52 protein-coding genes, 1 tRNA gene, 1 rRNA gene, 1 other RNA gene and 1 pseudogene (1 of these 56 only partly in view) are annotated in these 56,817 nt (G+C 70.6%); 44 read left to right on the top strand and 12 right to left on the bottom strand.

Translation table 11 applies throughout. The features are described 5' to 3' along the window. The 3 genes and pseudogenes from MWU75_RS18395 to MWU75_RS18385 form a co-directional block, all read left to right on the top strand. Positions 1–207: the 3' portion of a S8 family serine peptidase gene (locus MWU75_RS18395; RefSeq protein WP_247093687.1), read on the top strand. It extends 4,383 nt beyond the left edge of the window; the window shows 207 of its 4,590 coding nt (coding positions 4,384–4,590); its start codon lies beyond the left edge, outside the window; its stop codon occupies positions 205–207. Positions 208–447: 240 nt separating this feature from the next. Beyond that, positions 448–3,345, top strand: a complete 2,898-nt coding sequence (locus tag MWU75_RS18390; protein ID WP_247093685.1) for a LuxR family transcriptional regulator — start codon at positions 448–450, stop codon at positions 3,343–3,345. A 439-nt stretch (positions 3,346–3,784) separates the two neighbouring features. After that, positions 3,785–4,521 (top strand): annotated as a pseudogene (locus tag MWU75_RS18385) (IS630 family transposase); the annotation flags it as partial. A 167-nt stretch (positions 4,522–4,688) separates the two neighbouring features. On the opposite strand, the gene aceE reads toward MWU75_RS18385, so the two are convergent. Then, a complete protein-coding gene (gene aceE, locus MWU75_RS18380) occupies positions 4,689–7,439 on the bottom strand; it encodes a pyruvate dehydrogenase (acetyl-transferring), homodimeric type (protein ID WP_247093682.1) in 2,751 nt (916 codons plus the stop codon). A 247-nt stretch (positions 7,440–7,686) separates the two neighbouring features. Here aceE and MWU75_RS18375 point away from each other — a divergent pair, with 247 nt between their 5' ends. From MWU75_RS18375 to MWU75_RS18365, 3 genes are all read left to right on the top strand, one after another. Next, on the top strand, positions 7,687–8,106 hold the full coding sequence (locus MWU75_RS18375; protein ID WP_247093680.1) for a DUF3052 domain-containing protein: 420 nt from the start codon (positions 7,687–7,689) through the stop codon (positions 8,104–8,106). Next, positions 8,073–8,585, top strand: coding sequence for a peroxiredoxin (locus MWU75_RS18370; protein WP_348647808.1), 513 nt, complete (start codon positions 8,073–8,075; stop codon positions 8,583–8,585). Before MWU75_RS18375 ends, MWU75_RS18370 begins: the two co-directional genes overlap by 34 nt. 177 nt (positions 8,586–8,762) lie before the next feature. After that, on the top strand, positions 8,763–9,743 hold the full coding sequence (locus MWU75_RS18365; protein ID WP_247093750.1) for an arginine deiminase-related protein: 981 nt from the start codon (positions 8,763–8,765) through the stop codon (positions 9,741–9,743). On the opposite strand, the gene MWU75_RS18360 is transcribed toward MWU75_RS18365, so the two are convergent. Then, positions 9,703–9,775 (bottom strand) — tRNA-Val (locus MWU75_RS18360). The genes MWU75_RS18365 and MWU75_RS18360 overlap by 41 nt on opposite strands. Positions 9,776–9,889: 114 nt before the next feature. Here MWU75_RS18360 and MWU75_RS18355 point away from each other — a divergent pair. From MWU75_RS18355 to MWU75_RS18345, 3 genes are read left to right on the top strand one after another with little or no spacing between them, the layout of a single operon-like run. Next, positions 9,890–10,801: a Nif3-like dinuclear metal center hexameric protein gene (locus tag MWU75_RS18355; protein ID WP_247093677.1), complete on the top strand. Its 912-nt coding sequence runs from the start codon at positions 9,890–9,892 to the stop codon at positions 10,799–10,801. After that, positions 10,798–11,535 (top strand): C4-type zinc ribbon domain-containing protein, encoded by a 738-nt coding sequence (locus MWU75_RS18350; RefSeq protein WP_247093675.1) that lies wholly within the window; start codon positions 10,798–10,800, stop codon positions 11,533–11,535. Before MWU75_RS18355 ends, MWU75_RS18350 begins: the two co-directional genes overlap by 4 nt. 2 nt (positions 11,536–11,537) lie before the next feature. Then, complete coding sequence (locus tag MWU75_RS18345; protein ID WP_247093673.1) at positions 11,538–12,788, top strand: bifunctional RNase H/acid phosphatase; 1,251 nt, start codon at positions 11,538–11,540, stop codon at positions 12,786–12,788. A gap of 36 nt (positions 12,789–12,824) precedes the next feature. Here MWU75_RS18345 and MWU75_RS18340 read toward each other — a convergent pair whose 3' ends face one another. Further along, positions 12,825–13,397 carry a hypothetical protein gene (locus tag MWU75_RS18340; RefSeq protein WP_247093671.1) on the bottom strand — a complete coding sequence of 191 codons (573 nt, stop codon included), beginning with the start codon at positions 13,395–13,397 and terminating at the stop codon, positions 12,825–12,827. 342 nt (positions 13,398–13,739) lie between these two features. On the opposite strand from MWU75_RS18340, the gene MWU75_RS18335 reads away from it, so the two are divergent. The 3 genes from MWU75_RS18335 (at position 13,740) to MWU75_RS18325 (ending at position 18,237) form a co-directional block, all read left to right on the top strand. Next, positions 13,740–15,098 carry a cystathionine beta-synthase gene (locus tag MWU75_RS18335; protein WP_247093669.1) on the top strand — a complete coding sequence of 453 codons (1,359 nt, stop codon included), beginning with the start codon at positions 13,740–13,742 and terminating at the stop codon, positions 15,096–15,098. A gap of 73 nt (positions 15,099–15,171) precedes the next feature. Further along, entirely contained in the window at positions 15,172–16,317 is a 1,146-nt protein-coding gene (locus MWU75_RS18330; RefSeq protein ID WP_247093667.1) for a cystathionine gamma-synthase, read from the top strand. A gap of 60 nt (positions 16,318–16,377) precedes the next feature. Then, positions 16,378–18,237: a glycoside hydrolase family 15 protein gene (locus tag MWU75_RS18325; protein WP_247093665.1), complete on the top strand. Its 1,860-nt coding sequence runs from the start codon at positions 16,378–16,380 to the stop codon at positions 18,235–18,237. An 8-nt stretch (positions 18,238–18,245) separates the two neighbouring features. On the opposite strand, the gene yaaA is transcribed toward MWU75_RS18325, so the two are convergent. Then, positions 18,246–18,995, bottom strand: a complete 750-nt coding sequence (gene yaaA, locus MWU75_RS18320) for a peroxide stress protein YaaA (RefSeq protein WP_247093663.1) — start codon at positions 18,993–18,995, stop codon at positions 18,246–18,248. A 135-nt stretch (positions 18,996–19,130) separates the two neighbouring features. Here yaaA and MWU75_RS18315 point away from each other — a divergent pair, with 135 nt between their 5' ends. The 3 genes from MWU75_RS18315 to MWU75_RS18305 are packed head-to-tail and all read left to right on the top strand — an operon-like array spanning position 19,131 to position 21,239. Further along, positions 19,131–19,352: a type II toxin-antitoxin system prevent-host-death family antitoxin gene (locus tag MWU75_RS18315; protein ID WP_247093662.1), complete on the top strand. Its 222-nt coding sequence runs from the start codon at positions 19,131–19,133 to the stop codon at positions 19,350–19,352. Between the two features lie 2 nt (positions 19,353–19,354). Then, on the top strand, positions 19,355–19,747 hold the full coding sequence (locus MWU75_RS18310) for a type II toxin-antitoxin system VapC family toxin (protein ID WP_247093660.1): 393 nt from the start codon (positions 19,355–19,357) through the stop codon (positions 19,745–19,747). Between the two features lie 55 nt (positions 19,748–19,802). Then, entirely contained in the window at positions 19,803–21,239 is a 1,437-nt protein-coding gene (locus tag MWU75_RS18305) for an RNB domain-containing ribonuclease (RefSeq protein ID WP_247093658.1), read from the top strand. 36 nt (positions 21,240–21,275) lie between these two features. On the opposite strand, the gene MWU75_RS18300 is transcribed toward MWU75_RS18305, so the two are convergent. Next, positions 21,276–21,836: an NAD(P)H-dependent oxidoreductase gene (locus MWU75_RS18300; RefSeq protein WP_247093655.1), complete on the bottom strand. Its 561-nt coding sequence runs from the start codon at positions 21,834–21,836 to the stop codon at positions 21,276–21,278. A 135-nt stretch (positions 21,837–21,971) separates the two neighbouring features. On the opposite strand from MWU75_RS18300, the gene MWU75_RS18295 reads away from it, so the two are divergent. From MWU75_RS18295 to rnpB, 3 genes are all read left to right on the top strand, one after another. Next, a complete protein-coding gene (locus MWU75_RS18295; RefSeq protein ID WP_247093654.1) occupies positions 21,972–22,670 on the top strand; it encodes an alpha/beta hydrolase in 699 nt (232 codons plus the stop codon). Positions 22,671–22,752: 82 nt separating this feature from the next. Next, complete coding sequence (locus MWU75_RS18290; protein WP_247093652.1) at positions 22,753–24,159, top strand: MFS transporter; 1,407 nt, start codon at positions 22,753–22,755, stop codon at positions 24,157–24,159. Positions 24,160–24,225: 66 nt separating this feature from the next. Then, an RNA gene (gene rnpB / locus MWU75_RS18285) (RNase P RNA component class A) lies at positions 24,226–24,608 on the top strand. Here the strand turns inward: rnpB and MWU75_RS18280 are convergent. Beyond that, positions 24,602–25,351 (bottom strand): tyrosine-protein phosphatase, encoded by a 750-nt coding sequence (locus MWU75_RS18280; RefSeq protein ID WP_247093649.1) that lies wholly within the window; start codon positions 25,349–25,351, stop codon positions 24,602–24,604. The two genes, rnpB and MWU75_RS18280, sit on opposite strands and share 7 nt — an antisense overlap. 74 nt (positions 25,352–25,425) lie before the next feature. Between MWU75_RS18280 and MWU75_RS18275 the strand changes: the two genes are divergently transcribed. From MWU75_RS18275 to MWU75_RS18265, 3 genes are all read left to right on the top strand, one after another. After that, the gene (locus MWU75_RS18275) at positions 25,426–25,941 is read left to right on the top strand and encodes a hypothetical protein (protein ID WP_247093647.1); all 516 of its coding nucleotides are present in this window, start codon (positions 25,426–25,428) and stop codon (positions 25,939–25,941) included. A gap of 35 nt (positions 25,942–25,976) precedes the next feature. Next, the gene (locus MWU75_RS18270; protein ID WP_247093645.1) at positions 25,977–26,456 is read left to right on the top strand and encodes a YetF domain-containing protein; all 480 of its coding nucleotides are present in this window, start codon (positions 25,977–25,979) and stop codon (positions 26,454–26,456) included. 106 nt (positions 26,457–26,562) lie between these two features. Next, positions 26,563–27,666: a VIT1/CCC1 family protein gene (locus MWU75_RS18265; protein WP_247093643.1), complete on the top strand. Its 1,104-nt coding sequence runs from the start codon at positions 26,563–26,565 to the stop codon at positions 27,664–27,666. Between the two features lie 9 nt (positions 27,667–27,675). On the opposite strand, the gene MWU75_RS18260 is transcribed toward MWU75_RS18265, so the two are convergent. Next, complete coding sequence (locus MWU75_RS18260; RefSeq protein ID WP_247093641.1) at positions 27,676–28,902, bottom strand: cytochrome P450; 1,227 nt, start codon at positions 28,900–28,902, stop codon at positions 27,676–27,678. An 80-nt stretch (positions 28,903–28,982) separates the two neighbouring features. Here MWU75_RS18260 and MWU75_RS18255 point away from each other — a divergent pair, with 80 nt between their 5' ends. Both MWU75_RS18255 and MWU75_RS18250 read left to right on the top strand, forming a co-directional pair. Further along, the gene (locus MWU75_RS18255) at positions 28,983–29,213 is read left to right on the top strand and encodes a ribbon-helix-helix domain-containing protein (RefSeq protein ID WP_247093638.1); all 231 of its coding nucleotides are present in this window, start codon (positions 28,983–28,985) and stop codon (positions 29,211–29,213) included. Next, entirely contained in the window at positions 29,200–29,547 is a 348-nt protein-coding gene (locus MWU75_RS18250) for a type II toxin-antitoxin system PemK/MazF family toxin (RefSeq protein WP_247093636.1), read from the top strand. The genes MWU75_RS18255 and MWU75_RS18250 overlap by 14 nt, the downstream gene beginning before the upstream one ends. Here MWU75_RS18250 and MWU75_RS18245 read toward each other — a convergent pair. Beyond that, positions 29,544–30,206 carry an MBL fold metallo-hydrolase gene (locus MWU75_RS18245; RefSeq protein ID WP_247093634.1) on the bottom strand — a complete coding sequence of 221 codons (663 nt, stop codon included), beginning with the start codon at positions 30,204–30,206 and terminating at the stop codon, positions 29,544–29,546. The two genes, MWU75_RS18250 and MWU75_RS18245, sit on opposite strands and share 4 nt — an antisense overlap. 159 nt (positions 30,207–30,365) lie before the next feature. On the opposite strand from MWU75_RS18245, the gene MWU75_RS18240 reads away from it, so the two are divergent. Further along, positions 30,366–31,823: a GuaB1 family IMP dehydrogenase-related protein gene (locus tag MWU75_RS18240; RefSeq protein ID WP_247093631.1), complete on the top strand. Its 1,458-nt coding sequence runs from the start codon at positions 30,366–30,368 to the stop codon at positions 31,821–31,823. Between the two features lie 279 nt (positions 31,824–32,102). Here the strand turns inward: MWU75_RS18240 and ppgK are convergent, their stop codons facing one another. After that, positions 32,103–32,864, bottom strand: a complete 762-nt coding sequence (gene ppgK / locus MWU75_RS18235) for a polyphosphate--glucose phosphotransferase (RefSeq protein WP_247093629.1) — start codon at positions 32,862–32,864, stop codon at positions 32,103–32,105. Between the two features lie 76 nt (positions 32,865–32,940). Continuing rightward, complete coding sequence (gene map, locus MWU75_RS18230; RefSeq protein WP_247093627.1) at positions 32,941–33,804, bottom strand: type I methionyl aminopeptidase; 864 nt, start codon at positions 33,802–33,804, stop codon at positions 32,941–32,943. Positions 33,805–33,848: 44 nt separating this feature from the next. Here map and MWU75_RS18225 point away from each other — a divergent pair, with 44 nt between their 5' ends. From MWU75_RS18225 to MWU75_RS18175, 11 genes are all read left to right on the top strand, one after another. Continuing rightward, positions 33,849–34,082, top strand: a complete 234-nt coding sequence (locus MWU75_RS18225) for a methionine aminopeptidase (RefSeq protein WP_247093625.1) — start codon at positions 33,849–33,851, stop codon at positions 34,080–34,082. Between the two features lie 84 nt (positions 34,083–34,166). Continuing rightward, positions 34,167–35,180 (top strand): glucose-6-phosphate dehydrogenase (coenzyme-F420), encoded by a 1,014-nt coding sequence (gene fgd / locus MWU75_RS18220; RefSeq protein ID WP_247093623.1) that lies wholly within the window; start codon positions 34,167–34,169, stop codon positions 35,178–35,180. Between the two features lie 205 nt (positions 35,181–35,385). Further along, entirely contained in the window at positions 35,386–36,723 is a 1,338-nt protein-coding gene (glnA, locus tag MWU75_RS18215; RefSeq protein ID WP_247093621.1) for a type I glutamate--ammonia ligase, read from the top strand. Continuing rightward, a complete protein-coding gene (locus MWU75_RS18210; protein WP_247093619.1) occupies positions 36,720–39,803 on the top strand; it encodes a bifunctional [glutamine synthetase] adenylyltransferase/[glutamine synthetase]-adenylyl-L-tyrosine phosphorylase in 3,084 nt (1,027 codons plus the stop codon). Before glnA ends, MWU75_RS18210 begins: the two co-directional genes overlap by 4 nt. A 139-nt stretch (positions 39,804–39,942) precedes the next feature. Further along, complete coding sequence (locus tag MWU75_RS18205) at positions 39,943–40,572, top strand: hypothetical protein (protein ID WP_247093617.1); 630 nt, start codon at positions 39,943–39,945, stop codon at positions 40,570–40,572. Then, on the top strand, positions 40,569–41,312 hold the full coding sequence (locus MWU75_RS18200) for a HisA/HisF-related TIM barrel protein (RefSeq protein WP_247093616.1): 744 nt from the start codon (positions 40,569–40,571) through the stop codon (positions 41,310–41,312). The genes MWU75_RS18205 and MWU75_RS18200 overlap by 4 nt, the downstream gene beginning before the upstream one ends. After that, positions 41,309–42,220, top strand: a complete 912-nt coding sequence (locus tag MWU75_RS18195) for an SseB family protein (RefSeq protein WP_247093614.1) — start codon at positions 41,309–41,311, stop codon at positions 42,218–42,220. Before MWU75_RS18200 ends, MWU75_RS18195 begins: the two co-directional genes overlap by 4 nt. A 442-nt stretch (positions 42,221–42,662) precedes the next feature. Further along, entirely contained in the window at positions 42,663–43,280 is a 618-nt protein-coding gene (infC, locus tag MWU75_RS18190; RefSeq protein ID WP_348647809.1) for a translation initiation factor IF-3, read from the top strand. A gap of 73 nt (positions 43,281–43,353) precedes the next feature. Continuing rightward, the gene (rpmI, locus tag MWU75_RS18185) at positions 43,354–43,548 is read left to right on the top strand and encodes a 50S ribosomal protein L35 (protein WP_247093610.1); all 195 of its coding nucleotides are present in this window, start codon (positions 43,354–43,356) and stop codon (positions 43,546–43,548) included. 32 nt (positions 43,549–43,580) lie between these two features. Further along, complete coding sequence (rplT, locus tag MWU75_RS18180) at positions 43,581–43,976, top strand: 50S ribosomal protein L20 (RefSeq protein ID WP_247093607.1); 396 nt, start codon at positions 43,581–43,583, stop codon at positions 43,974–43,976. 32 nt (positions 43,977–44,008) lie between these two features. Then, a complete protein-coding gene (locus MWU75_RS18175; RefSeq protein WP_247093605.1) occupies positions 44,009–44,923 on the top strand; it encodes an RNA methyltransferase in 915 nt (304 codons plus the stop codon). A gap of 127 nt (positions 44,924–45,050) precedes the next feature. Here MWU75_RS18175 and MWU75_RS18170 read toward each other — a convergent pair whose 3' ends face one another. Together MWU75_RS18170 and MWU75_RS18165 are read right to left on the bottom strand one after the other, a co-directional pair. Then, positions 45,051–45,641 (bottom strand): hypothetical protein, encoded by a 591-nt coding sequence (locus tag MWU75_RS18170; RefSeq protein ID WP_247093602.1) that lies wholly within the window; start codon positions 45,639–45,641, stop codon positions 45,051–45,053. After that, complete coding sequence (locus MWU75_RS18165) at positions 45,638–45,961, bottom strand: hypothetical protein (RefSeq protein ID WP_247093601.1); 324 nt, start codon at positions 45,959–45,961, stop codon at positions 45,638–45,640. Before MWU75_RS18165 ends, MWU75_RS18170 begins: the two co-directional genes overlap by 4 nt. A 505-nt stretch (positions 45,962–46,466) precedes the next feature. On the opposite strand from MWU75_RS18165, the gene pheS reads away from it, so the two are divergent. The 9 genes from pheS to MWU75_RS18120 all read left to right on the top strand — a co-directional run. Continuing rightward, the gene (gene pheS / locus MWU75_RS18160) at positions 46,467–47,561 is read left to right on the top strand and encodes a phenylalanine--tRNA ligase subunit alpha (protein WP_247093599.1); all 1,095 of its coding nucleotides are present in this window, start codon (positions 46,467–46,469) and stop codon (positions 47,559–47,561) included. Continuing rightward, positions 47,561–50,167 carry a phenylalanine--tRNA ligase subunit beta gene (gene pheT, locus MWU75_RS18155; protein ID WP_247093597.1) on the top strand — a complete coding sequence of 869 codons (2,607 nt, stop codon included), beginning with the start codon at positions 47,561–47,563 and terminating at the stop codon, positions 50,165–50,167. Before pheS ends, pheT begins: the two co-directional genes overlap by 1 nt. A 2-nt stretch (positions 50,168–50,169) precedes the next feature. Continuing rightward, positions 50,170–50,937, top strand: a complete 768-nt coding sequence (locus MWU75_RS18150; RefSeq protein WP_247093595.1) for an SDR family oxidoreductase — start codon at positions 50,170–50,172, stop codon at positions 50,935–50,937. A gap of 71 nt (positions 50,938–51,008) precedes the next feature. Continuing rightward, the gene (locus tag MWU75_RS18145) at positions 51,009–52,010 is read left to right on the top strand and encodes a phosphotransferase (RefSeq protein ID WP_247093593.1); all 1,002 of its coding nucleotides are present in this window, start codon (positions 51,009–51,011) and stop codon (positions 52,008–52,010) included. Positions 52,011–52,038: 28 nt separating this feature from the next. Then, on the top strand, positions 52,039–52,557 hold the full coding sequence (locus MWU75_RS18140; RefSeq protein ID WP_247093591.1) for an arginine repressor: 519 nt from the start codon (positions 52,039–52,041) through the stop codon (positions 52,555–52,557). Positions 52,558–52,646: 89 nt separating this feature from the next. After that, positions 52,647–54,068, top strand: a complete 1,422-nt coding sequence (argH, locus tag MWU75_RS18135) for an argininosuccinate lyase (RefSeq protein WP_247093589.1) — start codon at positions 52,647–52,649, stop codon at positions 54,066–54,068. Between the two features lie 16 nt (positions 54,069–54,084). Beyond that, positions 54,085–54,729, top strand: coding sequence for a DNA-3-methyladenine glycosylase (locus MWU75_RS18130; protein ID WP_247093748.1), 645 nt, complete (start codon positions 54,085–54,087; stop codon positions 54,727–54,729). 94 nt (positions 54,730–54,823) lie between these two features. Further along, the gene (gene tyrS, locus MWU75_RS18125) at positions 54,824–56,083 is read left to right on the top strand and encodes a tyrosine--tRNA ligase (RefSeq protein ID WP_247093587.1); all 1,260 of its coding nucleotides are present in this window, start codon (positions 54,824–54,826) and stop codon (positions 56,081–56,083) included. A 635-nt stretch (positions 56,084–56,718) separates the two neighbouring features. Continuing rightward, a 16S ribosomal RNA gene (locus tag MWU75_RS18120) occupies positions 56,719–56,817 on the top strand; the annotation flags it as partial.

Below are 56,817 nucleotides of genomic sequence, written 5' to 3'. Positions count from 1 at the left end.
TCCCCGGTGATGGAACGGACCTTCCGTACCGACGCCGACGGGTCGTTCGCACACTGGCTCGACAAGAAGCGCAACAGCAAGCGCAACGGCGAGCTCACCGTGTTCGCGGCGAAGGATGGCTACTCGATCGAGTCCGAGTCGGTCAGGGTGTCGGCCGGTAAGACCAGCGAGGTCGCCCTCGATCTCGACGAGGTCGGCTGTTCCTGAGCAGTGCAGCCGGATACTCCCCGGGGCGGTCGGGTCGCGTGACCCGGCCGCCCTGTCGGCGTACCTCGGATCGTGACGAACCCGCGACATGGCGAGCCTCACCCACGGCTTCCTTTTCCCGGCAGCGGCGCGGAGTGAGAGGATATCGGCACCCCGATCCATCTCGTAGCGAAGAGGACGATGCAGAGCCCGGTGACTCGACCGGGGCCGGAGACCGCGCCCCCACCCCAGGTCGCGCGGGTGAGCACGCACATGGTCGGACGCGACCGTGAGTTGGACGCCCTGGTCACCGCGGTCACGAGCCCGCCGGCCGTGGTGGTGATCGAGGGCGAGGCCGGGGCCGGCAAGACCCGGCTGCTAGCCGAGCTCGAGGCCGACCCCCGGCTTGGCGGGCTTCCCGTGCTCCGGGGGTCATGCCGTCGGCTCGGCGACCCGTTTCCTCTCGGCCCACTGGTCGAAACGCTCCGCGGGCAGCAGAAGCGCCTCGCCGAGGCCGTGCTTCCAGCGGTCACCGGCGGGCTGCGACCATTGCTGCCCGAGCTCGCCGCGATCCTTCCGCCCGCTCTCGAGCCCCTCGATGACCCTCTGGCGGAGCGCCACCGGGTCTTCCGCGCGGTCGCCGACCTGCTGCACGCCCTCGGTCCGGTCGTGCTGGTCATCGAGGACCTGCACTGCGCCGACGCGCAGACCGTCGAACTGGTAGGCCAGCTGATCACTGCTCCTCCGCCCGGACTGGCGCTCGTGGTCAGTGTCCGCGACGACGAGGTGGAGCCGTGGGTACGCGGCGCGCTCGCGGTCACCGGCCCGGTACCGCCATTGCGCCTCCGGCTCGGCGCGCTCGGTCCGGCCGACACGCGGCCCCTGGCCTCCGCCATCCTGGGTGTGGACGACCTGTCAGAGGAGTTCGCGACGTACCTGTGGGAACGCGCCTCCGGGATCCCGTTCGCCATCGAGGAGTTGCTCGCGCTGCTGCAGGCACGGGGCACGCTGATCCGCCATGGATCGCGCTGGGTACGCCGCACGCTGGACCGGCTCGACGTGCCGTACCGCATCCGGGATGCCGTGCTCGAACGCGCGAGCCGCCTGAGTCGCCCCGCTCGGGAGGCACTCGAGGCCGCCGCGGTCCTCCAGGTCGCCCAGCCCGTCGAGGTCATCGCCGCGATCTGCTCGGCCGCCTCCGACGCGGTCGAGGACGGTCTTGAGGAGGCACTCGCCGCTGGGCTCCTCAGCGAGGACGGTGACCGGGTCGGTTTCCGCCATCTGCTCACCGCGCAGGCGGTCTACGAGTCGATCTCCGGCGTACGCCGTCGGCGACTGCACGCCCGCGCCGCCACCGCACTCTCCGGGCCGGCCGGCTCGGTCGAGGACCAACCCTGGGTGGAAGCCCACCATCTGCACCGTGCTGGCCGGCTAGCCGCGTGGGCGGTGGCCGCCGAGCGCGCGGCGGTTCGGGCTGTCGAGCTGTACGACGACGAGCAAGCCTGCCGCCTCCTCGCGGACGTCCTCCGGGAGGCTCCCCTGGACGGGGAGGCCCGCAGCCGGGTCGCGCTGCGACTGGCTCGGGTTGCCAACGATGTCATCCCAGAGATCTCCGACCTTCCCCAGCTGATCGCCCAGGCGATCGACGTCATGTCGGACCCGTCGGTGGCCGCGTCCCGGATCCAGGCGGAGTGGCGGGGGGAGCTACGGCTCCGACTCGCCCTGCAGCTCGAGCAGACCGGTGGTGACTCCGAGTCGCTGCGCAGGCTCTACCTCGAGGCCCTGGACGACCTCACCGACCCGGCCTTACGCGCCTGGGCGATGATCGGGCTGGGCATCCCCCACACCGACGGTGTCGAACCGGCGGAGCATCGGCATTGGCTCCACGGTGCCCTCGGACAGTTGCCCCGGGTGGACGATCCGGTGACCCGCGTTTTCTTGCGCGGCAAGGTCGCGATGGTGCTGGTGGTCATGGGTGACCCGGCCTGGCGCGCCCTCGCCGAGGGGGTGGCCGTGGACACCGGCGGGACCCCGCGGCTGCGCCGGGAGGTCAACGCTTACGACACCATCGGGATCCAGGCCTGCTACGCCGGCCATCACGGCGTCGCCGCGACGTACCTCACCGTCGGCCTCGACGGCGCACGGGAGTGTGGGAGTCCGCGACTGGAGTTGCGGCTGCGCCGATCCTTGGCGCTGCTGGACTATTGCAGGGGCCGGTGGACCGGGCTCGCGGAGCGGGTCGCCGGCCTGGTCGACGACCTGAGCGACTTCTCCCGTGCTGGCGTCGATGTCGAGTCGGTCCATGCCTGCCTCAGCCTGGCGCGCGGTGAGATCGAGTCCGCGCAGTCGCTGCTCGAGGCCGCCGTGGATCGGACGGAATCTCTGGGCGCCAACGACCTGCTGTCGGTGCCCGCTACGGCCCTCGTCCGCCTCCGGCTCAGTCGCGATGAGTTCGACTCGGCGGTGGAGCTCGGAGTGCGCGTCCTCGCGACCGCCGAGCGGAAGGGGGTCTGGGCGCCGGCCCTGCGCGTGTTGCCGGTATTCGTCGAGGCTCTCCTGGCAACCGCCGACCGAGCAGGGGAGGCCGGCGACTGGGTCGCCGGCGTCCGACGCGCCGTGGCGGACCTGGATGCACCCCTGGCCGACTCGGTGCTGATGCACGCCGACGGCCTCCTCGCCGCCGACCCCGTCGCGGCCGCAGCCCTGCTCGAAAGGGCGGCGAAGACGTACGCCGCTCTCGACTGCACCTACGAGGCGGCCCAGTGCCGGGAGGCGATCGCCGGTCGGCTGACCTCAGCGGACCCGGTCGCGGCAGGTGACGCCCTGCGTGCCGCACTGGACGGCTACCGCCGACTGGGGGCCTCGTGGGACGAGGCCCGCGCCCACCGGCTGGCGCGGCGGCTCGGGGTGGCGGTGCCTGGCCGGCATCGCGGCGGTCGGCAGGGATACGGCGACGCGCTCTCCCCCCGCGAACGCGAAGTCGCGGAACTGGTCGCCGTGGGCCACACCAACGCTCAGATCGGCCGAGACCTGCACCTCTCGGTCAAGACGGTCGAGAAGCACGTGGCAGCAGCTAAGCAGAAGCTGGACGCCCCCACCCGTGCTGCGTTCGCCAGAATCCTCCTTGGCTCTGACAATTCTGGAGGTTTCTCCCCATAGCGAGGACGGCTCCGGCAAGGAAGACTTCTTCTGATCGTTGCCCCACTCGTCGAACCGGAAGAGCCATGCCGCCAGTCCCCTGTCCCCGCCCCGAAGCCGAGGAAGTGCCACCGGCCTCCCGACCCGTCGATGACTCCGACGACGGCGAGTGGCTCCCCGACGATGACGAGTGGCTCCCCGCCTGACTGCAGGGTATCCGGTCGCGGTGAGCCGGAGGAGCGCTCCAAGATCCGGGCGATCGCGGTCTTCGCCGTCGAGGCCACCACCTGGCCGGTGAAGCCGGAGCGCCGCGCCTGCGCGAGCGCGGTCACGCCGTCGGCGCCGTTGGTCGAGCAGGAGCCAAACGATATCCTGCCAAGCCTCGCCCCCTGGTCGAGAACCACGGCCTCAAGTGGTGCGTCTCGCAAATAACTAATCCCTGTTGGCGTAGAATCAGGGTATGACTTCACCCGCTGCCCCGCTCGCTGTCTCACCGGCCCAACGAGAGGTGCTGGAGCGAGTCGCTCGGTCCTCGGCGTCTGCGCCCCGGGAGGTGGTGCGTGCCCGGGTGCTGCTCGCTGCCGCCGAGGGGGTCGGGAACAAGAGGATCGCCGACGACCACGGGGTGAGCCCGGTGACCGTGCGGGCGTGGCGCAAGGCGTTTGCGGATGAGGGGCTGACCAACTGGGGCAAGGTCAGGTCCGGGCGGGGTCGTAAGCCCACGATCACCGAGGAGCAGGTCGCCGAGATCGTCGAGCTCACGACGAAGACCACACCGCCGGGCCAGACGCACTGGTCGTGTCGCACGATGGCGAAGCGGGTCGGGGTCAGCCCGGCCAGCGTGCAGCGGATCTGGTCCGAGCTGGGTCTGCAGCCGCACCGGGTGGACACGTTCAAGGTCAGCAACGACTCGTAACCACCGAGAAGCTCATCGACGTTGTCGGCCTGTACCTGGACCCACCGGAGAAGGCGATGAAGAAGGGTCGGGCCAGGACGATGACTCATGACTACAAGCGCAACGGCACCACGACCCGGTTCGCCGCCCTGGACATGCTCACCGGCAAGGTCATCGGTCAGTGCCTACCCCGACACCGGCAAGAGGAGTTCCTCAAGTTCCTTGAGACCGTCGATGAGGAGGTTCCCGACGGGCTGGCGGTCCACCTGATCCTGGACAACTACTCCACCCACAAGCACGAGGCGTGTAACAACCCGTAGATCGAGCCCGTGTCCACCCGACCTCACAGAACCCGGTCGTCGATCGGAACAGGTCACGCTGGCTCGGTGTCAGTCCTCACGTCATCCATCAATCCTCCCGAAACGACCGCCGGCCCCCGGGGCCGCCACGCGACGAAAACACCAGCCTCCTAGGAGTCGCCGCCGGTGACGCCGCTGGTGCCGGCGCGGACGTCGTGCAGCTGGTACTTCTCGATCGCCTGCTGCGGGACGCTCTCGTCGATCTCGCCGCGGTCGGCGAGCATCTGCAGGGCCTTGACCACCATCGACGGGCCGTCGATGTGGAAGAACCGGCGGGCCGCCGCCCGGGTGTCGGCGAAGCCGAAGCCGTCCGCGCCGAGGGCGTAGAAGTCCTCCGGGACCCACGGGGCGATCTGGTCGTGCACGGCGCGCATCCAGTCGCTGGTCGCCACGACGGGGCCGGTGCCCTCGGACAGCCGCTGGGTGACATAGGGCACCCGCCGCTCCTTGTCCGGGTGCAGGAACCGGTCCTCGTCGCAGGCCATCGCCTCGCGGCGCAGCTCGGTCCACGACGTCACCGACCATACCTCCGCCGTGACACCCCAGTCCTCCTGGAGCAGCTCACGGGCCTCCAGGGCCCACGGCACCCCGACCCCGGAGGCGAGCAGGCGCACGTTCTTGTCGCCCTCACCGCCGTCCGCGACCCGGTACATGCCCTTGAGGATGCCCTCGGCGTCCACGTCCTCGGGCTCGGCCGGCTGCACCGCCGGCTCGTTGTAGACCGTGAGGTAGTAGAGGATGTCCTCGGGGTCCTCGCCATACATCCGCCGGATGCCGTCCTGCACTATGTGGGCGATCTCGTAGGCGTAGGCCGGGTCGTAGGACACCACGGCCGGGTTGGTGGAGGCCAGCAGGAGGCTGTGGCCGTCGGCGTGCTGCAGCCCCTCACCGGTCAGGGTGGTCCGCCCGGCGGTCGCGGCGATCATGAAGCCGCGGGCCAGCTGGTCGGTAGCGGCGTAGATGCCGTCACCGGTGCGCTGGAAGCCGAACATCGAGTAGAAGACATAGAACGGCACCATCGGCAGCGCGTGCGTGTCGTATGACGTGCCCGCGGCGGTGAGGGCGGCGACCGAGCCGGCCTCGTTGATCCCGACGTGCAGGATCTGCCCGGACTCCGACTCCTTGTAGGCCAGCATCAGCTCGGCGTCCACGGAGGTGTAGTTCTGCCCGTGGACGTTGTAGATCTTGGCCGTCGGGAAGAAGGAGTCCATCCCGAAGGTGCGCGCCTCGTCCGGGATGATCGGCACGATGTGCTTGCCGAACTCCTTGTCGCGCATCAGGTCCTTGAAGATGCGCACGAAGGCCATGGTCGTGGCGATCGCCTGCTTGCCCGACCCCTTCTTGCCGACCTTGTAGGTGTCGTCACCGGGCAGCTGCAGGGGCTTGGCCTTCTCCGGCTGCCGCTTGGGCAGGCCACCACCTAGCTTGGTGCGACGCTCCCGCATGTACTGCAGGGTCGGGTCGTCGTCCGCGGGGCGGTAGAACGGCGGGGCGTAGGGGTCCTTCTCGATCTGCTCGTCGGTGATCGGGATCTTCAGACCGTCGCGGAAGGCCTTCAGGTCCTCCACCGTCATCTTCTTCATCTGGTGCGTGGCGTTGCGGCCGGCGAAGTTGGACCCGAGGCTGTAGCCCTTGATGGTCTTGGCCAGGATGACGGTCGGCTGGCCGGTGTGCTCCAGCGCCTCCTTGTAGGCGGCGTAGACCTTGCGGTAGTCGTGGCCGCCGCGCTTGAGCGCCCACCACACCTGCTCGTCGGACCAGTCCTTGACCAGCTCCTTGGTGCGTGGGTCGCGGCCGAAGAAGTGGTCCCGGATGAAGGCGCCGTCCTTGGCGCGGTAGGTCTGGTAGTCACCGTCCGGCGTGGAGTTCATCAGGTTGACCAGGGCACCGGAGGGGTCGGCGGCCAGCAGCTGGTCCCACCCACGGCCCCAGACCACCTTGATGACGTTCCAGCCGGCGCCGCGGAAGAAGGACTCCAGCTCCTGGATGATCTTGCCGTTGCCCCGGACCGGGCCGTCGAGGCGCTGCAGGTTGCAGTTGATGACGAAGGTGAGGTTGTCCAGCTCGTCGTTCGCGGCCACGTGCAGCAGGCCGCGCGACTCCGGCTCGTCCATCTCACCGTCGCCGAGGAAGGCCCACACATGCTGCTGCGAGGTGTCCTTCAGGCCCCGGTTGTGGAGGTACTTGTTGAACTGCGCCTGGTAGATGGCGTTCATCGGGCCCAGCCCCATCGACACCGTCGGGAACTGCCAGAAGTCCGGCATGTTCCGCGGGTGGGGGTAGGAGGGGACCGCGCGGACCTCGCCGTCGACGATGTGGGACTTCTCCTGCCGGAAGCCCATCAGGTCCTCCTCCTCGAGCCGTCCCTCGAGGAAGGCCCGGGCATACATGCCGGGGGAGGCGTGTCCCTGGAAGAAGATCTGGTCGCCGCCGCCCTCGTGGTCGCGGCCGCGCCAGAAGTGGTTGAAGCCCACCTCGTAGAGGGTGGCGGCGGAGGCGTAGGTGGAGATGTGTCCGCCGACCGAGATGTCCGGGTGCTGGGCGCGGTGCACCATGACCGCGGCGTTCCAGCGGATCCAGGCGCGGTAGCGACGCTCGACCTCCTCATCACCGGGGAACCAGGGCTCGCGCTCCGGCGGGATCGTGTTGACGTAGTCCGTCGTGGTCAGGGACGGGATGCCGACCTGGGACTCGCGGGCGCGCTCCAACATCTTCAGCATCAGGTAACGGGCACGACGACGGCCGCCCGCCTCGATCGCCCCGTCGAGGGAGTCCAGCCACTCCTGGGTCTCCTCGGGGTCGGTGTCGGGGATCTGACTGGGCAGACCGTTGACGATCGGGCCCGGCGTGTTGGTTGTCACTGACGTTCCTTCCACTGGGAGCAGCACTCTCCTGCCGGTCCATCCTTGCACGCCAGGTACGGTGGCCGCATGGGCCACCCCAGCTCCGCGGACCGGTCGTGTGCCGGACCACCAGACCCCCGTCATACTCGCCGCTGCGCACCCCCGCCGGCACCTCGTCATACTGCCCCCTGGGCATCCCCGTCAGAGGACCGCTCGCGTGTCGCGTCTTGCCTCTCCCGCCGTTCTCTAGTGGACTGTGCGCACTATGGCTAACGAAGGGAACCACCGTCAGGGTGGAGCGGTGGAGCGGCTCGGGTTCGCCCACGACATGATCGTGCTGGAGTACGGCTACGACGACGACGTCGACGAGACCTTCCGCGAACGCGTCATCGAGGTCGTCGGGAGTCCGCTCGAGGAGGAGGACTACACCGGTGTCGTGGACGCGGTGCTGCTCTGGTGGCGTGACGGCGAGGGCGACCTCACCGACGAGCTGGTGGACTGCCTGGCGCTGCTCGAGGAGGGCGGTTTCATCGCCCTCGTCACCCCGGGCAGCGGGCGCGGCGACCGGGTGCCCGCGCACGACGTCCAGGAGGCCTGTGCCACCGCGGGGCTGACCGCCAGCGGCGCGGTGCCGCTCGGCGACGACGGCGAGTGGCACGCCCAGCGCCTGGTCGGCCGACGGTGATCGCGGGCGTCCACGCGGCCTCCGTCCCGGCGGTCGGCGACCTGGCCCCGGACTTCACGCTGCGTGACCAGGACCGGGCGCGGGTGCGGCTCTCCGAGGCGGTGCAGGACCGGCACGCGCTGCTGGTCTTCTTCCCGTTCGCGTTCTCCAGCATCTGCACCGGTGAGCTGCTGGAGATCCAGCTCAACGTCGATGAGTTCGTCAACGACCGGGTCAACGTCTACGCCATCTCCTGCGACGCCCGGCACACGCAGGCTGCCTGGGCGGCGCACGAGGGCTACCGCTTCCCGCTGCTGTCCGACTTCTGGCCGCACGGCGAGGTGGCGCGGTCCTACGGGGTCTTCGACGAGAGGTCCGGCATGGCCGTGCGCGGCACCTTCGTGGTCGACCCGCAGATGCGCGTGAAGTGGGCCCTGGTCCACGGCCCCGGCGAGCAGCGCGACATCGGCGTCCTCCACGCGGCGGTCAAGGACCTCTGACCGTCGTCCCCGAGCGCGTCGGGTGGGGGACCTGCAGGTCACCGAGCGCGGGGGTGCTGACTGCAGCCCCCGCGAGCGCGTCGCCCGGCGACTTTCGCTTCCGCGCCCGGAGGGTGGGACACTCCAGTCAGCGCCGACCAGAGTCAGCGCTTCCACCATCTGAGGGAAGAGGTGTCCATGCCCGTCCAGGCTCCCCACGCGGTCGTTCTGATTCGTCCCCACCGCTTCACGCCGAACCCCGAGACGGCGGCCGACAACGCTTTCCAGGTGGCGGCTCACGGCGACCCGGTCGCGCTGGCCGAGGCCGCCTACCAGGAGGTCACGCGGGCTGCCGAGGTGCTCGAGGCCGCCGGCATCACGGTCCACCTCTTCGACGACGAGGACGCGACCCGGCCAGACAGCGTCTTCCCGAACAACTGGTTCTCCACCCACGCGGGTGGCCGGGTCGCGCTCTACCCGATGTACGCCGCGAGTCGCCGCACGGAGCGCCGACCGGACATCATCGAGATGCTTAAGGAGCAGTACCGCGTCCAGGACGTCATCGACTACTCCGGGCTGGAGTATGACGACATCTTCCTGGAGGGGACCGGGGCGATGGTCCTGGACCACGTGTCGCGGATCGCCTACGCCGCACGGTCGCGCCGCGCCGACCCGGTCGTCCTGGAGCGGTTCTGCACCGCCTTCGGTTATGAGCCGATGGCCTTCGACGCCGCGGACGCCGACGGCACGCCGATCTACCACACCAACGTGCTGATGTGCATCGCCGCGGACTTCGTGCTGATCGGACTGGACATGATCACCGACCCGCACCGGCGCCAGGTGGTGGCCCAGCGGTTGAGCGGTCGCCGCGGCACCCGGCCGGTGATCAACCTGAGCCCCCGGCAGATCCACGACTTCGCGGGCAACGCGATCGAGCTCGAGGGTCATGACGGGGAGCGGTTCCTGGCGCTGTCGACCCGGGCGGCGGCCACCCTGACCGCCGAGCAGCGGGCGATCATCGAGCGCACCTGCACGCTCCTGCCCCTGGACGTGCCGACCATCGAGCTGGCCGGAGGCTCGGTGCGTTGCATGGTGGCGGGCATCCACCTGGACGCCCGTCTCCCGCTGCCGGAAGGAGTGGGCCCGGCCGGGCTCGAACCGACGACAACCGCGGTGTAAACGCGGTGCTCTACCACCTGAGCTACAGGCCCTGAGCGTCGGCCCGGACGGTCCGGCGCGGCGCTGCGGCGCACCATTGTGCCAGCAACTCACGCCAGTTCACGCCACGCCGTCCATCCGCTGGCGTGACGCCTACCATGGGCCACGTGACGCAGACAGGTCAGTATGAGGAGCAGCTCACCCTGCGCGACGTGGTCGCCGTGCTCGAGCGGCTCTACCCGCCGGACACCGCGCAGTCGTGGGACCAGGTCGGTCTCGTGGCCGGCGACCCGGACCAGCCGGTCAGCCGCATCCACCTGGCCGTCGACCCCACGCTGGCGGTCATCGAGGAGGCCAGGGACGCAGGCGCTGACCTGGTCATCACCCACCACCCGCTGCTGCTGCGCGGCATCCACTCGGTGGCCACGACGAGCGCCAAGGGGGCAGCCGTGACCGAGCTGATCGTCAACGACATCGCGCTCTACTGCGCCCACACCAACGCCGACGTGGCAGACCCCGGCGTGGGCCAGGCGCTCGCGCAGGCGTGCGGTCTGACCGAGACCGAGGCGCTGGAGATCACCGAGGGCCAGGAGCTCGGCCGCGTCGGGGACCTGCCCCGGCCGACCACGCTCGCCGACTTCGCCCACGGCCTGCACGAGAACCTGCCGGCGACCGCCGCCGGGATCCGGGTGGCCGGTCCGGCCGACGGGACCGTGCGCCGCGTGGCCGTCCTGGGCGGCGCAGGGGACACCAGCTTCGGGGCGGTCCGGGCCAGCGGCGCCGACGTCTACGTGACGGCCGACCTGCGCCACCACCCGGCCCTGGAGGCCCGGGAGGAAGCGGTCCTGGCCGGCGGCACGCCATACTTGATCGACGCGGGGCACTATGCGAGCGAGTCGCTGTGGCTGCCCGGTCTCGCCGCACGCCTGGGTGCGGAGCTGGGGGCGGCTGCGGCTAGGTTGGAGATCCACGTTTCGCAGGTGCGGACCGACCCGTGGGACTTCGTCCTCGGAGCGGCCGGACCGCAGCAGAACCCCCCGAGCGCACCCCGCACCGACGACGCAGGAGACCACGCGTGAAAGCCGACCCGACGCAGCAGCAGCGGCTGCTCGACCTGCAGGCCCTCGACACCCGGCTCGGTCAGCTGGACCACCAGCTCCGGGGCCTGCCCGAGCACGCCGAGCTCGAGACCCTGACCGCCCGCGCCGCCGACCTGGACGCCGAGGTGGTGCGCACCACCACGGCCCGCGGCGACGTGCAGCGCGAGCTGGCCAAGGCCGAGCAGGACGTCCAGCTGGTCCGGGACCGGGCCGCCCGCGACCAGCAGCGCCTGGACGCCGGCCTCGGCAGCGCCAAGGACCTGCAGGCCATCCAGCACGAGCTGGAGTCCCTCGCCCGGCGGCAGACCACCCTCGAGGACGAGGAGCTGGAGGTCATGGAGCGGGCCGAGGCGCTGGACGCCGAGGTCGCTAAGGCGGAGGCCGACCGGGACGCCCTCGCCGCGCAGATCGCCGAGGTCACCGCCAGCCGCGACACCAAGGCTCAGGCGCTGCAGGCCGACCGGGCCGAGGTCGCTGCCGGCCGCGACGCGATCGTGGCCGACATCAGCGACGAGCTGGTCGCGCTCTACGACAAGATCCGCGCCCAGTCCGGCACCGGCGCGGCCCCCCTGCAGCAGCGCCGCTGCGGCGGCTGCCAGCTGGAGCTCAACCAGGTCGACCTGGGTCGCATCCGGTCGGCCGAGGCGGACGAGGTGCTGCGCTGCGAGGAGTGCCGCCGCATCCTGGTGCGCACGGCCGAGTCCGGTCTGTGAGTATGCCGTCGGGCCGGGGGCGGCGCCTCGTCGTCGAGGCCGACGGTGGGTCCCGGGGCAACCCGGGGGTGGCGGGCTACGGAGCACTGGTGCGGGACGCCGACGGCACGCTGCTCGCCGAGCGGGCGGCACCGCTGGGCACGGCGTCCAACAACGTCGCGGAGTACACCGGGTTGATCGAGGGGCTGCGCGCGGTCCTGGACCTCGGGCTGGCCGACGGCGCCACGGTCGAGGTGCGGATGGACTCCAAGCTCGTCGTCGAGCAGATGAGCGGCCGGTGGAAGATCAAGCACGAGGACATGCGTCGCCTCGCGCTGCAGGCCCGTGACCTGGCGCGCCAGATCCAGGCCGCCGGAGGCCGCGTGACCTACGCCTGGATCCCGCGGGCGGAGAACTCGGCCGCGGACGCGCTGTCCAACGACGGCATGGACGGTGAGACGGTGCGCCGGGACCACGTCGAGTCCGTCGTCCGCCCGGGCGCTCGCGAGGCGGAGCCGGCTCCGAGTCTGTTCGACCTCGACGATCCGGCGCCGCCCGTGAAGGCCGAGCCGACCTTCGGCGAGGTCAAGGCGCCCGTCGGCGAGGAGGTCTTCAGCACCGAGACCGACCCGACCCTGGAGGGATCGTGCCGGCTGATCCTGGTGCGCCACGGCGTCACCGACTTCACCCGCGCCCACAAGCTGGACGGCCGGGGTGGCGCCAACCCGCCGCTCAACGAGGAGGGCCTGGCCCAGGCCGCGGCCGCAGCGGGGGCCGTCAGACGACTCATCGACCGGTCCGGTCCCGCCCCGATCCAGGTGCTGACCTCCTCCCTGACCCGCGCCATGCAGACCGGGGGAGCGATCGCCGAGGCGCTGGGCGTCACCCCAGAGGTCGACCGGGACTGGGACGAGCAGGCCTTCGGTGACTGGGACGGCGCGACGATGGCCGACCTGGTGACCCGCTCCGGGCAGGAGCTGCTCGCGCTCCGCCAGGATCCGGCATACTCCCGCCCCGGCGGGGAGAGCCGCACCCAGCTGACCGGACGCGTGGTCTCCGCCCTGGGCAGGGCCATCGCCCGCGGCGGCACCGTGGTTGTCGCGACCCACCGGCTGCCGCTCATGGTGGTGCTCTCCCAGGTGCTGGGCATCGACAGCAACCGTGCCTGGTCCATCGCCACGGCGCCCGCGTCGCTCACCGCCTTCGAGTTCTGGCCCGATGGCGGGGCGCAGGTCGCCTTCGTCAACGACACGCACCACCTGCACGACCTCTGACGCCGGGGCGAACCGGGTTTGGTTCCCGCGAAGCCGCTACCAGTCGATGTCTGCCGGTTCGGGGTAGGGGCACTGCGTGTCCGGGATCACGCTACCCTCGACGGACGACTTGTGTGCATACCACGACTCTCCAGTGGCATAGGTCGCGACGAACTGCTCCTTGCTCGACGGCGGCGCAGGTTCATAGCCGTGGTCGACGAGGCACTTGTAGGCCTCGACCTCCAGTTCGTGGAGCGCTACCAGCTCCTCGCGTGACAACGGTGGCGACTCCGGGGCACCGCCTAGCGTCTCCTCACAGGTCGCCATGGCGGCGCGGCGCTCCGCTGGTGTGCCACCGCTCACGGAGATACCGCCGTCGACTTCGCGGTAGGTCGACGGGAACCCCGCCTCGGTGAGACAGTCCGCCATTCCGCGCGAGAACGCTACAAGTGCCTCCGCCTCGGCCTGCCGGTCGACGTGCTCATCCCCGGGTGCGGTCGAGTCCGTCGAGCAGGACGATAGGATCATTGCAACTGAAACGCTCAAGGCAAGGGCGGTCAGAGCCCCGATCCTGGGACGTTCGAGATTACGGCTCGACACACGCGTCGTAGGTTTGAGAACGGTCCACATCACCGTTCAGCGTGTAGACAACCCACTCCCCTCCGGTCAGGTATCCGCCGGTGGTCCGAACCATGTAGGCACTGCCGCCGTAGAAGAAGAGTGTGCTACCAGAGCCATAGCCGGGTGGTGTCACCTCCACTGTGCGGTTCGCTCGCCAGTGTACGGCGGGGGGTTGTGAACGTACACCCGCCACGACACGCTGGTAATGGTCGTGTACCGACAGTGGGCTCTGGATCTCTGCGGAACACAGATCTTCAACTTGTGCTGGTCACACCTGACCGTGAACAGAACCTGTGTGGTTGATGCCATACGCTGGCCGTGGCCATCCACCGACCCGGGAGCAGACCACTGATGCGCGTCGCCGAGACCATCCTCGACACGATCGGCAACACGCCGCTCGTCAAGCTCAACCACGTGACCGAGGGCCTCAGCGCGACCGTGCTGGCCAAGATCGAGTACGTCAACCCCGGCGGCTCGGTCAAGGACCGCATCGCGATCAAGATCATCGACGCGGCCGAGGCGGAGGGCAAGCTCAAGCCGGGCGGCACGATCGTCGAGCCCACCAGCGGCAACACCGGCGTCGGCCTGGCCCTGGTGGCGCAGCAGCGCGGTTACAAGTGCATCTTCGTCTGCCCGGACAAGGTCGGCGAGGACAAGATCAACGTGCTCAAGGCCTATGGCGCCGAGGTCGTGGTGACGCCGACGTCGGTGCCGCCGGACCACCCGGAGTCCTACTACTCGGTGAGCGATCGGCTCGCTGCCGAGATCCCGGGCGCCTACAAACCCAACCAGTACGAGAACCTCAACGGCCCGGCCTCGCACTACGAGTCGACCGGCCCGGAGATCTGGCGCGACACCGAGGGCACCGTCACCCACTTCGTGGCCGGCATCGGCACCGGCGGCACCATCTCCGGCACCGGGCGCTACCTCAAGGAGCAGGGCCCGGTCACCGTCATCGGGGCCGACCCGGAGGGCTCGGTCTACTCCGGCGGCACCGGCCGTCCCTACCTGGTGGAGGGTGTCGGCGAGGACATGTGGCCGGGGGCCTACGACACCTCCGTGCCGGACCGGATCATCCCGGTCACCGACGCCGAGTCCTTCGCGATGACCTCGCGCCTGGCGCTGGAGGAGGGACTGCTGGTCGGTGGCTCATCGGGCATGGCGGTGGTCGCCGCGCTGAAGGCCGCCAAGGATCTCGGCCCTGAGCACACCGTGGTGGTGCTGCTTCCCGACGGCGGTCGCGGCTACCTGGGCAAGATCTTCAACGAGGGCTGGATGCGCTCCTACGGCTTCAGCGCGGTCGCCGAGGAGAAGACGGTGCGCGAGGTGCTGTCGGCCAAGACCGGTCAGCTGCCCGACCTGGTGCACGTGCACCCCACGGACACCGTCCGCGACGCGATCGACATCATGGCGGAGTATGCCGTGAGCCAGCTGGTCGTCCTGGGTGCGGAGCCTCCTGTGGTCATGGGGGAGGTCAAGGGCTCCCTCACCGAGCGCGAGCTGCTGGACGCCGTCTTCCACGGGGAGGCACAGCTCACCGACGCCCTCACCAAGCTCACCGGGCCGCCCCTGCCGCTGATCGGCATCAACGACTCGGTCTCCGCCGCGCGGGAAGCCTTCACGGACGCCGACGCGTTGCTGGTGACGGAGGGGGGCAAGCCCGTCGCGGTGCTGACCCGCCCCGACCTGCTCACCTTCCTGTCCAGGTGAGGACCCGAGCGGACAAAACCTCCCTCAAAATGCGCACAGCGCGTGCAAGACTTCCCCAAGAATTGGAGCAGACGTGACCGGATTCTCCACCCGCGCCATCCACACCGGCCAGGCCTTCGACCCGACCACGGGCTCGGTGATCCCGCCGGTCTACCAGACCTCGACCTTCGTGCAGGAGCACGTCGGCGGTCTGCGGGGCGGCTATGAGTACACCCGCGGCACCAACCCGACGCGTGACGCGCTGCAGGAGCTCGTCGCCGACCTCGAGGGCGGCGTGCGCGGGCTCTCGTTCGCCTCGGGCCTTGCGGCCGAGGACGCGACCTTCCGCGCGCTGCTCAGCGCCGGTGACCACGTGCTGATGGGCAACGACGTCTACGGCGGGACCCACCGGCTGGTGAACAGGATCCTCAGGCCGTGGGGCCTGGACCTGAGCACCGCGGAGATGAGCGACCTCGACGCGGTGCGTGCCGGCATACTGCCAGAGACGAAGATGCTCTGGCTGGAGACGCCCAGCAACCCGCTGATGAAGATCACCGACATGGAGGCGGTCGCCGCGCTGGGGCACGAGCACGGCCTGATCGTCGTGGTGGACAACACCTTCGCCTCTCCCGCACTGCAGACGCCGATCAGCCTCGGCGCCGACATCGTGGTGCACTCGGCGACGAAGTACCTCGGAGGACACTCCGACGTCCTCGGCGGCGTCGTCGTGACCGCGAGCGAGGAGCACGCCGAGAAGATCCAGTTCCTCCAGTTCGCGGCCGGCGGGGTGTCCGCGCCGTGGGAGGTGTTCCTGACCATCCGCGGCATCAAGACCCTGGCGCTGCGCATGGAGAGGCACAGCTCCAACGCTGCCGCGATCGCGCAGGCGCTGGTCGGGCATCCCGCGGTGGAACGGGTCTACTACCCGGGGCTGGCCGACCACCCGGGGCACGAGATCGCGGCGAGGCAGATGAGCGCCTTCGGCGGGATGGTGTCACTGGGGCTCGCCGGTGGCGCTGGCGCGGCCCGTCGGTTCGCGGAGTCGACGTCGGTCTTCCAGCTCGCCGAGAGCCTGGGCGGGGTCGAGTCGCTGGTGAACTACCCGGCCGAGATGACCCATGCCTCGGTGCGGGGCACCGAGCTGGAGGTGCCGGACAACATCATCCGGCTCTCCGTGGGGATCGAGGACGAGGCCGACCTGGTCGCGGACGTGCAGGAGGCGCTCGGACGCCTGGGGTAAGCCGCCGGGGGTGCCGGCTGGCCAGGGCGACGGCACGTGCCCGCTGACACACTGGCCGGCATGAGCACACCACTTGAGGACTACGCACTGCTCTCGGACCTGCGGACCGGGCCCCTGGTGTCGCGCGAGGGGAGCGTCGACTGGCTGTGCCTACCCCGCTTCGACAGTCAGGCGGTCTTCTCCGCGCTCCTCGGGGGCCCGGACGACGGTCGCTGGCAGCTCTCGATCGCGGACGGCACCGTGGAGAGCTGGGGCTACGAGCCCTCGACGTTCGTCCTGGAGACGGTGTGGCGTTCCCCTACCGGCCGGGCGCGGGTGCTGGACTTCCTGCCGCCGGCCGACACCCAGGGTGACCTGGTCAGGATCGTGGAGTGCCTGGAGGGGCGCGTCGAGGTGGTGCACGACCTGCGGATCCGGTTCAACTACGCCCGGGCCACCCCGTGGGTCCGACGGCTGGAGGACACCGCGGACGGCCGGGAGCGGCTCAGCTCACTGGCCGGACCCGACGGCCTGCTGCTCACCGGGCCGCCCCTGCACGCGGCCCAGGAACTGACGGAGGGGACGTCCGGCGCCGGCAGGGCCGCACCGGACGACGACGAGGGCTCGCCGGACACCCGGGATGGCGGCCGGGCCCACCGGCTCGTCGGCAGCCGGATGCTGAGCGAGGGTGAGGAGACGGCCTGGGACCTGACCTGGTATCCCTCGTGGGAGGAGCAGCCCGAGGGCGTCGACGCCCGGGAGGCGCTGGAACGGACCCGGCGCTTCTGGACCGAGTGGGCGGACCAGATCGAGGCCGAGGGACTGCACGCCCTGGCCATCACCCGCTCGCTGCTCACGCTGCGGGCGATGACCCACGCGCAGACCGGGGGCATCGTCGCCGCCCCGACCGCCTCGCTCCCCGAGGAGTTCGGGGGCTCCCGCAACTGGGACTACCGCTACACCTGGCTGCGGGACGCCTCCCTGACGATCGAGGTCATGGTCGACCACGGCTTCACCCAGGGCGCCCTGCTGTGGCGCGACTGGTTGTTGCGGGCGGTGGCCGGGGACATCGACGACCTGCGGATCATGTACGGCCTGGGCGGTGAGCGGGAGCTGGACGAGAAGGAGCTGGACCACCTGTCCGGCTACGAGGACTCACGGCCGGTCCGGATCGGCAACGGTGCGGCAGGTCAGTACCAGGCCGACGTGCCCGGGGAGGTCATGCTCGCCCTGGCCCGGCTGCGCGACGCGGAGGGGTCCGAGGACGGGTACAGCTGGGGACTCCAGCGCAACCTGCTGCGGTACTGCGAGGCCAACCTCTCCCGCAAGGACCACGGGCTGTGGGAGATGCGTGGCGACCTGCACCACTTCACCCACGGCCGGGTGATGATGTGGGCGGCGTTCAACGAGGGCGTCCGGGCGGTCGAGGAGCACGGTCTGGCAGGGGACGTCGAGCACTGGCGCACGCTGCGCGACCAGCTGCGCACGGAGATCCTCGAGCAGGGCTACGACCAGGGCCGCGGCACCTTCACCCAGACCTACGACAACGACGAGGTCGACGCCTCGCTGCTGCAGCTGCCGCACACCGGCTTCGTCGCCTACGACGACGAGCTGATGCTCGGCACCGTCGCCGCGATCGAGGAGGACCTGCAGGGTCCGACCGGGCTGCTGCACCGCTACCGCACCGCCGCGGGTCTGGACGGTCTGGAGGGGGCGGAGTACCCGTTCCTCATGTGCTGCTTCTGGTTGGTCGAGCAGTACGCGATGAGCGGGCGGATGGACGAGGCCAGAAGTCTGATGACCCAGCTCCTCGACTACTCCAGCGGGGTCGGGCTGCTCTCGGAGGAGTACGACCCCGAGACCGGGCGGCTGGCCGGCAACTACCCGCAGGCCTTCAGCCACCTGAGCCTGATCAGGGCCGCCGACGCCCTCGCCTCCTGACCTCCGGACTACGCCGGCGGGTAGACGTCGAGCACCCACGGCCGGGACGCGGACGCGGGCTCGTGCAGCTCGACCCGGAAGGTCTCGGCGAGCACCTCGGCGAGCCCGGCCGGGGCGCGCGGGTCCTGATCCGCCTGACACAGGGCACGGGTGACCAGGCCGCGGGTGTGCTTGGCCATGTGCGTCGCCCCCGGCACGCGGATCTGGACCCAGCGCCTGGTGAGGTCGCCCTGCGGGAGCCAGGCCGCGGCATACGTGCTGGAGCGGCAGTCGATGATCAGACCGCGGCCGACGAGGTCGGGCAGCGTCTCGGCCAGGGGGCCGCGCCAGTGGCCTGCGAGCGGCCCGACGCCGGGCAGGTTGACCGCCATCGACAGCCGGTAGGGCGGCACCCGGTCGGTCAGCCGGAGCGCGCCGAACAGGGCGGAGACGACGAGGACGCGCCGGTTCGCACGGCGGCGAGCCGGGGCGTCCAACGAGGGCAGATCGAGGGCGTCATAGAGCACGCCGGTGTAGAGGTCGGCCACCGGCACCGACGGCGCGGTCGTGAGCCGGACGTTGCGGGCGATCTCCTCGGTCAGGTTGGGGCTGACGCCCAGTGTGGCGGCCGCGTCCGGCCGGCTGCTCGCTTCGGCCAGCGCAGCGACGACCTCGGCGCGGTGCGCATTGAGGGTCGGCAGCGACAGGCGGTCAAGATCGAGAGCGCGTCCACGGGTGCGACCAGCCTTGGACTCGGACGGAGGAAGCAAGATCAGCACCTGAGCAGGGTAGGCAGTGCGTGCTGCTGGCACCGCCGCCGGGTCAGTCAACGGCTGAGCTCGTCATGGTTTGCGCAGAGAGGTGTCTCGGGCCGAGCATTGACCAAGTCAAGTTGGTCGACTTACCCTTGAGTGATGGAGGTCACCGTCCAGGAAGCCAAGACCCACCTGTCCCGACTGCTGCGTCGGGTGGAGGCGGGAGAGTCCATCGTCATCCGGCGTGGCCGCGTGCGGGTCGCCGTGCTCAGTCCTGCACCGGTCGTGACCGAACGTCGCGACATCTGGGGTGACGTCGAGGGCGAACTGACCGACGAGTTCGATGAACCACTGGACGACCTTGCCCCTTATCGCTCATGAGGTTGCTGCTGGACACCAATGTCGTCGTCTGGCTGCTGCTCGGACAGCGGCGGTCAATTCCCCCGGATGTTGCCGACGCGCTCGCGAAACCGTCGTCCGCGGTCCTCGTGAGTGCGACCTCCGTGTGGGAGATCGCCATCAAGCGCTCCCTCGGGAAGCTCGCTATCGGCGAGTCATGGCATCGAGTCCTGATGAGACTCGACCTTGAGCACCTGCCCATCTCGGCGGAGCATGCCGCCGGGGTCGGGTTGCTTCCGTGGCACCACCGCGACCCGTTTGACCGCCTCCTCGTGGCGCAGGCCCTGGCAGAGGACTGCCTCCTGGTGACCGCCGACCGGACGTTGGACGCCTACCCGCCGCCCACGTGGTGGGGCGGCCCCGTGCCTGAACGCTGACGTCACGCAGCGCTGCCTGCGCTGTGTGGGGCCAGTTCTGCTTAGGGTTGCGGCTATGGGGCAGCGAGCGACGACGATCCGGGACGACCGCACCGACGGCAACGGCACCGAGCTGGAGGCGGCCTTCGCCGACATCCGGACCCGCATGGAGGTGCGCCAGGAGTTTCCGGAGGCCGCGCTCGCGGCTGCCCGCGCCGCAGCCGACAGCCCGCAGCTGCCCGAGCGGGACGAGACGTCGGTCCCGTTCATCACCATCGACCCACCGGGGTCGATGGACCTGGACCAGGCCATGCATATCGAGCGGGCCGGCGAGGGATATCGCATCCGCTACGCCATCGCCGACGTGCCGGCCTTCGTCGAGCCCGGCGGTGCGCTTGATGTCGAGGTGCGCCTGCGCGGACAGACCATCTACTGCCCCGACACCAGCGTGCCGTTGCACCCGAGGGAGCTGAGCGAGGCGGCGGCGAGCCTGCTGCCGGAGGCCAGCCGCCCGGCCTACGTCTGGGACATGTCGTTGACACCCGAGGGGGTGCGGGACTCGGCGGAGCTGTATCGCGCGATGGTGCGCTCGGTGCGGCGCTACACCTACGAGGAGGTCCAGGAGCTCATCGACGCCGGGGAGGCGGAGGAGACGCTCCTGCTGCTCAGGGAGGTGGGTGAGCACCGGATCCGACGGGAGTCCGAGCGCGGGGGAGCCAGCCTGCCGATGCCCGAGCAGGAGGTGCACGTCGACGACGACGGGACCTACTCGCTGCAGTTCCGGCCGCTGCTGCCGGTCGAGGACTGGAACGCCCAGATCAGCCTGCTGACCGGCATCGTCGCCGCGCAGATCATGCTCGACGGCAAGGTCGGCATCCTGCGCACGATGCCTCCGGCGCAGCAGCGCGACGTCGACCGGTTCCGGCGCCAGGTCAGGGCACTGGGTGTGACGTGGCCCAAGGGGATGGCCTACGGCGACTTCCTGCGCACCCTGGACCGCACCGACTCCAGGCACCTGGCGATCATCCACGACGCCACGGCGCTGTTCCGCGGCGCGAGCTATGAGGCCTTCGACGGGACGCCGCCCGAGCAGACCGAGCAGGCGGCGATCGCCGCGCCCTACACTCACGTCACGGCACCGCTGCGTCGGCTCATCGACCGGTTCGTGCTGGTGGTCTGCGAGGCGCTCACGCAGGGGCGGGAGATCCCGGGCTGGGCGCGGGAGGCACTGCCGACGCTGCCCGAGATCATGGACGAGTCCGGGCGCCTGGCCAAGGCCGTGGAGCGTGCCTGCACCGACGCCACCGAGGCCGCTGTGCTCGCGCACCGGGTCGGGGAGCAGTTCGACGCGGTCGTCGTGGACGACGCGGGCAAGAAGGGCTGGCAGGTGCAGCTCACCGACCCCGCGGTCAACGCCGTCGCCGAGGGCCGGGCCGAGCTGGGCAGCGAGGTCCGGGTCGAACTCGTGCAGGCCGAGATCGCCACCCAGCAGGTGCGCTTCCGGATCGTGTGAGGGGCGGGTCGGTCCGTCGACCGGCAGGCCAGGCCCTCAGCCGCGCAGCGTCGCCATGGCCCGGGTGGCCGCCTCCAGCGAGTCGAACAGGTCGGCCGCCTCGTCGGCGTTGCGGTCGGCCGGCGTGAAGGTCTCCCCGTCGAACTCGGTGAAGGTGCTCAGCGCCACCTGCGTGCGGATGTCGTACATGTCCGCGTTGGCGACGACGATGCGCCAGGCCTCGACCGCACGGGCGCCGGACATCGCGCCGTAGGAGACGAAGGCGACGGCCTTCTTGACCCACTCCGGGTAGATCACGTCGAAGGCGTTCTTGAAGCCGCCCGGCACCCCGTGGTTGTACTCGGGCGTGACGAAGACGAACCCGTCGTACCCGTCGACCACCTGGCCCCACCGGGTGACGCGCTCGTCGTCATACTGCCGGTTCGCCGCGCCGGGCACCGTCGCCGAGGTCAGCACCGGCAGGTCGAACTGGCGCAGGTCCACGAGCTCATAGGTCGCCGCGCCGTCCCGGGCCTGAGCCAGCTTGCTCAGCCAGCTGCCCACGTCGTCGCCCTTCCGGTCGTCACGCACGGATCCGATGATGATGGCAATCTTCATGTCTCTCCTCGTCTCGGGTGCAGCTCCCATCCTGGCCGAAGCCGCGGTGGAGCGCGCCCGAGTCTTCCCGGAAGCAGACCGTCCGGGTCGGCCTCTACGGTGGTCGGGACGAGACGACAGGGAGATGGAGCAGCGATGGATGTGATCCTCATCGGTGGCCTGTGGCTCACCGCGGACGTATGGCGTGAGGTCGCCGAGGGCGTGCGGGCGCGGGGACACCGGGTGGTGCCGCTGGCGCTGCCGGGTCAGGGCGACGGCAACCAGCTGGCAACGTTCGAGGACCAGGTGGCGACCGTGCTCGCGGCGGTGGACGGGACGGACGGGAAACCGCTGGTCATCGGTCACTCGGCGGCTGCGACGCTCGCCTGGCTCGCCGCGGACCGACGGCCGGACCGGGTCGCTGGGGTCGGGCTGATCGGCGGCTTCCCCCCCAGCGACGGCACCACCTATGCCGATTTCTTCGAGCCGGTGGACGGGCAGATGGCCTTCCCCGGCTGGGAGGCGTTCGAGGGGCCGGACTTTGCGGATCTGGACGAGGCGACCCGGGCGCGGATGGAGGCGGCGATGGTGCCGGTCCCCGTCGGCGTGAGCAGTGGCACGGTGCAGTATGCCGATCCGCGCCGGTCCGCGGTGCCCGTCACCCTGATCTGTCCCGAGTTCGGGCCCGACGAAGCCCGGGAGTGGATCGCCTCCGGCGACCTGCCCGAGCTGGCGGCCGCCACCGCGCTGGACTACGTCGATATCGACAGTGGTCACTGGCCGATGACCAGCACGCCCCAGGAGCTGGCGACGATCCTCGCGGACCTGGCCGATCGGCATACTGCCGCCGCCTGAACCACCGGGGGACGGGTGTCCGCTGGGTGAACTCGGCGGGTTCAGCACCTGATCCGGTGCCCGGGGCAATACGGTCTCTGGTGTGAGCACGCGCGATGACACCACCGGCACCGGCCCGGGAGACGGGCCGGTCGACCCGGCGATCGCCCCGTCCTTCGACCCCGACGAGACCACCACCGCCCTGGAGGCCTCGGGCGGGGCGTCCAAGGGCAAGATCACGGCGTGGGCGTTCTGGGACTGGGGGGCCCAGCCGTGGAACACCGTCATCACGACCTTCGTCTTCGCGGTCTACCTCACGAGCGAGAGCTTCGGGTCAACCAACCACACCTCCCAGATGCTGGCCATCTTCACGGCGATCTCCGGGTTCTTCGTCGCAGTGCTCGCCCCCGTCCTCGGCCAGAACTCGGACCGCTCCGGACGCACCGTGCGCAACCTGCGGTGGCAGACCTGGCTCCTGGCACTCATCGCCGCCAGCCTGTTCTTCGTGCGGGCCGACCCCGGCTACCTGGTCCTGGGCCTCGTGCTGCTGGGGATCGGCTCCGTCGTGTCCGAGATCGCCGGGGTGAACTACAACTCCACGATCGAGCAGGTGGCCACGCCCCGGACGATCGGGCGGGTGTCCGGCTACGGCTGGGGCTTCGGCTATCTCGGCGGCATCGTCGCTCTGCTGGTGATGTACTTCCTGTTCATCCAGCCCGAGGTCGGCCTGTTCGGGGTGACGGGCGAGGACGGGATGGACATCCGCGTCTCGATGCTCATGTGCGGCATCTGGATCGCGCTGTTCACCATCCCGGCGCTGGTCTCCCTCAAGGACCGACCGGTGGAGCGGGCACCCCGGGTGGGTGTCGTGGACTCCTACCGGCTGCTCTTCGGGACGATCCGGCGCCTGTGGAGCACCTCGCGCCACACCGTCTGGTTCCTGCTGGCCTCGGCGCTCTTCCGCGACGGGCTGGCCGGTGTCTTCGCCTTCGGCGCGGTGCTGGCCGCGGGGACGTTCGGGATGAGCGCCGGTGAGGTGATCATCTTCGGCGCCGCCGCCAACATCGTGGCCGGTGTCGCCACCATCGCCTTCGGACTGCTCGACGACCGCATCGGGCCGAAGAAGGTCATCCTGCTGTCCCTCGCGGCCCTGGTCGTCCTGGGACTGCTGATCTTCGTCCTCCACGACGGGGGCAAGACGGTCTTCTGGGTCCTGGGTCTGGGACTGACGGTCTTCGTCGGGCCGGCCCAGGCCGCCTCGCGGTCGTTCCTGGCCCGGCTCATCCCGGAGGGGAAGAGCGGCGAGATCTTCGGGCTCTACGCCACGACCGGTCGGGTGGTGTCCTTCCTCTCCCCGGCGGCCTTCGGCGTCGGGATCTGGCTCGGCGCCCGCGTCACCGGGGAGGAGAACACCCAGTACTGGGGCATCCTCGGCATCGTGCTCATCCTGGCCGCCGGCGCCCTGGCGATGGTGCGGGTCAAGGAGCACACCGACCACCGGATGGGGTGAGGGACCTACCGGCCCCGGCCACTCGGCATACTGCCTCGTCAGGAGCACGTAGACTGGACCGGTGGATGAGTCGGTCAGGCGGCCGCGTCGAGCCCTTCGGGGACTCGCCGAGGAACGTCCGGGCTCCACAGGGCACGGTGGTGGCTAACGGCCACCCGGGGTGACCCGCGGGACAGTGCCACAGAAAGCAGACCGCCCCCGGCCCCGGCCGGAGGTAAGGGTGAAAGGGTGGTGTAAGAGACCACCAGCGCGCCGGGTGACCGGCGCGGCTAGGTAAACCCCACCGGGAGCAAGGTCAGACAGCACGCGTCTGAGGGCGGCCCGCCCGAGCGTGCGGGTAGACCGCTAGAGGTGGCCGGCAACGGTCACCCGAGATGGATGGTCGCCACCGTCGCAGTGCCGGCAACGGCGCGACGGGACAGGACCCGGCGTATCGACCGACTCATCCACCCATCTCGGCCGCGGGCAGCAGGGCGCGTCGCAGCCGGTCGACGACGGCGTCGTCGACGCCCGCCGTGTCCAGGTAGCTCCTGACGCCCCCGTGCTCGTCCTCCAGCCAGGCGAGGGTGTCGCGCAGCACGGACGCGGGGGAGTGCGCCATCACCTCGAACAGGTTGTCGGTGACCGGCACCCGGAATCGCCGCACCTTGCGCAGCATGGTCTCGGTCCACTCGCCGGCGAGGTTGGCCTGGGTGGCGGCGTAGTCCGCGACGACGGTCTCCTCGTCCACGCCGACCGCCGTGAGCACCAGGGCCACCACCAGGCCGGTCCGGTCCTTGCCCGCGGTGCAGTGCACCAGCACGGGCCCGTCGGCTGCGGCGATGGTCCGGATGGCCGTCGCCAGGTCGTCGCGATGGTGGGTCAGGATGGAGCGATAGACCCCGCGCAGGTCGAGACTGCCGGGGTCGGTCCCCGGCGACGCGCCGGAGATGGGGATGGCCACGCGTTCCGCGCCCGTGCCCCGCAGCCGGTCGCGCCCGCCGATCCTGCGGTCGAAGTCGGAGCGCAGGTCGATCACGACCCGGATCCCGAGGTCGGCCAGCCGCCGTCGCCCGGCTCGGGACAGCCGGTGCAGGGCGTCGGAGCGGTAGAGGCGCCCGGGGGTCAGAGCGCGGGGTGCGACCGCGCGGAAGTTGTAGGTGCGGGGCACCTCGAGACGGCTCACCGCGGCGCCGGGGGCGGAGCTACTCATCCCCTGACTCTAGGGCCCGTCCACCCGCGCTCGTCCGCCGTGCCGGACCGCGCGGGAAGGTGTAGACACGGGGTATGTCACAGTCAACCCTTGACGGGGTGCGGCCGGCCTCGGCCGGTCCGCGGTCGCTTCTCTGGCGCCGGGGTGGATTCGGCCTCCTCGTCCTGTTTGTCGCCGCCGGCGTCTTCGGTTTCCTGGGGGACCGCGAGGGGGTCGTGGAGGGACCGGCCGCTGATGGTCACCACCTGCGGCTGGAGTATGCCGAGAGCGCCCGTCCGGGGATGGATGTCCCGTTCGAGATCACGGTCACCAGGCCGGAGGGTCTCGACCCCGAGGTGACGCTCGCACTCACCGGGGAGTACCTCGACATGTTCGAGACCCAGGGGTGGTACCCGGAGGCCACCGAGATGACCCGAGACGGTGAGTGGGTCTACCTCACCTTCGCCACCGAGGGGCAGCCGGTGATGGTCATCGACTTCGACGCCTACATCCAGCCCAACGCCCTGCGGGCCCGCTCGGGAGAGCTCGCCGTCGTCGTGGACGGTGAGCCGGTCGACCCGCTGTCCTTCCGCACCGTCCTGTTCCCCTGACCGCTCGGCGGTCATTCCACGAATCCGGAGGCCTCATGGACATCGTCATCCGCGCCGCGGTGATCTTCATCCTGCTGTGGTGCGTCACCCGGCTGGCCGGGCGCTCGACCCTGGGTGAGCTCAGCTCCTTCGAGCTGATCCTCTTCATCACGATGGGGGACCTGGTGGCCGAGGGGGTCATCGGGCAGGACTACTCGGCGACCGCCGCGATCCTGGCGGTCGGCACCATGGCGGTGCTGACCATCAGCGTCTCCTGGGTCAACTCCCGGTGGCGCGGGCCGGCCCAGGTCACCCACGGGGTCCCCGTCGTCGTGGCCAAGGACGGTGAGCTGCTGCATGAGGTGCTGCGTCGCGAGCGACTCGGGCTCGATGACCTGTTGGCCGCGTGCCGGGGACAGGGGATCGAGCGGACCGCCGACATCAAGCTGGCGGTGCTGGAGGCCAACGGACAGCTCAGCTTCTTCACCGACGAGGGAAGCTCCTCCGGCTCCAGCGAGCAGCCGTCGGTCGGCTGACGTCACGGCCCAGGGCCGGTGCACCCTCACCCGCCCGGCAAGGTCGCCGCCTGCCTCCGCCCCCGGATGAGAGCTTCTGCCCCGACCGTCCTTAGGCTGGGGCACCATGAGCAGTCTGACCCCCTCGCCCCAGGACGCCCGCCGGTGGCGCCGCTATCTCGCCGACGAGCGTGCGGAGGCCCAGGTCTACCGCAACCTGGCGGAGCGCCGCGAGGGTGAGGAGCGCGAGATCCTGCTCGGACTGGCGGAGGCTGAGAAGCGCCACGAGCAGCACTGGGTCGACCTGCTGGGGGACGAGGTTGGCAAGCCGGTGCGTGCCGGCTTCCGCAACCGGGCGCTCGGGGCCCTCGCCCAGCGGTTCGGCTCGGTCTTCGTGCTGGCGCTCGCGCAGAACGCGGAGTCCCGCACGCCATACTTCGCCGAGGCCGCCGCCACCCCGCAGATGGCCGCCGACGAGATGATCCACGAGGAGGTCCTGCGCGGGCTCGCGGCCCGCGGCAGGGCCCAGATGACCGGCAACTTCCGGGCCGCCGTGTTCGGCGCGAACGACGGGCTGGTCTCCAACCTCGCCTTGGTGATGGGCATGGCGGGGACCGGCGCGGGGCCGGGCGTCGTCCTGGCGGCGGGCATCGCGGGCCTGCTGGCCGGTGCGCTGTCGATGGGAGCGGGGGAGTACATCTCGGTGCAGTCCGCGCGCGAGCTGCTGGCGGCCTCGCGCACCAGTGACGGGGCCAGGGACGCGCTGTCCGAGCTCGACCTCGAGGAGAACGAGCTGATGCTCGTCTACCGCTCGCGCGGCATGAGCCCGGGAGAGGCCTCCGTCAAGGCGCGCGAGGTGATGTCCGCGGTGCACGGCCATCCGGAGCGGGCGGTCCCCTCAGGTGCGATGCCGGACGCCGAGGTCGACGTCGACCGGGAGGAGGCGATGGGCAGCGCGGTCGGCGCCGCCTCGTCCAGCTTCGCGTTCTTCGCCAGCGGTGCCCTGATCCCCGTGCTGCCCTTCCTCTTCGGCATGTCCGGTTATGCCGCGCTGGCCGTCGCGGCCGTGCTGGTGGGCGTGGCGCTGATGATCACCGGCAGTGTGGTCGGTCTGCTGTCTGGCGCATCGCCCCTGCGGCGCGCACTGCGCCAGCTGGCGATCGGCTACGGCGCCGCCGTCGTCACCTATCTGCTGGGCCTGGCCTTCGGGGCCACCGGGCTCGTGGGCTGACCGCGTCGCTCACTGCGGCACGGGTTCCGCTGTCGGCCGGGCAACCCTCGGCGTCGGCGTGAAGGCGATCGGGTAGCGGATCGCCCCGGTGTTGCCCGAGACCGGCAGCCACTCGCCCGCGCCGTCCGCCCGGGCATCGGGCATCCGGGCGGCCAGGATCGGCAGGGCCACGGCCATGTCCATCCGGGCCACCCAGTGGCCCAGGCAGTGGTGCATGCCGCCGCCGAAACCCATGTGCATCGGGTGCTCGACGGCGATGTCGAAGGACGGGTCCGGCTGGGCCCGCGGGTCGGTGCCGGCGCTGTGGGACAGCACCTGGACGATGTCCCCCGGGCGCAGCACCAGGCCCTCACCGAGGTCGACGTCCTCCAACGCCTCCCGGGTGATCCAGGTGACCGTCGGGTTGACCCGCATGACCTCCTCGACGGCGTTGCGCCCCAGGTCCGGGCGCTGCGCCAGCAGCTCCCACTGGCCGGGGTGGGCGAAGAGCGTCTGCAGGGCGAGGCCGAGCTGGTTGCGCGTGGTCTCCATGCCGGCGAACACCAGGAAGACCAGCGCGACCGACAGCTCCTCCGCGGACAGCCTGCCGTCCTGCTGGTGGCGCACCAGGTCCGAGACCAGGTCGTCGCGAGGGTGTGCCGTCCGGTCCCGGACGACCTCGTCGCAGTAGCCGTAGAGGCCCTCCAGCGCCGCCTCGATGCGGGGCAGGTCCTCCTTGATCCGGACGCCGAAGCACTTGCCCAGGTCGTCCGCCCAGCGCGCCACCTGAGCCCACTCCTCCTCGGGGAGCCCGATGAGCCGGCAGAGCACCCGCGAGGAGTAGGGCTCGGCGAACTCGGAGATGAACTCCACCCGGCCGCGCTCGCTGAACCCGTCGACGAGCTCGTGCGCCAGCTCGGCGAAGCCGGGCACCATCGCGGCGATGACCTGCTGCTTGAACGCGGGGTTGAGGAGTCGACGCAGCCGCAGGTGCTCCTCGCCCTCCAACGACAGCAGGACCTTGTGCCACCAGTCGCTGAACATCCCGGAGTGGATGCCGTTCTGTGCCGGCCACCGGGCGTTGCCCTGCCGGAACCGTCGGTCCTTGAGCAGCGCCGTCACCTCGGCGTGCCGCAGGACGGCGTGTCCGTAACTGGTGCGCGCCCAGAAGGACTCCTCACGGGCCTGGAGGACGGTGGGACTCGTGACGTCGAAGGTCGGGTCGGCCAGGTCGAGGAAGCGGGCGGTGGGCTCCATGACCAGATGGTACGCGGGTGGTCCGGGACGCTGTCCGTCACGCGGTAGCACCTGAGTAGGGCCTGCGGTAGCATCACGGCATGAAGCTCAGCATCAGCCTGTCGCCCGCGGAGGTGGCCGCGCTGGACGCCTATGCCCGCGCGACCGGCCTGACGTCGCGGTCCGCGGTGATCCAGCACGCGATCCGCCTGCTGGACGACCCGCAGCTCGAGGAGGACTACGCGGCAGCGTGGGAGGAGTGGCAGGAGTCAGGCGACGCAGACGCCTGGTCGGCCACGGCCGCGGACGGGCTGGCGGATGCTCCGCGGTGAGATCAGGCTCACCGACCTGGAGCCGGTCCGGGGCAGTGGGGCGAGCAAGCGGAGGCCCGCTGTGCTGGTGAGCAACGACCGGGCCAACGCCAGCGCCGCACGCCACGGGCGAGGCGTCATCACCGTCGTGCCCTTGACCAGCAACGTCGAGAGGGTCTTCTCGTTCCAGGTGTTCCTGGAGGCAGGTGACACCGGCCTCCGCGTGGACTCGAAGGCCCAGGCAGAGCAGGTGCGATCGGTGGACCTGCAGCGCCTCGGCCCGGTGGTGGGGCGACTCGGCGTCACGGCCATGCGCGCGCTGGATGACGCGCTACGTCTCCACCTGCAGCTCTAGAGAGCGGTCGCGCCGGCCCCGCGCAGGTCCAGCACCTCCAGCCCGCCGTCGGCACCGAAGTCGGTCAGGTGCCGCAGGTAGGTCGGGCGCCCGTTGTCGTTGAGCAGCCCGTCGTGGATCGGCACCGCCCGTGCGGGGGCGATGCGTCGCGCGAACTCGACGGTGTCGCTGACCCGGGCCCACGGTGCGCTCAGCGGCACGAGCAGCACGTCGACCGGGCCGGGCTCGGCGTCGAGCGCGTCGCCCGGGTGGAAGACGCTCGGCTCGCCCTCGGCCCGCACGACGACGCCCGTGTTGTCGATCCGCGGGACGTAGTCGTGGATCACCGCGTGACGCTGCCCCACCGGAGACAGGGAGACGGGACCGAGCAGGATGTCGGTGCCTGACGACATACTCTCCAGACGCTCAGCATGGTCGCCGGCGGCCTCGGTGACGGCGGCCGCGGTCTGGCCCTCGAGGAGCACCCGGGCACCCGGGTTGGCGGACAGGAGGGTGGCGAGCCGGGCGGGGTCGACGTGGTCGGGGTGCTGGTGGGTGCCCACGACTGCGGTGAGGTCCCGCACGTCCGCGAAGTCGCTGAGCGTGCCGGGGTCGATCAGGATGCGCTGGTCGGCCACCTCGAGCAGCACGCACGAGTGGCCCAGGTGGGTGATCTGCATGCCCTCACCGTATGCCGTGGGGCGCGGTGCCGCAGGCCGGTCCCCCGCAGCTCCCGCACCTGCGCCTCGAGGCGGGTCGCCGCTCGCGCCACCCGGAGAAGGCGCACTGGGCAGTCATGCGTGGATGGAGGATGGAGGTGGCGACGTAGGCTGCTGGGCGTGAAGTTCCTGGACGGCAGCGAGCCGCAGCACGACCTGACCTACAGCGACGTCTTCATGGTCCCGTCGAGGTCCTCGGTGACCTCGCGGATGGACGTCGACCTCACCACACCCGATGGCGTGGGCACCACCGTGCCGGTGGTCGCAGCCAACATGACGGCCGTGTCCGGCAAGCGGATGGCTGAGACGCTGGCCCGCCGGGGTGCCGTGGCGGTGCTGCCCCAGGACATCCCCGTGGAGGCGATCGAGGAGACCGTCCGGGCGGTCAAGGGGGCGCACCCGGTCTACGAGACCCCGATCGTCGTGGAGCCCGGGGCGCCGGTCGCGCAGGTGCTGTCGGTGATGGGCAAGCGGGCGCAACGGGCCGCCGTCGTGGTCGAGGACGGCCGGGCCATCGGGATCGTCACCGAGGCGGACTGCGAGGGGGTCGACCGGTTCGCCCAGGTGCGGGACGTGATGCACGAGCCCGAGGTCTCGGTGCCCGAGGGGACCGACGTGCGTGAGGCCTTCGACCTGCTGGATCACGAGCACGTGGACCTGGCGCCGGTCGTGGCCGGCGACACACTTCGGGGCGTGGTGACCCGCAAGGGGCTCCTGCGCTCCGCGATCTATGCGCCCGCCGTGGACGGGCAGGGGCGGCTGCGGATCGGCGCCGCCGTCGGCATCAACGGTGACGTGCGCTCGCGGGCCGAGTCGATCCTGTCCTTCGGCGTCGACGTGCTGGTCGTCGACACCGCGCACGGACACCAGGAGAAGATGCTCGAGGTGCTGCCCACTGTCCGGGACGCGCGCGACGCGCACGAGCAGGCGACCGGGCTCAGGATCCCGCTCGTGGCGGGCAACGTCGTGTCGGCAGAGGGCGCGCTGGACCTTGCCGCGGCCGGTGCCGACATCATCAAGGTCGGCGTCGGCCCGGGCGCGATGTGCACGACCCGGATGATGACGGGCGTCGGTCGTCCCCAGTTCTCCGCCGTGCTGGAGTGCGCCGCGGCAGCGAGTGACGTCGGTGCCCACGTGTGGGCCGACGGCGGGGTGAAGTATCCGCGTGACGTCGCCCTCGCCCTGGCCGCTGGTGCCTCCAGCGTCATGATCGGCTCGTGGTTCGCCGGCAGCTATGAGAGCCCGGGAGACCTGCAGCACGACGGCGAGTCCCGCCTGTTCAAGGAGAGCTTCGGCATGGCGTCGGCGCGTGCCGTGCGCAACCGCACGCGCGACCGCTCCGCCTTCGAGCGCGCCCGCCTGGCGCTCTTCGAGGAGGGCATCTCCAGCTCGAAGATGTATCTCGACCCCGAGCGACCCGGCGTCGAGGACCTGCTGGACCAGATCGTGTCCGGCGTCCGCTCGGCCTTCACCTACGCCGGCGCCGACACCATCGGGCAGTTCCGCTCGCGCGCGGTCGTCGGCATCCAGGGCGCAGCGGGCTACGACGAGGGGCGGCCCCGGCACACCTCCTGGTAGTCGGGAGCGGTGGTCGTCGCGCCCGGCCTCTGGGTGCGCTGCGAGTGATCGATGCGAACCGGTAGCAGTCGAGATCGGTGCACACCACCGTCACGATCGGTGGGACTGGTAGCAGTCGAGATCGGTGCACACCACCGTCACGATCGGTGCGAGCGAATCGCCGTCGATGCGAGCACTGTGCCATGACACCGACGGCGTGTTGCTCGCACCGACCGGGTGCAGTGGCGCCGACCGGGTGCACTGGCGAGCGGGGCGCGTACAAACCTCCCCAAGAATTGGTCAGCGGGAGGCGTGCCAGGCGGCGCCGATGATGCCGGCGTCGTTGCGCAGTTGGGCGGGCACGATCTGCGTGCGCAGGTCCAGCAGGGGCAGGAACTCGTCGGCGTGCTTGGAGACGCCGCCGCCGACGATGATCAGATCCGGCCAGAACAGGTCCTCGACGTGGCGGTAGAAGCGCTGCAGCCGCTTGGCCCACTCCTTCCAGGAGAGGTCCTTCTCCTCCCGCACGCTGGAGGCCGCGCGGTCCTCGGCGTCCTTGCCGTCCAGCTCGAGGTGACCCAGCTCGGTGTTGGGGACGAGCGCACCGTCGAGGAAGAGCGCCGAGCCGATGCCGGTGCCCAGCGTCGTCATGAGCACCACGCCCGCAACGTCCTTGCCGGCGCCGTAGTGCACCTCGGCCTCACCGGCGGCGTCGGCGTCGTTCATCACGACGACCGGCCGCCCGAGCACCTTCGTGAACAGTTTGTCGACGTCGGTGTCGATCCACGAGTCGTCGATGTTGGCGGCGCTACGGGCGACCCCGTGGTGCACGACCGCCGGGACCGTGACGCCGACCGGGGAGTCCGCACCGACCTCGTCCACGAACTCCTCGGCGATCTGCGCGACGATCTCGGCGACCTCATCGGGCTTGGCCTTCTGGGGGGTGTCGATGCGGCTGCGGTCGGTCGCGAACTCCCCCTTCCTCAGATCGACCGGCGCACCCTTGATGCCGCTGCCACCGATGTCGATCCCCAGGATCAGCTCCGTGTCCTTGCCGCCCATGCGGTCCTCCTCGTCGTCGAACTGGTTGTCGCGAGCGGGTCGTCAACTGCTCTGCGCCAGAGTGCCACGGGCCGGGTCACGGCAGGGTGAGGATCTCGTTCCCGGTCTCGGTGATCAGGATCATGTGCTCGAACTGGGCCGACCGGCGCAGGTCGGCGGTGACCACCGTCCACCCGTCGTCCCACTCCGTCCAGTCCGGGGTGCCCAGGTTGAGCATCGGCTCGATCGTGAAGGTCATGCCCGGCTCGATGAGCTGGGAGTACTCGGGGGCCGCGTCGTAGTGCGGAATGACCAGCCCGGAGTGGAAGCTCTCGCCGATGCCGTGGCCGGTGTAGTCGCGCACGACGCCGTAACCGAAGCGCTTGGCGTAGGACTCGATGACCCGCCCGATGACGTTGATCGGCCGGCCGGGCAGCGCCGCCTTGATCGCGCGCCGCAGCGCCTCCTCGGTGCGCTCCACCAGCAGGCGGGACTCCTCGTCCACGTCACCCACGAGGAAGGTCGCGTTGTTGTCGCCGTGCACCCCGCCGATGTAGGCGGTGATGTCGACGTTGACGATGTCGCCGTCCTCCAGCCGCCGGGAGTCCGGGATGCCGTGGCAGATCACCTCGTTGACCGAGGTGCACAGCGACTTCGGGAAGCCGCGGTAGCCCAGGGTCGAGGGGTAGGCGCCGTGGTCGACCAGGAACTCGTGGCCGATCCGGTCCAGCTCGTCGGTGGTCACGCCCGGCGCGACCGCCCGGCCGACCTCGGCCAGCGCCTGGGCGCCGATCCGCCCGGCGACCCGCATCCGCTCGATCGTGTCGGCGTCCTTGACCTCCGACCCGGTGTACTTCGCCGGAGCCGGCCGGTCGACATACTCCGGTCGCTGGATGGAGGAGGGGACGGCCCGCCGCGGAGAGACCTGTCCGGGGGCAACGGTTGCGGTGACGCTCGGCATACTGTGGAGTCTAGGCAACAGGTCCCGACGGTGAGGAGACAGCGATGCCCTACTGGTTCAACATCCGGACCGGCAAGGTCGAGGCACACGAGGACCCGGGCCGCGCGCAGGGCGGCGATCTGATGGGTCCCTACGAGACCGAGGCCGAGGCCGCCGACGCGCTGGAGACCGCCCGCAAGCGCACCGAGGCGTGGGACGAGGAGGACCGCCGGGAGCGCGAGTGGGAGACCGGTGACCCCGACTCCAACACGTGGGACAACAACCCGTTCAACGGCTGAACACCGCGGGGGAGTATGCCGTGCCCGGCGGCTGAGGAGGCGCCCCACGTCCTCGCCGGGCCGAGGCTCTGGAAGAGTGGGACCGTGAGCAACCTCAAGTTGGGATACAAGGCGTCCGCGGAGCAGTTCGGTCCGGCCGAGCTGGTGGATCTGGGTGTGCGGGCGGAGGCGCACGGGATGGACTCGGCGTTCGTCTCCGACCACTTCCAGCCGTGGCGGCACGACGGGGGTCACGCGCCGTTCGCGATCTCGTGGATGAGTGCGGTGGGTGCCCGCACCGAGCGGTTGGTGCTGGGCACGTCGGTGATGACTCCGACGTTCCGCTACAACCCGGCGGTGGTGGCGCAGGCGTTCGCGACGATGGGGTGCCTGTTCCCGGGCCGGGTGGTGCTGGGGGTGGGCACCGGTGAGGCGCTGAACGAGATCGCCACCGGTGGGTTGCAGGGGCAGTGGCCGGAGTTCAAGGAGCGGTTCGCCCGGCTGCGGGAGGCGGTGCGGCTGATGCGCGAGCTGTGGCGTGGCGACCGGGTCGACTTCGACGGGGAGTACTACCAGACACGGGGCGCCAGCATCTATGACGTGCCCGAGGGTGGGGTGCCGGTCTATGTCGCGGCGGGTGGGCCGGTGGTGGCGCGGTATGCCGGGCGCTCCGGTGATGGTTTCATCTGCACCTCGGGCAAGGGGATGGAGCTGTACACGGACAAGCTGGTGCCGGCGGTGGAGGAGGGACTGGAGAAGTCCGGCCGGTCGCTGGGTGACATCGACCGGATGATCGAGATCAAGCTGTCGTATGACCGGGACGCCGAGACCGCGTTGGAGAACACCCGGTTCTGGGCGCCGTTGTCGCTGACGCCGGAGCAGAAGCACAGCATCGACGACCCGATCGAGATGGAGCGCTTCGCCGACGAGCTGCCGATCGAGCAGGTGGCCAAGCGGTGGATCGTCGCCTCGGACCCCGAGGAGGTCGTGGCGCAGGTCCAGCCCTATGTCGACGCCGGGTTCAACCACCTGGTCTTCCACGGCCCCGGGCACGACCAGGAGCGGTTCCTGACCCAGTTCGAGGAGGACCTCGCCCCGCGCCTGCGCTCGCTCGGGTGAGTCACACGGTGGTGGACCGCCTGGGGTCCGGGGCCGCGTGTGGAGCCCGTTGCCGTGTGGAGTCCGTTCCCGTGTGTGGCTTTTGACCCCGTATCGGGACCGAAAGCCACACACGGGCACGAAGTCCACACACGGTCGCGAGGCAGGCCCGCGCTGACGGCGCGCTCGGTCGAAGGTGGCGGACGGCATACGGCAGGATGAGCCCATGGATCGTCAGCAGGAGTATGTCCTCCGGACCATCGAGGAGCGCGACATCCGGTTCGTCCGGCTCTGGTTCACCGACGTGCTCGGTGCGCTGAAGTCGGTCGCGGTCGCGCCGGCCGAGCTCGAGCAGGCCTTCGCCGAGGGGATCGGCTTCGACGGCAGCGCCATCGAGGGGTTCACGCGCGTCTACGAGGCGGACATGATCGTCCAGCCCGACGCCAGCACGTTCACGGTGATCCCGTGGCGGGGCGACAACCCGGGCACCGCGCGCATGTTCTGCGACATCCGGATGCCGGACGGCTCACCCGCCGGCAGCGACTCGCGCAACGTCCTGCGGCGCGCGCTCGACTCCGCCGCCGAGGACGGGTTCACCTTCTACACCCATCCCGAGATCGAGTTCTACCTGTTCAAGGAGCCCTACGACGCGAGCGTCGGGCCCATCCCGATCGACCAGGCAGGCTACTTCGACCACGTCGCGCGCGGCGACGGCCACGACTTCCGTCGTGCCGCGATCACCATGCTGGAGAAGATGGGCATCTCGGTGGAGTACTCCCACCACGAGGGCGGCCCCGGCCAGAACGAGATCGACCTGCGCTACGCCGACGCGCTGTCGATGGCGGACAACATCATGACCTTCCGGACCGTGGTGCGCGAGGTCGCGCTGCAGCACGGGGCGCTGGCCTCCTTCATGCCCAAGCCCCTCGCGGACCACCCCGGCTCGGCCATGCACACCCACGTCTCGCTCTTCGAGGGCGACAAGAACGCCTTCTACGAGCCGACCGCGAGCTACGAGCTCAGCCAGACCGGCCGCCGGTTCACCGCCGGCGTGCTGCGCCACGCCCGCGAGATCACGGCGGTCACCAACCAGTGGGTCAACTCCTACAAACGGATCTGGGGCGGCGGCGAGGCGCCGGCGCACGTCTGCTGGGGCCACAACAACCGCAGTGCTCTGGTCCGGGTCCCGATGTACTCCATCGGCAAGGGCCACAGCCGTCGCATCGAGATCCGGTCGATGGACTCCGCCTGCAACCCCTACCTCTCGTTCGCGCTGATCCTGGCCGCCGGGCTCAAGGGGGTCCGCGAGGGCTACGAGCTGCCGCCGGAGGCCGAGGACGACGTGTGGGCCCTGACCGACGGCGAGCGCCGCGCGATGGGCATCGACGAGCTGCCGCAGTCACTCTCCGAGGCGATCCAGGTCATGGAGTCCAGCGAGCTGGTCGCCGAGACCCTGGGGGAGACGGTCTTCGACTTCTTCCTGCGCAACAAGCGGCAGGAGTGGTACGACTACCGCGCCCAGGTCACCCCCTTCGAGCTGGACCGCTACCTGGTCCGGCTGTGAGCACACCGCCGCAACCCCTGCCGGGGGAGCTGGTCCGGGCCGGGTTCACCGACGCGCGCCGGGCCGAGCGGTTGCTCGCCGAACTGCTCGGGAGTATGCCGGGTGAGCCGGCCGGGGACGACCTCACCGGAGCGTTGTCGGTCACCGCGGACCCCGACCAGGCGCTGCTCGCCGCGGTGCGGCTGGTCGAGGCGGACCCCGCGACCGGTGCCCTGCTCGCCGAGGCGGGGACCGCGCGGGACCGCCTGCTCGCGGTCCTCGGTGGATCGAGCGCCCTCGGGGACCACCTGGTGCGCCACCCCGAGCACGCCACGGTGCTCGCGGACCCGGAGCCGTTCGGCCGGGGTCAGCGCTTCCCGGACCCGGAGCCGCTGTGCGAGCGGCTGACGGCGGCCGTGGCCGGGCTCACCGGCCGGGAGGGGATGGACGCACTGCGGGTCGCCTACCGCCGCGAGCTGCTGCTGATCGCGGCCGCCGACCTGGTCGCCGAGGACCCGGTCGAGCTGCTCCCCGACGTGGCGGCGGCCCTGGCCGACCTGGCCGCAGCTGCCCTGGAGGCCGCCGTCGTGCTGGCGCGGGCGGAGACCGAGGGTGCCGAGAACGTCCGGTTCGCGGTGATCGGGATGGGCAAGACCGGCGGGCGCGAGCTCAACTACATCTCCGACGTGGACGTCGTCTTCCTCGTCGCTCCCCGGCAGACCGACGCCCGCACCGATGCCGACGCCGGTGAGCGGTCGGCATACTCCTCGCTCGATGACGCCATCGCGGTCGGCACCTCGCTGGCCACCGCGGTCATGCGGATCTGCGGGCAGTCCACGGGCGAGGGATCGCTGTGGCAGGTCGACGCCGCCCTGCGCCCCGAGGGCAAGAACGGTCCGCTGCTGCGCTCGCTGGAGTCGCACCGGGAGTACTACCAGCGCTGGGCCAGGACCTGGGAGTTCCAGGCGCTGCTCAAGGCCCGGCACGTAGCTGGCGACGAGACGCTGTCCGAGGAGTGGCTGGACCTGGTGCGGCCGATGGTGTGGGAGGCCAGCGCCCGAGACGGCTTCGTCGAGAACGTGCAGGCCATGCGGCGCCGGGTCGAGGAGCACGTGCCCGCGGCGGAGGCCCCGTGGCAGCTCAAGCTCGGTCCGGGCGGCCTGCGGGACATCGAGTTCAGCGTGCAGCTGCTCCAGCTGGTCCACGGCAGGACCGACGAGGAGCTGCACTCGGGCACCACGCTGGAGGCTCTGGCGGCGCTGCGCGACGGCGGGTATGTCGCGCGGGACGACGCGCACGCACTCGACGACGCCTACCGCTTCCTGCGGGTCCTCGAGCACCGGGTGCAGCTGCACCGTCTGCGCCGCACCCACCTGATGCCCTCGACCGAGGCCGACCAGCGCCGGCTCGGACGCTCGCTGGGGGAGCGCGGGGACGCCGCGACCGCGGTGGTGCAGCGCTGGCGCGCCCAGCAGCGGGAGGTCCGGCGGCTGCACGAGCGCCTCTTCTACCGGCCCCTGCTGGCTGCCGTGGCCAAGCTGAGTAGCGACGAGGTGCGGCTCTCGCCCGAGGCGGCCAGGGTGCGGCTGGGTGCCCTGGGCTTCCGCGACCCTGCGGGGGCGATGCGACACCTGGAGTCGCTCACCGACGGGGTCTCGCGCCGCGCCACGATCCAGCGGCACCTGCTGCCGGTGATGCTGGGCTGGTTCGCCGACGGCGCCGACCCGGACGCCGGACTCCTCGCCTTCCGCCGGATCAGCGACACCCTGGGCACCACCCACTGGTATCTGAAGATGCTCCGCGATGAGGGCAGCGCCGCCGAGCGGCTGGCCCACGTGCTCGCCACCAGCCGGTATGCCGTGGAGCTGCTGATCCAGGCCCCCGAGTCGGTCTCGCTGCTGGGTGAGCCGACCGGCCTGCAGCCGGTCAGCCGGGAGACGCTGCACAGCAGGATGGTCGCCGCGGCCGAGCGGCACGAGGACCCGGCCGACGCCTTCACCGGGATCCGGGCGGTCCGGGCCCGTGAGCTGCTGCGCCTGGTGCTGGCCGACCTGGTCGGGGAGATCGACCAGCCGGCGCTGCGGGCGGCGCTGACCGAGCTCACCGACGAGCTGCTGTCCGCGGCCCTGCTGATCGCGACCCGTGCGGTGGTCGGGGACGCCGACCCGGCCGCCCGGATGCTCGTGGTGGGGATGGGCCGGCTCGGGGGCCGTGAGATGGGCTATGCCAGTGACGCCGACGTGATGTACGTCTTCGAGCCCGTCGAGGGTGCCGAAGGCGCGCAGGCGCAGGCCTCGGAGATCATCGCGGTGCTGCGCAAGGGACTGTCCGGCAACGGTCCCGACCCGGTGCTGGAGCTCGATGCGGACCTGCGTCCGGAGGGCAAGTCGGGTCCGCTGGTGCGCAGCCTGGAGTCCTACGCGGTCTACTACGATCGCTGGTCCGCAGGCTGGGAGTCCCAGGCCCTGCTCCGGGCCCGGTCGGTCGCTGGCGACCAGGACCTGGCGCAGCGGTTCACCGCACTGATCGACCCGTTGCGCTGGCCTGACGACGGGATCGACCAGGGCGCTGTGCGCGACATACGCAGGCTCAAGGCCCGCATGGAGGGGGAGCGGCTGCCCCGCGGCGCCGACCCACGCACCCACTTCAAGCTCGGTCTGGGTGGTCTCAGCGACGTTGAGTGGGTCGTGCAGTTGACCCAGCTGCAGCACGCGCACGAGCACAGCGGCCTGCGGACGACAGGCACCCTCGCGGCGCTGAACGCCGCAGTCGAGGCGGGGTTGATCGCGGAGGGCGACGCCTCGGTGCTGCGCCGGTCGTGGACGCTGGCCTCACGCCTGCGGGACGCCGGTGTGCTCTGGCGGGGTCGTGCCGTTGACTCAGTGCCCAGTGACAGCCGTGAGGCCGAGGGGATCTCGCGGATCCTCGACCGCCCACCCGGTCACGGTGGTGAACTGGCCGAGGAGTGGCGGCGCGCCGCTCGTCGCTGCCGGGCTGTCGTCGAGCGGCTGCTCTACGGAGGCCCGCTGGGGCACTCGCGTTCGCCCGGTCGTTCGCGTGGCAGCGCGGGTCCTGGTGGTCACCGCGCGCAACGCGCGTGATTCGCCGCTGCTGCTATGCCTCCTGTCCGAAGCTGAAAGCGTTCCGTCACAGGACATCCTGTTCCCTCCGGGCTAGCCGGGGCTAGCCGTCCCCGCGTCGCAGCGCTGCTTGTGCCCTCTAACTTCGTAGGATGACTGTGTGAGCACCAGTCCCCGCCCCGACGTCGGGGACGACCCGGCGGGGTTGCTCCTTCTGCGCGGCTCCGTGGCCGAGGTGAGTGCCTGGCTCCGCAAGGGTGTGGTCCCCGCGACCGTTGTGCCGATGGACGGCTGGACCGCCGTCTTCCCGGAGGGGCGATCCTTTGCCGACCCGCCGTACGCCGACGGATCGATGGTCACCGCCAGCCGCCCCATCCCACGCAAACTTGGTCCGGCTCTCGGTTTCTGGGTCGTCGACGGCCGCGCGATCATCACCGTCCAGACCAAGGGACGCGGCGGGATCCGGTATGTCGTGTGGGAGCCGGAGCGAGGCATCGTCTCCCCGCCGGGGCTGACGGTCGCCGGACCGGTGACGATCCAGCGGGTGGCCGGCGGTGGCAACCGCGCCGAGCTCGTGGAGATCCTGCGCGAGCTCTACGTCCAGCCCGACCGCCTGCTCGCAGCGGTGGTCTCCGTCCTGGAGCTGCCGGGTGCGCGGACGCTCATCGACCCCGCCGGCGCGGAAGACCTGCCTGACGCCGTCTCGGTGCTGCCGGCACCCAAGGAGATCGGCTACTTCAACGACGCGGTGAAGGACGCCGTGCGGCTGAGGCAGGAGCTGGAGGCGTGACTCCACTCCGGGTGCCGAGCCCGACCCGTTCGCTGACGCTGCTGGCGGCCGTCGATATCGCAGGAGGTCGGGCCAGCCAGGTGGTGGGAGACGCCGATGATGATCCCGCCATCCTGGCCGCGTCCTGGGTGGCCGACGGTGCCGAGTGGATTCACCTCGTCGACCTCGACCGGGCCTTCCGGCGGGGCGACAACGCGGACCTGATCACCGAGCTGGTGGCGGCCCAGCCGGTGCCGGTGCAGGTGTCCGGGGGTATCGACGACGAGGACTCCCTGCGGCGGGCCCTGGCGTCCGGGGCCGCCCGGGTCAACCTGGCCAGCACCTCGCTGCGGGACCGGGAGTGGGTGGCCGCGACTGTGCGCGAGCACGGCGACCGGATCGCCGTGGGAGTCGACGTGCGGGCCGGTGAGGTCGTGGCGCGCGGCACCGAGGTGCGCCTGGGACCGCTCGACGACGTGCTGGCGGACCTGGACCGGACGGGCTGCCGGACCTATATCGTGGCCGATGCCACCCGGGACGGCAGCCTGCACGGCGCCGACATCGACCTGTTCCGGCACGTCGCCGAGCGGGTCGACGGCCAGGTGATCGCGTCCGGGGGAGTCGCCTCACTCGATGACCTGCGCCGGCTGTGCACGCTCGCCGAGGTCGGGGTCCGCGGGGTCGTGCTCGGTGCGGCGCTCTACCACGGGGCGTTCACCTTGGGCGAGGCGCTCGCCGTGGCACGAGGGGAGGGACGATGACTGACCGTGGACGGGACCCGGCCGGCCTGGGCCCGAACGGGCAGGACGCGGCCGAGCTGGGCACGAACGGGCAGGACCCGGCAGAGCGGATTCGACGGCGCTTCCAGGAGCACGACCCGTCAGCCGGCCACGACACGGGCGGCACCCCGTGGGCCGGTCGCCAGCTGACCAGCACCGGCTTCGACGGTGACACCGGCGAGGCCGCCCCAGAACTTCTCGCGGCACTCGCCGCCCACTCTGCGACGGCGGCGTCCACGGGCTCAGCTCCGCACGACCCCACATCCGCCGACACCGAGGCAGCCTTCGACGCCGACGCCCACCTGGTGTCCCTGGTCGCGAGGGCCAGGCTGCTGGTCCCGGTGGTCGCCGTCGCCGGAGAGACCGTCGAGGTTGACGGGCTCGTCAGCGACGCTTCGAGCGACATGGCCGCTGTCACGCTTGTCGCCCCGGACGGGCACCGTGCCCTGCCCGCCTTCAGCAGCCTGCAGACCCTCGCCGACTGGGACGCTTCCGCGCGTCCGGTGCCGGTCACCGCCTCGCGCGCCGCTCAGGCCGCGGTGCAGGAGGGGTGCCACGAGATCGTGCTCGACGTCGGGGCACCCACCTCTGCGACCTTGCGCGGCTCGATGGTGTGGGCGCTGGCGATGGACCGGCCGTGGCTCCCGCCCCACCGGGACCCCCAGGTGCGGGCGGGCGTCGAGGCTGCGGTGGCCGAGGAGCCCTCCGTGCTCGGCGTCGACCTGGCCGGCGGTCCCCAGGGTGCCCTGCGCATCGAGCTCCGGCTCCGACCGGGTCTCGGTCCGGAGGACCTGCAGCAGCTGGCCAGGCGCATCGGTGAGCGGATCGCCCTGGACGGCGAGGTGCGGGCGCGCATCGACGCGCTGGCGTTCAGCGTGGCTGCCGGCTGACCGACATACTGACCTCATCCATACTGACCCATCGCGTCTGCTGAGTGATCGACATACCGTCCTCATCGCGTCAGCTGGCTGCCGACGTCCCGAAGTGCCCCCACACACCGCGGCGGTGCTGTAGCGCGGGCGAGGTTGTGGATGTGATTCGAAGGCAGGGGGGTGACCCTGTTAACATGGATTAATCCAGATGTTCTGAGGAGCCGGTGCACGCGTGCAGCAGCACCAAGGGACATCGTGCAAGAGAGGCCCTGAGCTTCCACCCGCGTCGACCAGCAGGTTGCCGGGTTACTAGGTCCGCCGCCCGTGAGGGTGGGGTGGCTGCCGACGCAACCCGTCGGCATACTCCATGATCGTGCGGAACTCCAGGCCTCTCGTGCACCCGTGCGAGGGGCCTCTTCTCGTCCGGGGGTGTCCACTGACAGAGAAGAAGGAGTAGGCAATCAGCGAGCCTCGAATCAACGACCGCATCCGGGTCCCGGAAGTGCGGTTGGTTGGCCCTAACGGTGAGCAGGTCGGGATCGTGCGCGTCGAGGACGCGCTGCGCCTGGCCGCCGAAGCCGATCTCGACCTGGTTGAGGTGGCTCCCATGGCGCGCCCACCGGTCGCCAAGCTCATGGACTTCGGCAAGTACAAGTACGAAGCCGCCGTGAAGGCCCGTGAGGCGCGGAAGAACCAGGTCAACACGATCATCAAGGAGATCAAGCTCCGCCCGAAGATCGACAGCCACGACTACGAGACCAAGAAGGGTCACGTCGTGCGCTTCCTCAAGGGTGGCGACAAGGTCAAGGTGACGATCATGTTCCGCGGTCGCGAGCAGTCGCGCCCCGAGCTGGGCTTCCGCCTGTTGCAGAAGCTGGCCGAGGACGTGGCCGAGCTGGGCTTCGTCGAGAGCGCCCCCAAGCAGGACGGTCGCAACATGGTGATGGTCCTCGGGCCGGCCAAGAAGAAGACCGCCGTGCGCAACGAGAAGCGCGCCGAGAAGGCCGCCCGGCAGCAGGCTGAGGACACCGAGCCGAATGCGGAGTCCAGCCCCGAGGTCGACAGCACAGCCAGCTGAGGCCGGCACCACAGTTTTCCACGCAGGAACGCGGCTCGACCGAGCCGCAATGACGCAACGAGGAGATCGGCACATGCCGAAGATGAAGACGCACAGCGGCGCCAAGAAGCGCTTCCGGGTCACCGGGACGGGCAAGATCATGCACCAGCGCGCCCGCCACGTCCACAAGTTCCAGGAGCGCACCGCCACCGCGGCCCGCCGCCTGGCCAACGACAAGGTCCTGTCCGGGCCGGACGAGAAGACCGCCAAGAAGCTGCTCGGCCGCTGAGCCCAGCACCCATCAACTAAAGGAGTACTCACGTGGCACGCGTGAAGCGGGCGGTCAACGCCCACAAGAAGCGCCGGGTTACCCTCGAGCGCGCCAGCGGCTACCGGGGCCAGCGGTCCCGCCTCTACCGCAAGGCCAAGGAGCAGGTCACCCACTCGCTGGTCTACAGCTACCGCGACCGTCGCGCCCGCAAGGGTGACTTCCGTCGCCTCTGGATCCAGCGCATCAACGCCGCGGCCCGCGCCAACGGCATGACCTACAACCGGTTCATCCAGGGCCTGAAGGCCGCGGAGATCGAGGTCGACCGCCGCATGCTGGCCGAGCTGGCCGTGCACGACGAGGCCGCCTTCGCGCAGCTCGTCGAGATCGCCAAGGCCAACGTCCCGGCGCAGGCCGACGCCAAGGCCGACGACACGTCTGCCGCCTGAGCCACCGCAGCATCCCGACGGCCCAGGGCACTGTGACCACCGACCTGCCGCTGCTGAGCAACCCTCGCAGCGAGCGGGTCCGGTCGGTCCGGTCCCTGGGCCGTCGTGCTGTCCGTGAGCGGCAGCGCAAGTTTGTCGTCGAGGGTCCCCAGGCCGTCCGTGAGCTGCTGCAGTATGCCGCGCCGGCCGCCCTCGATCTGTACCTCACCCACCCTGCCGCCGCACGGCATACCGACATCGTGGCCCTCGCCGAAGATCTCGCCTCGGGTGGCGACGGCGGGCCGGGACCCGGGCCCGGGCGCGGTGACGGAGGGCTACGGGTCCGGCTGTGCACCGACGAGGTGCTGGCAGCGATGACCGACACCCCGCACCCGCAGGGGATGATCGCCGTCGCCACTCCTACCGACGTGCCCCTCGCGGAGGCGCTGGCGGCCGTGTCCCGTGCGGGTTCTGCGAACGCCGACAAGAGCGGCTCGACCGGAGCGACTGCCAGCCACCCCTTCGTCGTCGTGCTCACCAATGTGCGCGACCCGGGGAACGCCGGCACCGTGTTGCGCGCCGCCGACGCCTTCGGTTCCGCCGCCGTGCTGGTCAGCGACGCGAGCGTCGATGTCTACAACCCGAAGGTCGTGCGCTCCACCGTGGGGTCGCTGTTCCACCTGCCGGTGAGCGTTGGGACGCCGGTGCCGGAACTCCTGGCTGCCTGCCGGGACGCTGGCCTACGACTCTTCGCAGCTGATGGTTCCGGCGAGACGTCCCTGCCTGACGTCGACCTGTCGGTCCCGCACGCCTGGGTGATGGGGAACGAGGCCTGGGGACTGGAGCCGGAGGTCCGCGACCTGTGCGATGAGGTGGTGTCGATCCCGATCGTCCGCGCGGAGTCCCTCAACCTCGCGATGGCCGCCACCGTCTGCCTGCACGCCTCGGCATCCGCGGCCCGTTCATGATTCGCTGCCGGTCAACGTCAGGCACGTGACCGGGAACTACCCACGACTCGGCGGCGGGATGGGTGGTTCCCGTGCACGTGCCTCGGTCCAGGCGGGACCGGGCCGAAGCGTAGGCCCGGCGGTCGTCTCAGGAGCGGTCGCGGAAATGCAGACGCCACTCGTCCTTGAGCGGACCGAACTTCAGTCCCCGTTTCCGCAGGACACGCTCCAGTTGACGCACCGTGTTGCCAGGGGTGGTGTAGATGTCCTTGCTGATCAGCGTGACGATGCGCCACTCTTCATCGTCGAACTCCTCGCGTCGCGCGATGTCGGACTCCCACTGCTGTTCTCTCTGGACGTGCTGCCTTCCGTCGTACTCGACCGCCGTGCGGGTGACCCGATCCCCGGCGTCGAGGCGCCTGGTGAGCGCGTGGGTCACCGGGTCGTAGAAGCGGATGTCGGTCTCGAGCTCGGGCAGCCCGCTCAGAACCCGTAGCATGCGAGACCGAGTCTCCATGGGGGAGTCCACACCGGCTCGCACCAAGGAAGCAGCGCGGCGGGCGAGCCGGGAGCCACATCCGCTCGCAGCGGCTGCCGCAGCGACGAGCTTCTCGGGTGTGGTGCGGCCCCGCTTGACGAGGGAGTCGCCCAACACCACCAGGTCCACGAGACCGAGATGACAGGCGAGGTCGAGGAAGGTGTCGACCGGGCTCGTGATGGTGACGCCGCGGAAGGTCACGGGCTTCCTCCTGGACCGGTGAACCGCCACATCAGGGTTGTCTGACCGTCGGCGACCGGGCGGAACACTGGCGCGAAGTCGCGGATCGTCCGGCACGACTGTGCGGTACAGGCGGGCCGCGTGTGGTGGGAGGTAAAGCCCTGTGCGCCGGCCACCAGGACGGCAGCTTGCGCCTCAATGAGGGCGTCGACCGTGACCTCGCTGCTGATGTATATGCCGCGGGCGAGCTTGCGGAAGGCCGCAGAGTTGAGCTTGTTGTTTGACAGGCCGGCACGCCGCCCGTCACGCCAGCGAAACGGTCTGCGTGTGTCGAGGTCCATGCTTGCAGTGTGCTGAATCCAGGAATCGGCGACGGAGGTTATCCACAGTGCGGCCCACTTCGCGGTCGGGCGTGCCCGTCCACCTTCGGATTGACCGGGGCACGTGCACGGGTTCTACCCGTGGTCTGGTGGCTTCGTGGGTAGAAACCGGGCACGTGCCCATGCCAGCTGCCAACGAGGGGTCGGTGGGCGGGGGCAGCCGGGGCACGTGCACGGGATCTACCCGTGGTCTGGCGACTTCGTGGGTAGAAACCAGGCACGTGCCCATGCCAGCCGCCCACGAGGGGTTGGTGGGCGGGGGCACGTGCACGGGATCTACCCGTGGTCTGGCGACTTCGTGGGTAGAAACCAGGCACGTGCCCATGCCAGCTGCCAACGAGGGGTCGGTGGGCGGGGGAGCGCCCCGGGCTAACGGGCAGGGGTCGGGCAAGAACCTCGTCACCGCCAGACGGCCGGGCAACAGCCCCGTCACCGCCAGGCGGCCGGGCAACTTAGACTCAAGCGCGTGTCCGGACCCAACACCAACTATGACCCTGTCGAGGTGAGCGCCCTCGACCCTGAGCAGGTCGAGGCGAACGTCGCTGACGCCCTGAGCGCCATCACCGCAGCCACCAGCCTCGAGGAGCTCAAGGCCGCGCGCATCGCGCACGCGGGGGAGAAGAGCCCGCTCGCGCTGGCCAACCGAGAGATCGGGGCCCTGCCGCCGAGCGCGAAGGCCGAGGCCGGCAAGCGCGTCGGCCAGGCACGAGGGCAGGTCAACAAGGCCCTCGCAACTCGCCAGGCCGAGCTGGAGGCCGAGCGCGACGAGCGGATCCTGGTTGAGGAGGCCATGGACCTGACCGTGCGCCCGGACCGGCGCCCGTTCGGGCACCGCCACCCGCTGACGCTGACCGCCGAGCGGATGGCCGACGTCATGGTCGGCATGGGGTGGGAGATCGCCGAAGGCCCCGGGGTCGAGGCGGAGTGGTTCAACTTCGACGCGCTCAACTTCGACAAGGACCACCCGGCCCGGCAGATGCAGGACACCTTCTTCGTCGACCCCGCCGACGCCGGGATCGTGCTGCGCACCCATACCTCGCCCGGCCAGGCCCGCTCGCTGCTCGAGCGCGGCGCGCCGCTCTACGTGGCCGTGCCCGGCAAGACGTTCCGCACCGACGAGCTCGACGCCACGCACACGCCGGTCTTCCACCAGATGGAGGGCCTGGCGATCGACGAGGGCCTGACCATGGCCCACCTCAAGGGCACGCTCGACCGCCTGGCCAGCGAGCTCTTCGGCGAGGGCCTGAAGACCAGGCTGCGCCCGGCATACTTCCCCTTCACCGAGCCCAGCGCGGAGATGGACTTCCAGTGCTTCGTCTGCCGCGGCGACGACGCGGAGTGTCGGACGTGTGGCGGCACGGGCTGGATCGAGTGGGGCGGCTGCGGCATGGTCAACCACAACGTGCTGCGCGCGTGCGGCATCGACCCGCAGCGCTATCAGGGTTTCGCCTTCGGCATGGGCGTGGAGCGGAGCCTGATGTTCCGCAACCACTTGGCCGACATGCGGGAGATCATCGAGGGAGACGTGCGCTTCAACGCGCAGTTCGGGATGGAGATCTGATGCGGGTTCCCCTTGACTGGCTGCGGGAGTATGCCGAGGTGCCGGCCGGCACGACCGGCACCCAGGTGGCAGCCGACCTGGTCCGGGTCGGGTTGGAGGAGGAGGGACTGCACGGCGGGGACGTGCAGGGTCCCCTCGTCGTGGGGCGGGTCCTGGAGGTCACGCCGGAGAAGCAGAAGAACGGCAAGACCATCAACTGGTGCCAGGTGGACGTCGGGGAGGCGAACGGCACCGGCGAGCCGCAGGGCATCGTCTGCGGCGCACACAACTTCGGCGTGGGCGACCTTGTGCCGGTGATCCTGCCCGGCGGTGTGCTGCCCGGGAACTTCGAGATCTCCGCGCGCAAGACCTACGGCCACGTCAGCGCGGGCATGATCTGCTCCTCGCTCGAGCTGGGCCTCGGAGACGACCACGACGGCATCATCGTGCTCACCGACTGGCTGGGCGCCGGAGCCGAGGGACTGGAGCCGGGCCAGGACGCGATCCCGCTGCTGGGCCTGGACCGCGAGACGGTCGAGGTCAATGTCACGCCTGACCGTGGCTATTGCTTCTCGCTGCGCGGCATCGCGCGGGAGTACTCCCACAGCACCGGCGCCGCCTATCGCGACCCGGCTCTCGTGCGCGTGGTCGACGGGCAGGAGCAGCCGCTGACGGCACCGGCCGCGACGGCCGACGGATTCGGCGTCGAGCTGCGCGACGAGGCACCGCTGGACGGCGTGCAGGGCTGCGACCGGTTCGTCACGCGCATCGTGCGCGGGCTGGACCCGCAGGCGCCGACCCCCGCGTGGATGGCGACCCGCCTGACCGAGGCGGGGATGCGGCCGATCAGCCTGGCCGTCGACATCTCCAACTACGTCATGTTGGCACTGGGCCAGCCGACGCACGCCTATGACCTGCACAAGCTCGCGGGCCCGATCGTGGTGCGCCGGGCCCGTGCGGGCGAGCGGCTCACGACCCTCGACGACGTCGAGCGCGCCCTGGACCCCGAGGACCTGCTGATCACCGACGGTGGGGAGACCGTGCTCGGCCTCGCCGGCGTGATGGGTGGCGCCTCGAGCGAGGTCAGCGACACCACCACCGACGTGCTCATCGAGGCCGCGCACTTCGACCCGCGCACCGTGGCCCGGACCTCGCGCCGGCACAAGCTGACGTCCGAGGCCTCCAAGCGCTTCGAGCGCGGCGTCGACCACGAGCTCGCGCCGCAGGCGGCCCAGCTCATCGTCGAGCTGATGGTCGAGCACGGCGGTGGCACCGCCGACCCGGCGGTCACCGACGCCGGCCAGGTCAGCCCGCCGGAGCCGATCACCTTCGAGGTGAGTATGCCGACCCGGTACGTGGGCGTCGACTACCCCCGTGAGCGCGTGGTCGAGGTGCTCGAGACGATCGGGTGCACGGTCACGGCGGGTGCGGAAGTGACTCCGGCAGAGGCGACCGGTGCGGACGGGACAGGTTCCGCGGGCGCGAGTGACGGCATACTGACCGTCACGCCACCCTCGTGGCGTCCTGACCTGACCACCCCTCCCGACCTGGTCGAGGAGGTCGCGCGGATCGACGGCTACGACCAGATCCCGTCGGTCCTGCCGACCGCGCCGGGCGGACGCGGCCTGACCCATGCCCAGCGGGTCCGGCGCACCGTTGCGGCCGCGCTGGCCGGTCAGGGCCTGGACGAGGTGCTGACCTATCCGTTCGTCGGCGAGTCCCGCTTCGACGACCTGGGCCTGGGCGCGGACGACCACCGTCGGCACGCGGTGCGGCTGGCCAACCCGCTGTCCGACGAGGCGCCGCTGATGCGCACCGAGCTGCTCCAGACGCTGCCGGACGCGGTGCGCCGCAACCTGGGCCGCGGCGCCAAGGACGTGGCCCTGTTCGAGATCGACACCGTCACCCTGCCGGACCTGGCCCGCAAGGCCCCGGTGCCCGGCGTCGGGGTCAAGCCCGACGACGCGGTGCTGGAGGAGATCCTGGCCGCCGTCCCGCACCAGCCCTGGCACGTCGCGATGGTCGCGACCGGCCAGGCCGAGCGCGCCGGCTGGTGGGGCGCGGGCCGGGCCACCGACGTCACCGACGTCGTGGGCTGGGCCCACGCGGTCTGCGACGCTCTCGGCGTGAGCGTCGAGCGCCGGCAGAGCGAGCGCGAGCCGTTCCACCCCGGCCGCTGCGTCGAGCTCACGCTGTCTGACGGCACGACCATCGGCTGGGCCGGTGAGCTGCACCCCAAGGTCGTCAAGGCCCTGGGTGTCCCCGACCGCACCGTCGCGGCCGAGCTCGACCTCGAGGTCCTGATCGCGGCCAGTGACCGCCGTGCCCAGGGTGCGCCGCTGTCCAACCACCCGCCGGCGGGATCCGACATCGCGCTGACCGTCTCTCGCAGCGTCAGCTTCGGCGACCTGCTCGAGTCGGTGCGCGCCGGCGCCGGGGAGCTGCTGGAGTCGGTGCGACTGTTCGACGTCTATCGGGGCGACCAGATCGGTGACGACCAGCAGAGCCTGGCCTTCCACCTGACCTTCCGCGCCGATGACCGAACGCTGACGACCGAGGAGGTCAACGCCGCCCGCGACGCCGCCGTCGCCCGCGCGGCCAGGGACCACGGGGCGGTGCAGCGGTGAGTATGCAGAGGGTCGCCCTGGTCACCGGCGCCTCCCGGGGCATCGGCGCCATCCTCGCCGGGGCCTTCCGGGAGGCGGGGTGGCAGGTGGTCGGTCTGTCCCGCGGCGGGAGCGACGACCCGACCGGCTCGCCGACTGTCGCCTGCGACGTGACCGACGAGGCGGCGGTGGGAACGGCCGTCGAGGCGGTGATCGCCGAGCACGGCCGCATCGACCTGCTGGTCAACAACGCCGGCCTGGTGGAGCGCGAGGTGCCCCTCTGGGAGGGCGACCCCGAGCAGTGGTGGCAGGTCATGGAGACCAACGTCCGCGGGCCGTTCCTGGTCACCCGCGCGGTGGTGCCGCACATGATCGCCGCCGGCGGCGGGCGGGTCATCAACCTGAACAGCGGCTCCGGGACGCGGGAGAGCGCGGTGCTGACGGCATACCACGCCAGCAAGTCCGCCCTGGCCCGGCTGACCGGAGGCGTGGCGCTGGCCGGTGCCGAGCACGGCGTCCTGGCCTTCGACCTCGCGCCGGGCGTCATCGAGACGGACATGACGCACAGCATGGAGATGCACCGGGACCGCACCGAGTGGACGAGCCCGGACGACCTGGCCGCGCTCGCGCTGGCCATCGCCGACGGCGAGCTGGACGGCTTCTCCGGTCGGATGGTGCGGGCCGGCGCCGACAACCTCGACGTGCTGCGTGAGAAGTCCGCTCAGGGCCTGGGCGAGGGCGAGCGGATGCTGCGCCTGCGGCCCTGGGGTGAGGGCGACCCGCTGGCGTGAGGCGCCCCCGCGCCAACGCGTGACCGGCAGGAGGCGGACGGACTGCCCCCGCGGGTTGTTAGCGTGCTCGCGTGTCTGACACCACCGAGCCGGTCCGGTCCCACGGCGTCCGCATCCCGTGGGCCGACCTGCCCGACGCCGTCCGTGCCTGGGTGGCCGACGAGGTCGGCGGAGTCCTCGAGGTGCTCCCGCAACAGGGCGGGTTCTCCCCGGGGGTGGCGGACCGCGTGCACGGAGAGCGCCGGTGGGCGTTCGTCAAGGCGGTCGGCGAGGGACTGAACCAGGAGGCCCCCGATCTCCTCGCACAGGAGGTCGGGGTGCTGGGCCAACTGCCGCAGTATGTCGGGGCGCCGGTGCTCCTCGCCTCTCTCGACGAGCGGATCAACGGTGAGCGGTGGGTCGGCCTGCTCGTCGAGGACATCCCGGGTCGGCACCCGCACACGCCGTGGGTGGAGGCCGAGGCGAACGCCACCCTCGAGGAGTTGGCTCGCGTGGCCGCGCGACCCCTGCCGGGTGACGTGGAGCTGCCGCTGCTCGAGGACTTCATGGGGAGGGGGACGCTGGCGCACTGGCCCGACGTCCTGGCCGACCCGCCCGCGGACCTAGACCCCTGGGTCGCCGCCAACGCCGACCGGCTCAGCGCGGTAGCCGGCATCGCCGGAGGGCGCCTGAGCGGTGACTACCTCGTGCACAACGACGTCCGCGCCGACAACCTGCTGGTCACCCCCGAGGGCAGGGTGCGGGTCGTGGACTGGCCGTTCGCGTGCCGAGGGGCGGCGTGGGTCGACACCCTGATGCTCGTGCTCAACCTGCGCCTCTACGGCACACCCGGTCACACGTCATACGACGCCCGGATGCACGCTCTGGGTGCCACCGAGGAGGACGTCGACGCGGTCCTGGCGGGCATCCTCGCCTACTTCGTGCACAAGAGCCGGCTGCCCGCGCCGCCCGGTCTGCCCACGCTGCGCGAGTTCCAACGCGTCCAGGGCGTGGCCACGGCCGCGTGGCTGCGCGAACGGTGGGAGGGCGCGGGGCCGCCGAGTGCCGCCCAGCCGTCCCGCACGGGCGCATGACTATGCATGCCCTTGTATAGTTCTACACGTGAGCACCGCAGAGATTCAGCCAGGGGGGATCCCGACGACACGCGCCGCGCGCCACCAGCGGATCGTCGACGTCCTCGACCGGCACCCGGTCGCCTCGCAGTCCGACCTGCTGGAGCACCTGGCTCGCGATGGCATCACCGTCACGCAGGCGACCCTGTCCCGGGACCTGCTGGAGCTCGGGGCGGTCAAGGTCCGCCAGGGTCGGGGACAGGTGTATGCCGTGCCGGCCCAGGGCGGCGACCAGTCCCTGCGACCGGCGTCCGCGGAGGACGGCACCCGGCTGGCCAGGCTCTGCGAGGAGCTGCTCGTCTCGGCCCGGGCGACCGGCAACCAGGTGGTGCTGCGGACCCCGCCTGGGGCGGCCCAGTATCTCGCCTCGGCCATCGACCGCAGCGACAACCCCGACGTGCTCGGCACCATCGCCGGAGACGACACGATCCTGGTGATCACGCTGGACCCAGACGGTGGCGAGCAGGTGGCCACGCGCTTCCTGGGGCTGGCCGGCCACGAGTCGTGAGGGCGGCCGCCCCACCTCGCCCCCGCCGCGCTTGAGCAGGCGGCGACCACACGACATACCCCTGAACACCGACCCGACACAATGGAGCCATGACCGTAAGCCTCTGGGGCGGCCGCTTCGCCGGCGGCCCAGCCGATGCCCTGACCGAGTTGTCCCGCTCGACCCAGTTCGACTGGCGCCTGGCGCCCTACGACATCGCGGGCTCGCGCGCCCACGCCCGGGTGCTGCACCAGGCGGGTCTGCTGAGCGACGAGCACCTGGCCACCATGCTCGACGGGTTGCGACGGCTGCTGGCCGACGTGGAGTCGGGGGAGTTCGGGCCGGCGCCCGAGGACGAGGATGTGCACACCACGCTGGAGCGGGGGCTGATCGAGCGGGTGGGGCCCGACGTGGGCGGACGACTGCGGGCCGGCCGCTCGCGCAACGACCAGATCGCGACGCTCTTCCGGATGTTCCTGCGCGAGCACGCCCGCATCATCGCCGCCAAGGTGCTGGCGGTCGCCGAGGCACTGGTCGCGCAGGCCACCAGGCACCCGGAGGTCGCGATGCCGGGCCGCACGCACCTGCAGCACGCCCAGCCGATCCTGCTCGCGCACCACCTGCAGGCGCACGCCTGGCCGCTCCTGCGGGACATCGACCGCCTGCGTGACTGGGACCGCCGGGCGGCGGTCTCGGCCTACGGCTCGGGCGCCCTGGCGGGGTCGTCCCTCGGGCTGGACCCCGAGGCGGTGGCCCGTGACCTGGGGATGGTGACCTCCGCGGACAACTCCCTCGACGGCACCGCCAGCCGCGACTTCGCGGCCGAGTTCGCCTTCGTCATGGCGATGATCGCGGTCGACGTGTCGAGGCTCTCCGAGGACGTCATCCTCTGGGCCACCGCGGAGTTCGGCTTCGTCACGCTGGACGACGCCTACTCCACCGGGTCGAGCATCATGCCGCAGAAGAAGAACCCGGACGTCGCCGAGCTCGCCCGGGGCAAGGCCGGCCGGCTCATCGGTGACCTCACGGGCCTGCTGGCGACGCTCAAGGGACTGCCGCTCGCCTACAACCGTGACCTGCAGGAGGACAAGGAGCCGATCTTCGACCAGGTCGACACCCTGGACGTGCTCCTGCCTGCGGTCAGCGGCATGGTCGAGACCCTGACCTTTCACCCCGAGCGACTCGAGGAGCTGGCCCCGCAGGGCTTCTCCCTGGCCACCGACGTCGCCGAGTGGCTCGTGCGGGAGGGCGTGCCCTTCAGCGTCTCCCATGAGGTCGCGGGGGAGTGCGTCCGGTTCTGCGAGGACCGGTCCATCGGGCTGGAGGACCTCACCGACGACGACCTGGCCGGCATCAGCGAGCACCTCACGCCGGGCGTCCGCTCGGTCCTGACCGTGCGCGGGTCGATCGCCTCACGCGATGCGCGTGGCGGCACCGCGCCCGCCCGGGTCAGCGAGCAGCGCACCCATCTCCTCAAGGCGATCGCGCTGGCCCGGCACTGGGTCGAGGACCTGCCGCGGATCCACGACTGACCCAGTGCCGTCTCCGATGCTCAGCCGCGAGGCGCTGACCCGCCCCGCCCTCGAGGTGGCCCCGGACCTGCTCGGGACGGTGCTCGAGCACGACGGCGTCGCCGTGCGCCTCACCGAGGTGGAGGCGTATGCCGGGGAGCAGGACCCGGGGTCGCACGCCTTCCGTGGCCCCACCCCGCGCAACCGGGTCATGTTCGGGCCGGCCGGGTTCCTCTACGTCTACTTCACCTACGGGATGCACACTTGCGCCAACGTCGTGTGCGGGGTCGACGGGGTCGCCCAGGCCGTCCTGCTCCGGGCCGGTGAGGTCGTGCGCGGTATCGAGGTGGCCAGGCAACGCCGCACCTCCGCACGGACCGGCAGGGTGCCCGAGGACCGGGACCTCGCCCGCGGTCCGGCCCGGTTGGCCCAGGCGCTCGGTCTCACCATGGACGACTACGGCGCCGATCTCCTGGGAGACGGGCCGGTGAGGTTGCTGGCAGGCACGACGTCCACCGTTGCTTCCGCCTCCACCTCCAGTCCTGTGATCCGCACCGGACCACGGGTCGGGGTGCGAGGCACGGGAGGTGACGGCACGGCATACCCCTGGCGGTTCTGGCTCGAGGGAGAGCCGAGCGTGTCGGTCTATCGCCCCGCAGCGCCCCTGCGTCGACGCACCTGAGGAAGACGCACCCAGGGAACCCGTGTCGCCGAGCCGTCGCCCGACCGGCGACAATGGCGGGGTTCAGCACTGATCGACGAGACCCGAGGTAGACGTGAGCGGCATCTTTGAGGAACTGCAGTGGCGAGGCCTGGTGGCACAGACCACCGACGAGGCCGAGCTCCGCACGGCGCTGAACGAGAGTCCACTCACGGTCTACTGCGGTTTCGACCCCACAGCTCCGTCGCTGCACTTCGGCAACCTGGTCCAGCTGGTCATGCTGCGTCACCTGCAGCGTGCCGGACATCGCGTGATCGTGCTGGTCGGAGGGTCGACCGGGCAGATCGGTGACCCCAAGCCGACGAGCGAGCGGGTGCTCAAGACGAAGGAGCAGACCGCGGCGAACGTGGCGCGCATCAAGGAGCTGGTGCGGCCGTTCGTGGACTTCGAGGGGGACAACCCCGCGCTCCTGGTGGACAACCTCGACTGGACGGCGCCACTGTCGGCCCTGGACTTCCTGCGCGATGTCGGCCAGCACTTCCGCGTGAACCAGATGATCCGCAAGGAGGCCGTCGCTGCCCGGTTGGAGAGCGAGGCCGGCATCAGCTACACGGAGTTCAGCTACCAGATCCTGCAGGCGCTGGACTACCTGCACCTGTTCCGTGAGCACGGTTGCACGCTGCAGACCGGTGGCCAGGACCAGTGGGGCAACCTCACCGCCGGCGTGGACCTGGTGCACCGGGTCGAGGGTGCGAGCGTGCACGCTATGACGACTCCGTTGCTGACCGACGAGAACGGGCAGAAGTACGGCAAGTCAGAGGGCAACGCGGTCTGGTTGTCCGCGGACATGACCAGCCCCTACGCCTTCTACCAGTACTGGATCAACGTCGCCGACTCCGAGGTGGCCAAGCTCCTCAAGGTCTTCACGACGCGCACTCCCGAGGAGATCGAAAACCTCGAGCGGTCGACCCAGGAGCGCCCTCACCTGCGAGAAGCACAGAAGGTGCTGGCCGTCGATGTGACGACACTGGTGCACGGTGCTGAGGCGACCGCCCAGGTTCAGGCCGCCAGCCAGGTGCTGTTCGGCAAGGGGGAGCCCGCGCAGATCGACGCCCGGACCCTCGCGGACGCGACCGCCGAGCTTCCTGGCGGTCCCGTTCAGGTGGGGGCCAGCATCGTGGACGCCCTGGTCGCCACGGGTCTCGCGGAGAGTCGCGGCGCCGCGCGGCGGCTCGTGGCCGAGGGTGGGGTGAGCATCAACAACGTGAAGGTGAGTGACCCCGAGCAGGTGCTTGCCGAGGACTCCTTCCTGCACGGCAGCATCGCGCTCCTGAGGCGGGGCCGGAAGAACCTGGCGGCGGCCCGCAGGGCCTAAAGCGACGACCGGCGCACCGTCGGTTGAGCCTGCGGGCGGCGGTTGAGCCTGGGCGGCCGGGTTGAACCTGCGCGGGCGGCGGCCGATTGCGCCTGCGGGGGCGGCCGGTTGAGCCTGTGGGGGCCGCGCCGGCGACGTCGACAGCCGTCCACCAGGCCGCTGACCAGCCGATTTGTGTTTGTCGCCGAACCTGACCTAATGTTGTCCCTCGCCAGCCCAGCAGGGAGGCACGGACACTCGGATCACCGGCGTGGCCGGTCCCGCAGGAGCATGGCAACCCACCAGCCGAAGTCGGCCGCAGTTCACTGCAGCCGAGAGCGTTAACGCGCCGGAAGGTGGTACAGTAGGAAGCCGCCCCAATCGCCGAGCCGGATGTTTCTGGTGTGGTGGTTGGTGTGTGTCCGATCTTTGAGAACTCAACAGCGTGTCAGTAATCGATGCCAATTTTTCCCGTCCTGGGGCATGGTGCATGCGTTTTGTGTGTGGTGTGTTCTGGTGGCGAGATTTTCTTTGAATTGATGGATTCGAGTCAGCGATGGCTTGTTCTGTCGGCTAGTGATTGTGCCCTTCTTTGGGTCATTTTTTCCTGACTGGTTCATTGCCTGTGTGGTGGTGGGTTGGTTGGGTGTGTGATTTTATCGGAGAGTTTGATCCTGGCTCAGGACGAACGCTGGCGGCGTGCTTAACACATGCAAGTCGAACGATGAAGCCTAGCTTGCTGGGTGGATTAGTGG

Origin of the sequence: Ornithinimicrobium sp. F0845, from assembly GCF_023015765.1 — a bacterium.
In the GTDB taxonomy this organism is placed as follows: domain Bacteria; phylum Actinomycetota; class Actinomycetes; order Actinomycetales; family Dermatophilaceae; genus Ornithinicoccus.
The sequence above is the reverse complement of the archived record's forward strand: the minus strand, read 5'-3'. Positions and strand labels throughout refer to the sequence as shown.

Coding starts and splice junctions, on each gene's coding strand:
- MWU75_RS18345 (WP_247093673.1), top strand. CDS start 11,538: ATGCCGTCGGGCCGGGGGCGGCGCCTCGTCGTCGAGGCCGACGGTGGG.
- MWU75_RS18315 (WP_247093662.1), top strand. CDS start 19,131: ATGGAGGTCACCGTCCAGGAAGCCAAGACCCACCTGTCCCGACTGCTG.
- MWU75_RS18250 (WP_247093636.1), top strand. CDS start 29,200: ATGCTCCGCGGTGAGATCAGGCTCACCGACCTGGAGCCGGTCCGGGGC.
- map (WP_247093627.1), bottom strand. CDS start 33,804: ATGCCGAGCGTCACCGCAACCGTTGCCCCCGGACAGGTCTCTCCGCGG.
- ppgK (WP_247093629.1), bottom strand. CDS start 32,864: ATGGGCGGCAAGGACACGGAGCTGATCCTGGGGATCGACATCGGTGGC.
- MWU75_RS18305 (WP_247093658.1), top strand. CDS start 19,803: ATGGGGCAGCGAGCGACGACGATCCGGGACGACCGCACCGACGGCAAC.
- MWU75_RS18335 (WP_247093669.1), top strand. CDS start 13,740: ATGCGCGTCGCCGAGACCATCCTCGACACGATCGGCAACACGCCGCTC.
- MWU75_RS18255 (WP_247093638.1), top strand. CDS start 28,983: ATGAAGCTCAGCATCAGCCTGTCGCCCGCGGAGGTGGCCGCGCTGGAC.
- MWU75_RS18195 (WP_247093614.1), top strand. CDS start 41,309: ATGACTGACCGTGGACGGGACCCGGCCGGCCTGGGCCCGAACGGGCAG.
- MWU75_RS18260 (WP_247093641.1), bottom strand. CDS start 28,902: ATGGAGCCCACCGCCCGCTTCCTCGACCTGGCCGACCCGACCTTCGAC.
- pheT (WP_247093597.1), top strand. CDS start 47,561: ATGCGGGTTCCCCTTGACTGGCTGCGGGAGTATGCCGAGGTGCCGGCC.
- MWU75_RS18375 (WP_247093680.1), top strand. CDS start 7,687: ATGGCTAACGAAGGGAACCACCGTCAGGGTGGAGCGGTGGAGCGGCTC.
- argH (WP_247093589.1), top strand. CDS start 52,647: ATGACCGTAAGCCTCTGGGGCGGCCGCTTCGCCGGCGGCCCAGCCGAT.
- MWU75_RS18325 (WP_247093665.1), top strand. CDS start 16,378: ATGAGCACACCACTTGAGGACTACGCACTGCTCTCGGACCTGCGGACC.
- MWU75_RS18165 (WP_247093601.1), bottom strand. CDS start 45,961: ATGGACCTCGACACACGCAGACCGTTTCGCTGGCGTGACGGGCGGCGT.
- MWU75_RS18150 (WP_247093595.1), top strand. CDS start 50,170: ATGCAGAGGGTCGCCCTGGTCACCGGCGCCTCCCGGGGCATCGGCGCC.
- MWU75_RS18270 (WP_247093645.1), top strand. CDS start 25,977: ATGGACATCGTCATCCGCGCCGCGGTGATCTTCATCCTGCTGTGGTGC.
- MWU75_RS18245 (WP_247093634.1), bottom strand. CDS start 30,206: ATGCAGATCACCCACCTGGGCCACTCGTGCGTGCTGCTCGAGGTGGCC.
- rpmI (WP_247093610.1), top strand. CDS start 43,354: ATGCCGAAGATGAAGACGCACAGCGGCGCCAAGAAGCGCTTCCGGGTC.
- MWU75_RS18265 (WP_247093643.1), top strand. CDS start 26,563: ATGAGCAGTCTGACCCCCTCGCCCCAGGACGCCCGCCGGTGGCGCCGC.
- MWU75_RS18295 (WP_247093654.1), top strand. CDS start 21,972: ATGGATGTGATCCTCATCGGTGGCCTGTGGCTCACCGCGGACGTATGG.
- MWU75_RS18225 (WP_247093625.1), top strand. CDS start 33,849: ATGCCCTACTGGTTCAACATCCGGACCGGCAAGGTCGAGGCACACGAG.
- MWU75_RS18340 (WP_247093671.1), bottom strand. CDS start 13,397: ATGTGGACCGTTCTCAAACCTACGACGCGTGTGTCGAGCCGTAATCTC.
- MWU75_RS18130 (WP_247093748.1), top strand. CDS start 54,085: ATGCTCAGCCGCGAGGCGCTGACCCGCCCCGCCCTCGAGGTGGCCCCG.
- MWU75_RS18275 (WP_247093647.1), top strand. CDS start 25,426: ATGTCACAGTCAACCCTTGACGGGGTGCGGCCGGCCTCGGCCGGTCCG.
- glnA (WP_247093621.1), top strand. CDS start 35,386: ATGGATCGTCAGCAGGAGTATGTCCTCCGGACCATCGAGGAGCGCGAC.
- MWU75_RS18280 (WP_247093649.1), bottom strand. CDS start 25,351: ATGAGTAGCTCCGCCCCCGGCGCCGCGGTGAGCCGTCTCGAGGTGCCC.
- MWU75_RS18300 (WP_247093655.1), bottom strand. CDS start 21,836: ATGAAGATTGCCATCATCATCGGATCCGTGCGTGACGACCGGAAGGGC.
- MWU75_RS18365 (WP_247093750.1), top strand. CDS start 8,763: ATGCCCGTCCAGGCTCCCCACGCGGTCGTTCTGATTCGTCCCCACCGC.